61 protein-coding genes and 1 pseudogene (2 of these 62 running past the window's edge) are annotated in these 52,944 nt (G+C 73.1%); 29 read left to right on the plus strand and 33 right to left on the minus strand.

Annotated features, from left to right (window positions below):
- The 4 genes from ACFVXG_RS25680 to ACFVXG_RS25695 form a co-directional block, all read right to left on the minus strand.
- Positions 1–79, minus strand: partial view of a Clp protease N-terminal domain-containing protein gene (locus ACFVXG_RS25680; RefSeq protein WP_387930764.1) — the 5' portion only. 680 nt of this gene lie to the left of the window's left edge; the window shows 79 of its 759 coding nt (coding positions 1–79); the start codon lies at positions 77–79; its stop codon lies off the left edge, out of view.
- 129 nt (positions 80–208) lie between these two features.
- The gene (locus ACFVXG_RS25685; protein ID WP_387930765.1) at positions 209–946 is read right to left on the minus strand and encodes a tyrosine-protein phosphatase; all 738 of its coding nucleotides are present in this window, start codon (positions 944–946) and stop codon (positions 209–211) included.
- A gap of 227 nt (positions 947–1,173) precedes the next feature.
- The gene (locus ACFVXG_RS25690) at positions 1,174–1,926 is read right to left on the minus strand and encodes a VC0807 family protein (protein ID WP_387930766.1); all 753 of its coding nucleotides are present in this window, start codon (positions 1,924–1,926) and stop codon (positions 1,174–1,176) included.
- Positions 1,927–2,094: 168 nt separating this feature from the next.
- Positions 2,095–2,775 carry a hypothetical protein gene (locus ACFVXG_RS25695; protein WP_387930767.1) on the minus strand — a complete coding sequence of 227 codons (681 nt, stop codon included), beginning with the start codon at positions 2,773–2,775 and terminating at the stop codon, positions 2,095–2,097.
- A 382-nt stretch (positions 2,776–3,157) separates the two neighbouring features.
- Here ACFVXG_RS25695 and ACFVXG_RS25700 point away from each other — a divergent pair, with 382 nt between their 5' ends.
- The 3 genes from ACFVXG_RS25700 to ACFVXG_RS25710 all read left to right on the plus strand — a co-directional run bounded on the left by ACFVXG_RS25700 (position 3,158) and on the right by ACFVXG_RS25710 (position 7,127).
- Positions 3,158–4,021 carry an RNA polymerase sigma factor gene (locus tag ACFVXG_RS25700; RefSeq protein ID WP_387930768.1) on the plus strand — a complete coding sequence of 288 codons (864 nt, stop codon included), beginning with the start codon at positions 3,158–3,160 and terminating at the stop codon, positions 4,019–4,021.
- A complete protein-coding gene (locus tag ACFVXG_RS25705) occupies positions 4,018–5,076 on the plus strand; it encodes a hypothetical protein (RefSeq protein WP_387930769.1) in 1,059 nt (352 codons plus the stop codon). Before ACFVXG_RS25700 ends, ACFVXG_RS25705 begins: the two co-directional genes overlap by 4 nt.
- Positions 5,077–5,489: 413 nt before the next feature.
- Positions 5,490–7,127, plus strand: a complete 1,638-nt coding sequence (locus ACFVXG_RS25710) for a protein kinase (RefSeq protein WP_387930770.1) — start codon at positions 5,490–5,492, stop codon at positions 7,125–7,127.
- Between the two features lie 45 nt (positions 7,128–7,172).
- Here ACFVXG_RS25710 and ACFVXG_RS25715 read toward each other — a convergent pair whose 3' ends face one another.
- Positions 7,173–7,916, minus strand: coding sequence for an MBL fold metallo-hydrolase (locus ACFVXG_RS25715; protein WP_387930771.1), 744 nt, complete (start codon positions 7,914–7,916; stop codon positions 7,173–7,175).
- 80 nt (positions 7,917–7,996) lie between these two features.
- Between ACFVXG_RS25715 and ACFVXG_RS25720 the strand changes: the two genes are divergently transcribed.
- Both ACFVXG_RS25720 and ACFVXG_RS25725 read left to right on the plus strand, forming a co-directional pair.
- Complete coding sequence (locus ACFVXG_RS25720) at positions 7,997–8,599, plus strand: CGNR zinc finger domain-containing protein (RefSeq protein ID WP_387930772.1); 603 nt, start codon at positions 7,997–7,999, stop codon at positions 8,597–8,599.
- 7 nt (positions 8,600–8,606) lie between these two features.
- Positions 8,607–8,981, plus strand: a complete 375-nt coding sequence (locus ACFVXG_RS25725) for a VOC family protein (protein ID WP_387930773.1) — start codon at positions 8,607–8,609, stop codon at positions 8,979–8,981.
- Positions 8,982–9,033: 52 nt separating this feature from the next.
- On the opposite strand, the gene ACFVXG_RS25730 is transcribed toward ACFVXG_RS25725, so the two are convergent.
- Both ACFVXG_RS25730 and ACFVXG_RS25735 read right to left on the minus strand, forming a co-directional pair.
- Complete coding sequence (locus ACFVXG_RS25730; RefSeq protein WP_387930774.1) at positions 9,034–9,606, minus strand: DUF4262 domain-containing protein; 573 nt, start codon at positions 9,604–9,606, stop codon at positions 9,034–9,036.
- 240 nt (positions 9,607–9,846) lie between these two features.
- Positions 9,847–10,461, minus strand: coding sequence for a hypothetical protein (locus ACFVXG_RS25735; protein ID WP_387930775.1), 615 nt, complete (start codon positions 10,459–10,461; stop codon positions 9,847–9,849).
- Positions 10,462–10,514: 53 nt separating this feature from the next.
- Between ACFVXG_RS25735 and ACFVXG_RS25740 the strand changes: the two genes are divergently transcribed.
- Positions 10,515–10,925: a hypothetical protein gene (locus ACFVXG_RS25740; protein WP_387930776.1), complete on the plus strand. Its 411-nt coding sequence runs from the start codon at positions 10,515–10,517 to the stop codon at positions 10,923–10,925.
- Here the strand turns inward: ACFVXG_RS25740 and ACFVXG_RS25745 are convergent.
- The 4 genes from ACFVXG_RS25745 to ACFVXG_RS25760 form a co-directional block, all read right to left on the minus strand.
- Positions 10,922–12,106 carry a methyltransferase domain-containing protein gene (locus tag ACFVXG_RS25745; RefSeq protein WP_387930777.1) on the minus strand — a complete coding sequence of 395 codons (1,185 nt, stop codon included), beginning with the start codon at positions 12,104–12,106 and terminating at the stop codon, positions 10,922–10,924. The two genes, ACFVXG_RS25740 and ACFVXG_RS25745, sit on opposite strands and share 4 nt — an antisense overlap.
- A gap of 3 nt (positions 12,107–12,109) precedes the next feature.
- Complete coding sequence (locus ACFVXG_RS25750; protein ID WP_387930778.1) at positions 12,110–12,268, minus strand: hypothetical protein; 159 nt, start codon at positions 12,266–12,268, stop codon at positions 12,110–12,112.
- 148 nt (positions 12,269–12,416) lie between these two features.
- Positions 12,417–13,259: a helix-turn-helix domain-containing protein gene (locus tag ACFVXG_RS25755; RefSeq protein ID WP_387930779.1), complete on the minus strand. Its 843-nt coding sequence runs from the start codon at positions 13,257–13,259 to the stop codon at positions 12,417–12,419.
- The gene (locus tag ACFVXG_RS25760; protein WP_387930780.1) at positions 13,256–13,903 is read right to left on the minus strand and encodes a DUF6879 family protein; all 648 of its coding nucleotides are present in this window, start codon (positions 13,901–13,903) and stop codon (positions 13,256–13,258) included. The genes ACFVXG_RS25755 and ACFVXG_RS25760 overlap by 4 nt, the downstream gene beginning before the upstream one ends.
- A 333-nt stretch (positions 13,904–14,236) precedes the next feature.
- Here ACFVXG_RS25760 and ACFVXG_RS25765 point away from each other — a divergent pair, with 333 nt between their 5' ends.
- On the plus strand, positions 14,237–14,812 hold the full coding sequence (locus tag ACFVXG_RS25765; protein ID WP_387930838.1) for a DUF4240 domain-containing protein: 576 nt from the start codon (positions 14,237–14,239) through the stop codon (positions 14,810–14,812).
- A 56-nt stretch (positions 14,813–14,868) separates the two neighbouring features.
- On the opposite strand, the gene ACFVXG_RS25770 is transcribed toward ACFVXG_RS25765, so the two are convergent.
- A complete protein-coding gene (locus ACFVXG_RS25770) occupies positions 14,869–15,561 on the minus strand; it encodes a class I SAM-dependent methyltransferase (protein WP_387930781.1) in 693 nt (230 codons plus the stop codon).
- A 37-nt stretch (positions 15,562–15,598) separates the two neighbouring features.
- Positions 15,599–16,063 (minus strand): hypothetical protein, encoded by a 465-nt coding sequence (locus ACFVXG_RS25775; protein WP_387930782.1) that lies wholly within the window; start codon positions 16,061–16,063, stop codon positions 15,599–15,601.
- Positions 16,064–16,276: 213 nt separating this feature from the next.
- Between ACFVXG_RS25775 and ACFVXG_RS25780 the strand changes: the two genes are divergently transcribed.
- On the plus strand, positions 16,277–17,041 hold the full coding sequence (locus ACFVXG_RS25780; RefSeq protein WP_387930783.1) for a maleylpyruvate isomerase family mycothiol-dependent enzyme: 765 nt from the start codon (positions 16,277–16,279) through the stop codon (positions 17,039–17,041).
- A 42-nt stretch (positions 17,042–17,083) separates the two neighbouring features.
- Here ACFVXG_RS25780 and ACFVXG_RS25785 read toward each other — a convergent pair whose 3' ends face one another.
- On the minus strand, positions 17,084–17,383 hold the full coding sequence (locus tag ACFVXG_RS25785) for a hypothetical protein (protein WP_387930784.1): 300 nt from the start codon (positions 17,381–17,383) through the stop codon (positions 17,084–17,086).
- 422 nt (positions 17,384–17,805) lie between these two features.
- Between ACFVXG_RS25785 and ACFVXG_RS25790 the strand changes: the two genes are divergently transcribed.
- Positions 17,806–17,976: a hypothetical protein gene (locus ACFVXG_RS25790; RefSeq protein ID WP_387930785.1), complete on the plus strand. Its 171-nt coding sequence runs from the start codon at positions 17,806–17,808 to the stop codon at positions 17,974–17,976.
- 366 nt (positions 17,977–18,342) lie between these two features.
- The gene (locus ACFVXG_RS25795) at positions 18,343–18,567 is read left to right on the plus strand and encodes a hypothetical protein (protein ID WP_387930786.1); all 225 of its coding nucleotides are present in this window, start codon (positions 18,343–18,345) and stop codon (positions 18,565–18,567) included.
- A gap of 78 nt (positions 18,568–18,645) precedes the next feature.
- Here the strand turns inward: ACFVXG_RS25795 and ACFVXG_RS25800 are convergent.
- A pseudogene (locus ACFVXG_RS25800) lies at positions 18,646–18,819 on the minus strand (IS30 family transposase); the annotation flags it as partial.
- Positions 18,820–18,844: 25 nt separating this feature from the next.
- Between ACFVXG_RS25800 and ACFVXG_RS25805 the strand changes: the two are divergent.
- Complete coding sequence (locus ACFVXG_RS25805; protein ID WP_387930839.1) at positions 18,845–19,243, plus strand: Scr1 family TA system antitoxin-like transcriptional regulator; 399 nt, start codon at positions 18,845–18,847, stop codon at positions 19,241–19,243.
- Here ACFVXG_RS25805 and ACFVXG_RS25810 read toward each other — a convergent pair.
- The 4 genes from ACFVXG_RS25810 to ACFVXG_RS25825 form a co-directional block, all read right to left on the minus strand.
- Positions 19,212–19,403: a DUF397 domain-containing protein gene (locus ACFVXG_RS25810; RefSeq protein ID WP_387930787.1), complete on the minus strand. Its 192-nt coding sequence runs from the start codon at positions 19,401–19,403 to the stop codon at positions 19,212–19,214. The two genes, ACFVXG_RS25805 and ACFVXG_RS25810, sit on opposite strands and share 32 nt — an antisense overlap.
- A 62-nt stretch (positions 19,404–19,465) precedes the next feature.
- A complete protein-coding gene (locus tag ACFVXG_RS25815) occupies positions 19,466–19,657 on the minus strand; it encodes a DUF397 domain-containing protein (RefSeq protein ID WP_387930788.1) in 192 nt (63 codons plus the stop codon).
- Between the two features lie 62 nt (positions 19,658–19,719).
- Positions 19,720–19,911 (minus strand): DUF397 domain-containing protein, encoded by a 192-nt coding sequence (locus ACFVXG_RS25820; protein WP_387930789.1) that lies wholly within the window; start codon positions 19,909–19,911, stop codon positions 19,720–19,722.
- 1 nt (position 19,912) lies between these two features.
- Positions 19,913–20,773 (minus strand): helix-turn-helix domain-containing protein, encoded by an 861-nt coding sequence (locus tag ACFVXG_RS25825; protein WP_387930790.1) that lies wholly within the window; start codon positions 20,771–20,773, stop codon positions 19,913–19,915.
- Positions 20,774–21,031: 258 nt separating this feature from the next.
- Between ACFVXG_RS25825 and ACFVXG_RS25830 the strand changes: the two genes are divergently transcribed.
- Both ACFVXG_RS25830 and ACFVXG_RS25835 read left to right on the plus strand, forming a co-directional pair.
- A complete protein-coding gene (locus ACFVXG_RS25830) occupies positions 21,032–21,400 on the plus strand; it encodes an ATP-binding protein (protein WP_387930791.1) in 369 nt (122 codons plus the stop codon).
- Positions 21,401–21,411: 11 nt separating this feature from the next.
- Positions 21,412–21,654 carry a hypothetical protein gene (locus ACFVXG_RS25835; RefSeq protein ID WP_387930792.1) on the plus strand — a complete coding sequence of 81 codons (243 nt, stop codon included), beginning with the start codon at positions 21,412–21,414 and terminating at the stop codon, positions 21,652–21,654.
- Between the two features lie 130 nt (positions 21,655–21,784).
- On the opposite strand, the gene ACFVXG_RS25840 is transcribed toward ACFVXG_RS25835, so the two are convergent.
- The 5 genes from ACFVXG_RS25840 to ACFVXG_RS25860 form a co-directional block, all read right to left on the minus strand.
- Entirely contained in the window at positions 21,785–22,309 is a 525-nt protein-coding gene (locus ACFVXG_RS25840) for a potassium channel family protein (protein ID WP_387930793.1), read from the minus strand.
- Positions 22,310–22,447: 138 nt separating this feature from the next.
- Positions 22,448–22,732 carry a Sec-independent protein translocase subunit TatA gene (gene tatA, locus ACFVXG_RS25845; RefSeq protein WP_387930794.1) on the minus strand — a complete coding sequence of 95 codons (285 nt, stop codon included), beginning with the start codon at positions 22,730–22,732 and terminating at the stop codon, positions 22,448–22,450.
- 183 nt (positions 22,733–22,915) lie between these two features.
- Entirely contained in the window at positions 22,916–23,485 is a 570-nt protein-coding gene (locus tag ACFVXG_RS25850) for a methyltransferase family protein (protein ID WP_387930795.1), read from the minus strand.
- A gap of 130 nt (positions 23,486–23,615) precedes the next feature.
- Positions 23,616–24,251: a class I SAM-dependent methyltransferase gene (locus ACFVXG_RS25855; RefSeq protein WP_387930796.1), complete on the minus strand. Its 636-nt coding sequence runs from the start codon at positions 24,249–24,251 to the stop codon at positions 23,616–23,618.
- Positions 24,252–24,502: 251 nt separating this feature from the next.
- On the minus strand, positions 24,503–26,077 hold the full coding sequence (locus ACFVXG_RS25860) for an MFS transporter (RefSeq protein WP_387930797.1): 1,575 nt from the start codon (positions 26,075–26,077) through the stop codon (positions 24,503–24,505).
- A 123-nt stretch (positions 26,078–26,200) separates the two neighbouring features.
- Between ACFVXG_RS25860 and ACFVXG_RS25865 the strand changes: the two genes are divergently transcribed.
- On the plus strand, positions 26,201–26,794 hold the full coding sequence (locus ACFVXG_RS25865) for a TetR/AcrR family transcriptional regulator (RefSeq protein ID WP_387930798.1): 594 nt from the start codon (positions 26,201–26,203) through the stop codon (positions 26,792–26,794).
- Positions 26,795–26,820: 26 nt separating this feature from the next.
- Here ACFVXG_RS25865 and ACFVXG_RS25870 read toward each other — a convergent pair whose 3' ends face one another.
- The gene (locus ACFVXG_RS25870) at positions 26,821–27,138 is read right to left on the minus strand and encodes a cupin (protein WP_387930799.1); all 318 of its coding nucleotides are present in this window, start codon (positions 27,136–27,138) and stop codon (positions 26,821–26,823) included.
- Between the two features lie 180 nt (positions 27,139–27,318).
- Here ACFVXG_RS25870 and ACFVXG_RS25875 point away from each other — a divergent pair, with 180 nt between their 5' ends.
- Positions 27,319–27,585 (plus strand): hypothetical protein, encoded by a 267-nt coding sequence (locus ACFVXG_RS25875; protein WP_387930800.1) that lies wholly within the window; start codon positions 27,319–27,321, stop codon positions 27,583–27,585.
- Positions 27,586–27,714: 129 nt separating this feature from the next.
- On the opposite strand, the gene ACFVXG_RS25880 is transcribed toward ACFVXG_RS25875, so the two are convergent.
- Positions 27,715–28,872 carry an acyl-CoA dehydrogenase family protein gene (locus ACFVXG_RS25880; protein ID WP_387930801.1) on the minus strand — a complete coding sequence of 386 codons (1,158 nt, stop codon included), beginning with the start codon at positions 28,870–28,872 and terminating at the stop codon, positions 27,715–27,717.
- 233 nt (positions 28,873–29,105) lie between these two features.
- Between ACFVXG_RS25880 and ACFVXG_RS25885 the strand changes: the two genes are divergently transcribed.
- A complete protein-coding gene (locus tag ACFVXG_RS25885; protein WP_387930802.1) occupies positions 29,106–30,272 on the plus strand; it encodes a TetR/AcrR family transcriptional regulator in 1,167 nt (388 codons plus the stop codon).
- 143 nt (positions 30,273–30,415) lie between these two features.
- Here the strand turns inward: ACFVXG_RS25885 and ACFVXG_RS25890 are convergent, their stop codons facing one another.
- Positions 30,416–30,739: a hypothetical protein gene (locus tag ACFVXG_RS25890; protein WP_387930803.1), complete on the minus strand. Its 324-nt coding sequence runs from the start codon at positions 30,737–30,739 to the stop codon at positions 30,416–30,418.
- A 273-nt stretch (positions 30,740–31,012) separates the two neighbouring features.
- Here ACFVXG_RS25890 and ACFVXG_RS25895 point away from each other — a divergent pair, with 273 nt between their 5' ends.
- The 6 genes from ACFVXG_RS25895 to ACFVXG_RS25920 all read left to right on the plus strand — a co-directional run bounded on the left by ACFVXG_RS25895 (position 31,013) and on the right by ACFVXG_RS25920 (position 40,957).
- The gene (locus ACFVXG_RS25895; RefSeq protein ID WP_387930804.1) at positions 31,013–32,983 is read left to right on the plus strand and encodes an ATP-binding protein; all 1,971 of its coding nucleotides are present in this window, start codon (positions 31,013–31,015) and stop codon (positions 32,981–32,983) included.
- A gap of 85 nt (positions 32,984–33,068) precedes the next feature.
- Positions 33,069–35,426 carry a hypothetical protein gene (locus ACFVXG_RS25900; protein ID WP_387930805.1) on the plus strand — a complete coding sequence of 786 codons (2,358 nt, stop codon included), beginning with the start codon at positions 33,069–33,071 and terminating at the stop codon, positions 35,424–35,426.
- A 127-nt stretch (positions 35,427–35,553) separates the two neighbouring features.
- A complete protein-coding gene (locus ACFVXG_RS25905) occupies positions 35,554–36,207 on the plus strand; it encodes a DedA family protein (RefSeq protein WP_387930806.1) in 654 nt (217 codons plus the stop codon).
- A gap of 117 nt (positions 36,208–36,324) precedes the next feature.
- Positions 36,325–38,226: a threonine/serine exporter family protein gene (locus tag ACFVXG_RS25910; protein ID WP_387930807.1), complete on the plus strand. Its 1,902-nt coding sequence runs from the start codon at positions 36,325–36,327 to the stop codon at positions 38,224–38,226.
- Between the two features lie 123 nt (positions 38,227–38,349).
- Positions 38,350–39,435 carry a hypothetical protein gene (locus ACFVXG_RS25915; RefSeq protein WP_387930808.1) on the plus strand — a complete coding sequence of 362 codons (1,086 nt, stop codon included), beginning with the start codon at positions 38,350–38,352 and terminating at the stop codon, positions 39,433–39,435.
- A gap of 244 nt (positions 39,436–39,679) precedes the next feature.
- Entirely contained in the window at positions 39,680–40,957 is a 1,278-nt protein-coding gene (locus ACFVXG_RS25920) for a C40 family peptidase (RefSeq protein WP_387930809.1), read from the plus strand.
- Here ACFVXG_RS25920 and ACFVXG_RS25925 read toward each other — a convergent pair.
- Positions 40,942–41,355, minus strand: coding sequence for a type II toxin-antitoxin system VapC family toxin (locus ACFVXG_RS25925; protein WP_387930810.1), 414 nt, complete (start codon positions 41,353–41,355; stop codon positions 40,942–40,944). The two genes, ACFVXG_RS25920 and ACFVXG_RS25925, sit on opposite strands and share 16 nt — an antisense overlap.
- A 136-nt stretch (positions 41,356–41,491) precedes the next feature.
- On the opposite strand from ACFVXG_RS25925, the gene ACFVXG_RS25930 reads away from it, so the two are divergent.
- Complete coding sequence (locus tag ACFVXG_RS25930; RefSeq protein ID WP_387930811.1) at positions 41,492–42,010, plus strand: GNAT family N-acetyltransferase; 519 nt, start codon at positions 41,492–41,494, stop codon at positions 42,008–42,010.
- A 41-nt stretch (positions 42,011–42,051) separates the two neighbouring features.
- A complete protein-coding gene (locus tag ACFVXG_RS25935) occupies positions 42,052–43,332 on the plus strand; it encodes a GNAT family N-acetyltransferase (RefSeq protein ID WP_387930812.1) in 1,281 nt (426 codons plus the stop codon).
- A 94-nt stretch (positions 43,333–43,426) separates the two neighbouring features.
- Here the strand turns inward: ACFVXG_RS25935 and ACFVXG_RS25940 are convergent, their stop codons facing one another.
- Together ACFVXG_RS25940 and ACFVXG_RS25945 are read right to left on the minus strand one after the other, a co-directional pair.
- On the minus strand, positions 43,427–44,227 hold the full coding sequence (locus tag ACFVXG_RS25940) for a TetR family transcriptional regulator (RefSeq protein WP_387930813.1): 801 nt from the start codon (positions 44,225–44,227) through the stop codon (positions 43,427–43,429).
- A gap of 10 nt (positions 44,228–44,237) precedes the next feature.
- The gene (locus ACFVXG_RS25945) at positions 44,238–44,387 is read right to left on the minus strand and encodes a hypothetical protein (RefSeq protein ID WP_387930814.1); all 150 of its coding nucleotides are present in this window, start codon (positions 44,385–44,387) and stop codon (positions 44,238–44,240) included.
- A gap of 32 nt (positions 44,388–44,419) precedes the next feature.
- On the opposite strand from ACFVXG_RS25945, the gene ACFVXG_RS25950 reads away from it, so the two are divergent.
- Positions 44,420–45,007 (plus strand): GNAT family N-acetyltransferase, encoded by a 588-nt coding sequence (locus ACFVXG_RS25950; protein WP_387930815.1) that lies wholly within the window; start codon positions 44,420–44,422, stop codon positions 45,005–45,007.
- On the opposite strand, the gene ACFVXG_RS25955 is transcribed toward ACFVXG_RS25950, so the two are convergent.
- Positions 44,992–45,471 carry a macro domain-containing protein gene (locus tag ACFVXG_RS25955; RefSeq protein WP_387930816.1) on the minus strand — a complete coding sequence of 160 codons (480 nt, stop codon included), beginning with the start codon at positions 45,469–45,471 and terminating at the stop codon, positions 44,992–44,994. The genes ACFVXG_RS25950 and ACFVXG_RS25955 overlap by 16 nt on opposite strands.
- A gap of 9 nt (positions 45,472–45,480) precedes the next feature.
- Complete coding sequence (locus ACFVXG_RS25960; protein WP_387930817.1) at positions 45,481–46,749, minus strand: MFS transporter; 1,269 nt, start codon at positions 46,747–46,749, stop codon at positions 45,481–45,483.
- A 119-nt stretch (positions 46,750–46,868) separates the two neighbouring features.
- Here ACFVXG_RS25960 and ACFVXG_RS25965 point away from each other — a divergent pair, with 119 nt between their 5' ends.
- A complete protein-coding gene (locus ACFVXG_RS25965; protein ID WP_387930818.1) occupies positions 46,869–47,855 on the plus strand; it encodes a LysR family transcriptional regulator in 987 nt (328 codons plus the stop codon).
- Between the two features lie 260 nt (positions 47,856–48,115).
- Here the strand turns inward: ACFVXG_RS25965 and ACFVXG_RS25970 are convergent, their stop codons facing one another.
- A complete protein-coding gene (locus ACFVXG_RS25970) occupies positions 48,116–48,718 on the minus strand; it encodes a YceI family protein (RefSeq protein WP_387930819.1) in 603 nt (200 codons plus the stop codon).
- A gap of 215 nt (positions 48,719–48,933) precedes the next feature.
- Here ACFVXG_RS25970 and ACFVXG_RS25975 point away from each other — a divergent pair, with 215 nt between their 5' ends.
- The 3 genes in view from ACFVXG_RS25975 to ACFVXG_RS25985 are tightly spaced (at most 26 nt apart) and all read left to right on the plus strand, a layout consistent with a single transcriptional unit that may run on beyond the window.
- On the plus strand, positions 48,934–52,077 hold the full coding sequence (locus ACFVXG_RS25975) for a DEAD/DEAH box helicase (protein ID WP_387930820.1): 3,144 nt from the start codon (positions 48,934–48,936) through the stop codon (positions 52,075–52,077).
- Entirely contained in the window at positions 52,074–52,265 is a 192-nt protein-coding gene (locus tag ACFVXG_RS25980; RefSeq protein WP_387930821.1) for a hypothetical protein, read from the plus strand. The genes ACFVXG_RS25975 and ACFVXG_RS25980 overlap by 4 nt, the downstream gene beginning before the upstream one ends.
- Before the next feature lie 26 nt (positions 52,266–52,291).
- Positions 52,292–52,944: the 5' portion of an RNA polymerase sigma-70 factor gene (locus ACFVXG_RS25985; protein ID WP_387930822.1), read on the plus strand. Its footprint extends 229 nt past the window's final position; the window shows 653 of its 882 coding nt (coding positions 1–653); it begins with the start codon at positions 52,292–52,294; its stop codon lies off the right edge, out of view.

Here is a 52,944-nt window from a genome sequence, read left to right on the forward strand (position 1 = left end):
CGGGGTGGACCTTCTTGATCGCGGCGATCAGGTCGTCGAGGCGCAGCGGAGTGGTGCTGGGAACAACGGGATTCTCCATGCGTCAACCGTAGGTTGTCGATCCGAGGGTCGTCAACCATCGGTTGACGCTTACCGTCGGGTAGCTTGCGTTCGCCCCCTGTCGAACCCTCCCGGACCCTCCCGGACCCCCGCCGGTCCCTGCCGCCTCCTACGCGTCGGGCAGCAGCCGCGCCCGGACGGCGGCGACCTGGGCGGGCGTGACCCCCGCCGCGAGCAGGTAGCCCGCCGGGTCGAGCCCGTCGAGCGTGGCGGCCAGGGCGGCCTCGGCGGTGGTCCCGGCCTCGGCCAGCGCCGAGTCGATCCGGCGGTACGGGTCCGGCAGGCCGAGCATCCCGTACAGCGGGCGGACGTTGGGGCCGCTCAGCAGGTAGTCCTCGGCGATCGCGGCCCGGTCGACCCCGGCCAGGGCGAGCAGCAGCAGGGCGGCCAGGCCGGTGCGGTCGCGGCCGGCGCCGCAGTGCACCACCAGGCCGCCGGGGCGGGCCCCGGCGATCGCGGTGACCAGCGCGGCGGCGGCGTGCGGGCAGTGCTCCAGGTAGGGGCGGAAGGCCAGCGGGGTGCCGTCCAGTCGGCCGTGGGTCTCCCACCAGGCGGGGCCGGCCAGTTCGTCCAGCGGGACGCGGATCAGCTCGACGTCCTCGGGGAGCGGGAGGAGCGGCTTGTACTCCTCGGCGTCACGCAGATCGACCACGGTGCGGACACCGTGGTCGAGGAGGGCGTCCCAGCCCTCGCGGGTGAGGCGGTCCAGGTTGTCCGCCCGGACTATCGCGCCGCGGGCGGTCTGGCGGCCGGAGGCGGTGGGGAGTCCGCCCAGGTCGCGGACGTTCAGGCAGCCGTCCCAGACGAGGGTGCGGTCCTCGGTGGTGGTCAGCGCGTTCGTCCGCATGGTGGGGCTCCCCGGTTCGTCGTCTCGGGGGGTTCCGTTACCCCCTCGTTATATGGACTCCCGGGGGATCCCGATGGTTCCTGAATTGTTCGAACGCCGGGCACCGTTCGTTCGTCCAGGAACCCGTCCAGGTCACCGGCCGTCAGCCCAGGAACCCGTTCCGGGAATCCGTTCCGGGATTCGGTCCCGGGAATCCGTCCGGGCGTCCGGCCGCGGCCGACCGGGAGTCAGGCCGCGGTCGGGGCCTCGGCCTCGGTCTCGGCGGCGACCAGCTTCTCGATCGGCTCGACCGCGATCTGACCGAACAGCGAACCGGCCACGATCGCGCCGAGCATGAACACGGTGGACAGCCAGGCCATGGTCGACACCGGCAGGGTGAAGGCGCCGACCACCCGGGCCGTGCACTCGGCCAGCAGCGCGGTGCCCCAGATGCCGGCGAACACCCGCTCGTGGCGGCGGAACGCCCGCGAGCCGGCCGCCCGGCCCTCGACCAGCCGCTGCCAGGCGGCGGTGCGGTCCTTCTTGCCCTTGGTGACGAAGGGCATCAGCATCGGGGTCATCACCGACCGGCCGACCAGAGCGGAGATCAGGACGGCCACGGCCACGGTGCCGCTCAGCCCGCCGTCCTTGGCGATCATCATCCGGGCGTCGCCGGTGACGAAGGTGAGCGCCAGGCCCGCCAGGTTGACGGCCAGCATCAGCGCGGCCCACAGGTTGACCGTGCGCTCGCGCAGCAGGCCGAGGACGGTCCGGGCGGCCGGGAAGACGCTGCTCCAGGCCAGCGCGGCGAACTCGCTCAGACCGCAGGCCGAGTGCAGCAGGTAGTAGCCGGCCAGCGGGGCGGCCACGTCCAGGAGGAGCGGGCGCAGCCCGGCGGCCACCGGGCTCGGCGCCGCGGCGGTGCCCTCACCCACGGTGGGAGCGGTGGCGGCGGCGGTGGCGGCGGGAACAGTGGCGGCGCTGACGGTCTGGCTGCTCATGGTGGGTTCCTCCCCCGAACTGGTGGCCGCGGGCCGCTGCCCGCGTCGTGCCTCCAGTCTTTCGGTCCGACCCTCCGTCAGAGCAGTGTCGTCCGTTGCCCGATCCGCATGACAGGTGTCACGGTGCGGCCCGTGACACCCCCGCTGACCTGCTGCGGACCATGCGGATCACGCGGATCGGCTGAAGGTCCACAACTCCCGGCCCAGGGTGTCCAGGCAGCGCACCGCCCGGAACCGCTCGTCCCCGGCGGACAGGAAGCCCCGCGCGGCTCCGGCCAGCACCGTCCGGGCGACGCCGTCGCCGCGGGTCCAGGCGCCGGTCAGCACCAGCGCGCCGGCGGCCAGCTCGGCGCGCTGCACCCGGGCCACCGAGGCGGTCAGCAGCGCGGCGTTGACGTCCTCCAGCTCGGCGGGGGAGAGGTAGGGCCCGCCGACGGGGGAGCGGTCCGCCGCGGCCCGGCGCCGCAGCTCCGGCAGGCCGTAGTCGCGGACGGCGGCGAGGGCGTCGTCCAGCGGCAGCTGCCAGCGCGGCCCGGGCAGCACCTCCCACCAGACGTCCTCGCCGACCGGCAGTACCTCGCCGACCCGGGCCCGCCAGACCTCGAAGCCGTACCGGACCAGCGGGTCGGGCCGGTCGTCGGCCGCCCAGTCGGCCCGGCGGACCAGGCTGAGCCCGAAGGTGAACGGGACCCGGTCGGCGGTCGGGCGCTCGACCAGGCCGAGCAGCATCCAGTGGGTGTCGTCGGGCAGGACGAAGGTCCGGTGCCGACCGATGAGGCCCAGGGCGCGCAGGGCGGGCGCGAGGTGCTCGCGCAGTCCCGTCGCGTGGAGCTCGTGGGCAGTCGTCATCGGGGTCTTCCCTGCTGGTCGTGCGGTGCTGGTGCTGCTGCTCGTGTTGGTGGCGCGGCGCTGGTGGAGCCCGGACGTGCCCGATGGCGCCCGGAAGCGCCCGCCCGAACGGTTCGGGCGGGCCTCGGAACAACGGGCGCGGCGGGGTCGCGGGGTCACGGGGACGGGCCGGGCGCGTCGGCGGGCCCGGCGTCCGGTCCAGGCCGGTCCAGGCCGGGCCCGGACGCCGGGCAGGTGGGGGCCCGGATCGATTCGCCTACCGACAACCTAGGCGGGGGCGGCGCCCCGGGGCTGCGGGCGAACGACAGCAGTCGGCGGGACCTTGGCCCCGTCCGGCCCGGTCCTTCGACCGGAGCCGACCCGTTCGCCCGGATGGCGCATCATGTGGCGGGTGCAGAGTGCAGAACGCCCCGGAGCGGGCACCGGCAGCCCCCTCGGCCGGTCCGGACCAGTACCACCCGCCGGCCCACCACCGGGCGGGGGCCCCGCTCCCGTCGACCTGACCGAGGCGGTCCGCGCCGCACAGGAGGGGGACGAACAGGCGTTCCGGCTGCTGTTCCGGACCGTCCAGCCGGGCCTGCTGCGCTACCTGAGAGTGCTCGTCGGCGGCCGGCCCGAGGACGTCCAGGACGCCGAGGACATCGCCTCCGAGACCTGGCTGCAGATCTCCCGCGACCTGCGGGGCTTCTCCGGCGACGGCGACGGCTTCCGCGGCTGGGCCGCCACCATCGCCCGCAACCGCGCGATGGACCACCTGCGCGCCCGGCGCCGGCGCCCGGTCGCCGACCTGCCCTACGAGTACCTGGCCGAACTGGCCGCCGGGGACGACACCGCCCGCAGCGCGCTCACCACCGTCGGCACCGCCGACGCGCTGGCCCTGATCTCCCGGCTGCCGCGCGACCAGGCCGAGGCGGTGCTGCTGCGAGTGGTCATGGAACTGGACGCCGAGAGCGCCGCCCGGGTGCTCGGCAAGCGGGCCGGCAGCGTCCGGATGGCCGCCCACCGGGGGCTGCGGCGGCTGGCCAAGCTGCTGGAGCAGCCCTTCGCGGCCGGAGGCGCCGGGGCAGCCGGTACCACCGGAGCCGCTGGGGCAGCCGGTACCGCCGGCACCGCCGGAGGCCCCGTCGCCACCGGCTTCCCGGCCGCCCGACGGGCCGAACCGGGCGTCGCGGAACAGCCCGCGAAAAAAACTTCTCCGCAGGGTGTGACAGAACGCCGGGCCGCGACGCTGAAGGACATGAGATGAGCACCAACCGATCCCGTCGGATCGACCGTGATGCCGCCGAGCAGCTGCTCGGCGGTGCCGTGGGCGGCCCGTCGGCCGGGCAGGACGCCTCGCTCACCGGACCGGACGGTCCCGGGCAGCTCGCCCGGGTGCTGGCCGCGGCCGCCGCCCCGGCGACGGCGGCGGAACTGGCCGGGGAGGAGGCCGCCCTGGCCGCGTTCCGGGAGGCGAGTCTCACGCCCGACCCCGTAGTCACACCCATCCGGAGACGATCGATGGCAACCGCCGCGCTGGCCAGGGCCTTCAGCACGAAGGCCGCTGCCGCCGTGCTCGGCGCCACGGCGCTGTGCGGGGTCGCGGTCGCCGCCGGCACCGGCAACCTGCCGTCCGGCCTGGGCGGCCCGTCCGAACCCGAGCACACGGTCGCCACCACGGGCAGCCCGACCGGCTCCTCGTCCGGCACCCCCACCGGCACCGGCTCCGGCTCCGCCTCCCCGGGCGGAACCACCCGGCCGTCCACCGGCGCCACGACCGACCCGCACCGGGCCCTCCCGTCCGTCCCGGGTTCCCCGGACCCCGACGGCCCCACGGCCGGCGGGCACGGCGACGACCGCCCCACCCCGCCCGCCGCGCTGCTCCCCCTCTGCCAGGGCTTCGCGGACCGTACGGGCAAGGGCGAACGCCCCCGCCAGCTGGCCGCCGACCCGCTCTTCGCCCCGCTGATCGCGGCGGCCGGCGGGGCGGACGGCGTCCAGGACTACTGCGCGGGCGCCCAGGGCCACCAGGGCGACGACCACCAGGGCAGCGGCGCGCAGTCGGGTGCCTCCGGCTCCGGCAAGGGCTCCGGAAAGGGCTCGGGCACCGGCTCCGGCAGCGGCTCGGGCAACGGAAACAGCAACGGCAACACCAACGGCAACGCCAACGGAAACAGCAACGGCGAGGACACCAACGGTGGTGGCGGCGCCAAGCCCGGCAAGGGCGGAGCACTCCCGACCCCGTCGGGCCTGCCCACCCTGCCGGACATCCGTCCGAGCAAGACCGGCCACTCCGAGGACGATCAGGCGGCCCGGAGATGACCCCCAGAACTCCGGGTGGGCGGCGAGCGACTCCCCCCGGGCTCGCCGCCCACCCGGATCGCACCACCCCGCAGTAACCGCACCACCCCGCACCACCCGCACCACCCGCAGGACGCACAACCACCCGAAGACCCCGGGTGGACGGTCGGCTCCCCCGTGCCCACCGTCCACCCGGCCGGCCCCGGCCGGCCCGGCAGGCGCTCACCCCGGACGCGCCCCCGGCCCGGCCGGCCCGGAACGTGCGGTCCGCCCTCCCGCAGTCAGGGCGGGCCGCACCCCGATCCGGCGGTCGGGGGATCGCTGCCCGGTCCCCCGGCCGCCACCCCCTCGGGCCCCCGGGCCGGGGCGGCTATCGTGCACAGGTGCACGAGGCCGCCCGGGACCCCGGAGGCCGCACGTGAGGGGAGTTCCAGGTGATCGGACGGGCGCTGAACGGGCGTTACGAACTCGTCGAGATACTCGGCGTCGGCGGGATGGCCACCGTCTGGCGCGGCGTGGACCGGGTGCTGGGCCGTCAGGTCGCGGTGAAGATCCTCAACGGCGGCCTCGCCGACGACCCCCGCTTCGCCGAGCGCTTCAGCCGCGAGGCCCAGCACGCCGCGATGCTGGTGCACCCGAGGATCGTCATGGTCTTCGACTCGGGGGTGGACGAGGGCACCCCGTTCATCGTCATGGAGCTGGTCCACGGCCGTTCGCTGGCCGCCGTCCTGGTCCAGCAGCCGAACCTGCCGGTGGAGCGCGCGGTGGGCATCGCGGCGGCGGTGTGCGAGGCGCTGTCGGTCGCGCACGCGGCGGGGCTGGTGCACCGGGACATCAAGCCCGGCAACATCATGATCACCGACGACGGCGGCGTGAAGGTGGTGGACTTCGGCATCGCCAGGGCCGGTTCGTCCAGCAACCTGACCCAGACCGCGAGCGTGCTCGGTACGGCCGCCTACCTCTCGCCCGAGCAGGCCACCGCCTCCGCCCTGGACGGCCGCACCGACCTGTACGCGGTCGGCTGCGTGCTGACCGAGATGCTCACCGGCGAGACCCCGTTCACCGCCGAGACCCCGGTGGCGATCGCCTTCAAGCACGTCAGCGAGCAGCCCCAGCCGCCGTCCGTACGGCGCCCGGGCCTGCCGCCGGCCCTGGACGCGGTGGTGCTGCGCCTGCTGGCCAAGGACCCGGCCCACCGGCCGGCCGATGCCGCCGCGGCGCGGGTCGAACTCCTCTGCACCGTACCGGGCTTGGCGGTCGGCGATCCGACGGCGGAGCTGCTCGCGACCACCTCGGCCGCCACCCAGCTCCTCCCGCCGGTGACCCCGGTGACCCCGGTGTCCCCGGTGTCCCCGGCGGCCCAGGCGTACCCGAACCAGCCGGTGCACCCGGACCAGCAGCACACCACCCTGCTCCCGCCGCAGGCGCCGCCGCACCACCCCGTCCCGGCGGCCACCTCGGTGATGGCGCCGATCCCGGCGATGCCGCCCGCCGCGCACCCGGCCTCGCCGGGATTCGTCCCCGTCCCCGCCCCCGCCCGGAGCCGCCGCAACAAGCCCCTGGTGGTCGGCGCCCTGGGCGTGGCCGGCCTGGCCGGGATCACCGCCCTGGCCGTGACCGCCTTCGACGAGCCGGCCGGCAACGCCGCCGCCAAGCCCGCCGCGACGGCGCCCGCCCGTACCGCCCCGGCCGCGACTCCCACGCCGAGCGCCACGTCCCCCTCCGCCGCCGCCACCACCCCGGCGGCGCTCCCCGCCCCCACCCAGGCCGTCCCGCGCAACCAGCCCGCCGAGCTCCAGCTCCAGTCCTTCCGCCAGGTCGTGGCCCAGGCGCAGGTCGGCAAGGACCGCGACAAGCAGCAGGAGTTGCTGCAGATCCTCGACGAGACCGCCTCCCGGTTGAACGAGGGCAACCCCGACGACGCCGCCCAGGAGCTCCGGGGCGCCCAGAAGACGATCAAGGACCTGGGCAAGAAGCGCGCCATCGACGCCCCCACCTACGCCAACTGGAACGCCCGGCTGTCCGCGCTGTACGCCACCCTCCACACGGCGTCCAACTTCCAGGACGACTGAGGCCTGTTCGGGTTCCGTCCGGTTCCGAAAGCGGCCCTCCCCCCGTCAGGCGAACTGCAGCCGGTCGCTGATCCCGGCCGCCTCGAAGGCCGCCTCCAGCGCCGTACGGCCCTCGGTGAAGTGCGCCCAGCTGTCGAAGTGCGCGGGCACCACGCGCCGTGCGCCCAACAGGACGGCGGCTTCGGCGGCTTGGGCGCTGTCCAGGGTGAGCAGCGCGCCGTCGAAGGTCCCGGGGCGGGCGGCGCCGGCGAACAGGACCGCGGTGTCGATCGGGCCGAACCGGTCGGCGATCTCCTTCACCAGGGCCAGTGAGGCGTTGTCGCCGCTGACGTAGACGCTCGGCAGGTCGGGCGCGGTGAGCACGAAGCCGATCACCTGCCCGAGCACCGCCTCGGCCCCGTCCGGCCCGTGCAGCGCGGGTGCGGCGGTGACGGTGACGGTGCCGCCGTCCGGGCGGGCCAGTTCCACGGACTCCCAGGGGGCGAGCCCGCGCGCGGTGCCGCCGAGCCGGTCGGCGCCGCTGGTGGTGGTGAGGACGAGCGGGGCGGTCGGCAGGAATGCGCGGCCCGAGGTGTCCAGGTTGTCCGGGTGTTCGTCGTGGGAGAGCAGCACGGCGTCGACCGGGCCGATGTCGGCGGGGGTGACGGGGGAGGGCGAGGTCTTGGTGAGGACGCGGCCGCCGCCGCGCGGGTAGTCGCCGGGCTCGTCGAAGGTCGGGTCGGTGAGGAGGCGGAGGCCGCCGAACTCGATGAGGGCGGTCGGGCCGCCGAAGACGCGGATGGTCGACATGCTGGTTCACCTCACGGGGAAAGCCACTGTTTGACGTGATGAAACCTAACGCTCCCTCACGGAGGAGCGCAAGGTTTACCATGAGAACCGTGAATGCCGCCCTCACCGCCCCGCCGCCCGCACCGGGTTCGGAGCAGCACGTCGCCCTCGACTTCGCCAACAGCGACCTCGCGCTCACCGCCGGCCGCCTCGACCTGCTGGCCACCCCCGCCGACGCCACCCGGTGGCTGGTCGAACGGGGTCTCGCCCCCGTCGGCGCGGAGGTCTACGAGTACTGCGCGGGGCGACTGCGCGACCTGCGGTCCCACCTGCGGGTCCTGCTCGCCGCCCGCGTCGACGGCGCCGTGCCGCCGCCCGAGGCCGTGGACGCGCTCAACTCCGCACTGGCCGCCACCTCGTCGGCCGCCCTGCTGCGCTGGGACGAGCCGCACGGCCCGTACCGCGCCCCGGCCCACCCGGTCGACCAGGTCGCCGTGCACGCCATGGCCGTCATCGCCGCCGACGCGGCCGAACTGCTCACCGGCCCGGACGCCGAACGCCTCGCCGCCTGCAGCGCGAGCCCGTGCACCCGCTTCCTGGTCCGCACCCACGCCGCCCGCCACTGGTGCTCGGTCCGCTGCGGCGACCGCGTCCGCGCGGCCCGGGCCTACGCCCGCCGCACCAAGGCTGACGCCACGTCATAATGGCGCCGTGCTGACGATCGGATCCCTCGTCCTCGGTGTCGCCGACATGCCCCGCGCGGTCGCCTTCTGGTCGGCCGCGCTCGACTACGTGCCGCGCGACGGCCTGGTCGAGGACGACTGGACGGTGCTGGTCCCCGCCGACGGCGGCACCGGCGTCCAGCTCGCCCTGGGCTACAGCGAGACCCCCGTCCAGGACCACCCCCGCGTCCACCTCGACCTCTACGCGGACGGCGCCGCCGCCCAGGCCGCCGAGGTCGACCGCCTGCTCGCCCTCGGCGCTGCCTCGGTCGACTGGGACCTCTACCCGGACGACCCGGACTTCGTGGTCCTCGCCGACCCCGAGGGCAACCGCTTCTGCGTCGTCGACACCACCCACGGTTGACCCACAGGGTTGTCCACACCCTGTGGAAAAACCTGTGGGGGAGCGGGACGGCTCAGAGAATGGCGGCCTCCTCCGTCCACACGCCATCCGGGTGCTCGCCGACCGGGAGCCAGAGACTGGGCTGCGCACGGCAGCCGGGAGTGGCCCGCTCGTCGGAGGGCCACCGCTGGTCGCGGTCGGGCCAGACCAGCTGGACGACGGGGAACGGGGCGCGCCGGTAGAAGCCGGCGGCCGTCCCGAACAGGGGCAGGTGCCAACCGGGATCCACCGGGTGGAGCCGCAGCGGATAGCCCTCGATGACACCGGGGAGCAGCGTGCCCGGCTCCGTGGGCGCCCCGTCCCGCAGCAGCGCGGCGGCCTCGTTGACCCAGTGCATCAGCCCGGTCAGCTCCAGGCCGAACATGGCGACCTCGGGGATCCGGTACGAGTGCCACAGGCCGACCGTGAACGCCCAGTCCGGAATCTCCCCGCCGCCCACGCCGACCACGTGCCAGCCGTGGTCCCGTACGTGCGCCATCTCAGAGCCCCAGTGCCTCTGCCGCTGGAACCGCGCGAGGACGGTCGCGGAAGCGGCGGGGTCGCAGAGCACACAGGGGCAGGCGGGGGATTCGAGCTGGTCGTTCACCCGGACATCCAACCACCGGGCCCCGGCCGGCGTGAGCCCTGGGCGGGCGCGCCGATCATGCCCGCGAAGGTATGGCGGGATAGCGGAATCGGTCTTGGAAAAGGCCGACCGGCAGGTCATAGCGTCGAGGGAGTTCGCACACGAGTCCACGGCGAAGGGGATCCACCATGCTCAGCACCGGAAGCAGCAGCAGGTACGTGACGGCGGGGAGGCTCGTCGCCGCCTTGCGGGCAGTCGGGTTCAGTCGGTGCGGAACTCGGTGCGGAACTCGGGGAACAGGGGGTCGAGCGGCTCGTCCTCGTAGCCGACGACGAGGCATGCCGTGGCGACCGGCCCTCGGTTGAGCTCGGCGAGCCGAGCGAGGGCCGTCGCCTCGGACGGAAGCGCGGCGGGATCGAGACCGAGCGCCAGGACCGCACGGTCGCGCCGCTCATCGAGGTCGGGAACGTCCTCACGGTACGCGTCGGCGACGGCCCGGAGTTCCTCGGTCGTCCGTCCGGGAACGTCCCGCCACCACGGCACCACCAGGCACAGCCGCACCAACTCGGGCAGTCCGACGGCAAGCGGGCCGGCCTCGCCGTCGAGGCTCACGTACACCACCGGGCGTTCCTCACCGCCCTCGCCGACGAAGCAGAAGGCGTCTCCCGTACTGGCCCGCGCGAACTGCTCCAGCCGGGCCCCGGAGGCGAGACGGACCCCGTCCTCCAACTCGTGGTCGGCCGGGTCCGTCGCGTCGAGGTCCGCGACCCAGGCGAAGAACGCGATGACATCCTCATCGCCGGCCAGCAGAGGCAACAACCCTTCGGGCCGGGGCGGGCCGCCGGTGCCGCCGGCTGGTGCAGTCGATCCGTTCATGCCGCAACCGTAACGGGGCCTCAGCGCTGGTGACGATCCGGGACACTTCCCTCATGAGAGCCAGGTGTCTGCAGATCATCCACCCCGCAGCCGACATCCCGGTCGCGGAGTTCGACGGGATTCGGGTGGGCGGTGTCTACCCGGTCGTGGAGATGGTCAGCGACGGCACCGATTGCCAGATCCGCGTGCTCGGCCCCGACGTGCCCGACCCCGGACTGCTCTGGGACCCCGCCGACTTCGAGACGGTGGACACCCGGATCCCGCCCGGCTGGACCCTGGTGATCGCCGACGGCCGCACCCGCCTCGCGGACGCCCGCTGGCAGCGCCCCGGCTTCTGGGCCGACTACGCCTGCGGCGACCCGCAGGCCCGGGCCGACTACCACCAGGTGAAGCGCGAACTCCTCGCCGCCACCCCACCACCCGAGAAAGGCGGCAAGGCGGCGAAGGAGTGGGAAGTCGATTAGGTCGACTTCCCGTTCCGGCCGGGGACCGGGTTGTCCGGTCGGTCCAGCCACACCGCCTGGCCGTCGGGGCCGACGGTGAGCCCGAACCGGTCGAAGCCCGGGCGGCCTTGCTCCTCCCACCAGTGCCAGGCCGTCTCCACCTCGTCCCAGAGCTTCCGGGGCCCGGACTGCACCACCTCGTAGGCGGTGGCATCCGGCTCCCAGTCGGCGGTGGCCCAGGAGGTGATCGCCGTGTCGTGCAGCCACAGCGTGTACGTGCCGTCGGCGTACCGCTCGACCAGCGGGAAGGCCTCCGGCACCTGTACCCCGACGGCGAACATGGCGGTCCAGTCGCCGATCGCCTCCGGGGACAGCTGCGTCGAGGACTTGACCCCGTCGGCCGGCCACGGCCCGGACAGGTACTCCAGGCTCGCGGCGCGGCGCGTGCGCTGCCGGCGCAGCCGCATGAACGCGGACGACCCGACGAACCGCCCGCTCGCCGTGCCGTGTTCGTCCACCGTGAGCCGAACCACCGCCTCCCCGCCGTACTCCGGCCCCCAGGGCGCCACGATCACCCCGCCTGGGCGGGCCTGGGACACCCACGTGTACGGCACCCGGCGGACCGAGCAGGTGGCGATCACCCGGTCGAAGGCCGCGCCGCCGGGATGCCCCAGCGCCCCGTCCCCGACCACGGAGGTGGGCGCGAACCCGGCCCGGGCAAGGCGCAGTTGGGCGGCAGCCGCGCTCTCCGCGTCCACCTCGACCGTGACCACCTCGCCGGCGCCCACGCGGAGGGAGAGGAGAGCGGCGTTCCATCCGGTGCCGGTGCCGACCTCCAACACCCGGTGGCCGTCCTCGACGTCCAGCGCCGCGAGCATCGAGAACACCATCGTGGGCATGGAGTTGGACGAGGTCGGTGTCGCACCCCGGCCGAACCCACTGTGATCGCCGTCGTCCCACTGGGTCGTCAACGGAACGTCCGAGTAGACGGCCCGCCACCACCCGGCCGGGTCCGCGAACCGGTGCAGGGACTCGCCCTGCCGCACGCCGTCCGCCTGCCCGGGCCAGATGAGGTCAGGCACGAACCAATGCCGGGGGACGGCGTGGTACGTCGCCAGCCAGTCCGAGGCGAGGGCCCCGTTCGCGAGGAGCGCGGAGGCCAGCCGGGCCCGGCCGGCCTCCGCTTCGTGCTTGTCGCTCACCGCTCAGCGGCCCGTCGCCGGACCGCGGCCGTCCGAGGAGTTGCCACCCTCGTCGCTGCCGCCGCCCCCGTGCTTGTTGCCGCTGTTGGAGTCGTCCTGCCCGCTGCCACCCTTGCCGTCGCCGCTGCCGCCGCCGTGCTTGCCGCTGTCGAACATGGGCATGTGCTTCCCCTTTGCCGTCGGGTTCTCATCACTCAACTCCCGTCGTGCGGACGGGCGTCGCTCAGAACGTTAGGGGCATGGGAATTGCGGCGGGGCGCGTGATTCTCGAATATTCCGGGCCTGGAGGGGTGAGGATCGCGGGGATTCTTCAGACGGTCCCGAGGGCCCTGCGGCTGCGCGTGATCACCTTGTGGGCATCCGCGCCGTAGACGGCGGCGCCGGACAGGGTCTCCCAGACGCGGAGGTACAGCGCCACGTTCTCGGGTTGGTCGAGCCAGAGCTCGGCGTGCCAGTCCTCGACGATGACGAGTCGTTCGTCGTAGACCCAGAATCCGTTGGCAGGAGGCAACTTGAGCGCGGCTTCGAACGGGACTATGCCCAGTGAAACGGTGTCGAGACCGATCACCCCGCTGAGCCGGTCCAACTGCGCGGCCATCACAGCCGGCGGGCAGACCACGGCGCGCAAGGCCGGTTCCCACAGGAGGAAGTGGTAGTGCTTTCCGGGCCGGTACAGGCTCTCCTGGCGCTGGATACGGGCGCGTACGGCATCGTCTATATCGCGGGGCGACTGGTGAAGGTCCACGTATGCGCTGAAGATGTGCCGGGCGTAGTCGGCCGTCTGGAGCATGCCGACGATCAAGGAGTTTTCCCACGCACGCATGACGGTCGAGCGTTCGTACTCGATGGTCAGCGTGTCCTGCACCGGTTTGTGTCCGGCGGCCAACTGCCGCCGCCAGGAGCGGGTTCCTGATTCGAAGGCCCGCAATCTGGAGGACAGTTCAGCGGCTGTGTGGGGCTGCCCGACACCTTCGGCCCAGGCCTTGAGGTCGTCGTGGGTGGCCGTCTGCCGACCGGTCTCCAGCTTGCTGACCTTGGACTGTGTCCAGCCGAGCCGTTCGGCCAGTTGCCGACCTGTGAAACCGCCCTCGGCGCGCAGCTCACGGAGCCGCTGGCCGAGGGCGATTCTGGCTTGCTGGAAGTCGGTGCTCACATGTCGGACGGTACCTGAGCCCTGAACTCGCGGTGCGGGACGGCGTAGTGCCAGGCGGCGTCGCGCTCCTGGCAGGCGCGGGCGACCCGCACCGGGTCGGTGATCAGCTCGATCTGGGTCAGGTCGTCGTCGGCGTCGAAGTGCAACAGGGCGATGACGCGCGAGTCGAAAAGCCAGGCGTCCTCGTTCGGGAGGCCCAGCCGCTCGGCGTCGGCGCGCCAGAGGTAGCGGATGTCCTCGCCGACCTTTCCGTTCCGCTCGGAGTTGTTGAGCAGGTACCGCTGCCCCAGGGTGGGCGGGTTGTCCATGATCCGCACCCGCTCGAACCGCTTGCCCAGGGAGGACTGCTTGCGGCGCTCGAGGCACCAGGGGTGGTCCAGGTCCCATTCCGGGTCGAGCCCGGCAACGAACCGACGGTAGGTCTCGCTCAGTTCGTCGGAGCGGTACTTGCGGCGGGTCTCCAGTCGGAAAGTGGTGTGCTGGAAGGTCGAGAACATGTTCTCGAACTCGTCATAACTGATCAGCACGGGTTCTCGGTTCACATCGCGCGGAGCGAAGTCGGCCAGCAGCTCACGCGGCACGGTCACGAAGGCTTCGCCGGGCTTGACGTTGCGGAGCTGGGCGATCTCGTCGGGATCCGTCACGGCGTCTCCCTGCACGATCACCTCCCCGCTCTCCACGTCCTCGTAGAGCGTCGGGCATCCACTGTTTCCGGAGTTGCTCCCGATGTACCGCAGACGTCGGCTCACAGCCGCTCCCTTCGAGGTCGGTCAGGCGACATCAGGATGCCGTGGAACCGCCCCCTGCTGGGCGATGATTCTCGAATATTCGCCCAAGGCTCCAGCGGTAGATCGTGATCACGCTGGCACTGCGGGAGTTTCCGATCAAATGTGTGACGACGCATCAGATGTCCCCGGAACTCAGCCCCCTTGGGTGGCGCCCGTGGTGTCACCAGCGCCTGGCATACTCGGGCCGTGATGGATGTCGAGGAGTTCTGGGCCCTGATAGGCGAGGCGTGCGCCGAGGTTGAGGCGCTGGAACCGGAACTGGACCTCGACGATCGGGGCGATGCGATCGGGCGCGCGTGCGAGGAGCGGCTCGTGAGTCGCACGCCTGCCGAGATCGTTCAATTCTCGCTGCGCCAGTGGCAGTTGCGCGAGGATGCCTACCGGTACGACCTGTGGGCGGCGGCGTTCCTCATCGAGGGCTGGTGGTCCGACGACGCGTTCATGGACTTCCGCGACGGCCTCATCTCGCTCGGCCGGCACTGGTACGAGCGCGCGCTCGCGGATCCGGACTCGCTCGCCGACCATCCGGCGGTGCGGGACGGCGGCGAAGTGCTCATCGGGAACGAGGACTTCAGCCAGGTGGCCCACCGGGCCTACCGGTGTCTCACCGGTGAACCGGACGGGCTCAACGAGGCGCTGGAGGCTTCCCCGGAGGCCGGCCCGCTCAGCGTCATAACCGAGCCGGTCGGAGCTCGGTGGGACGTCGCCGACGACGATGAGACGCGCCGCCGCCTGCCACGCCTCGCCGCGATCTTTCTGGACTGATAGCTCCTCTTGACGTCCACTGACATCCGAACGCGGCGTTTGCCGCTGCCCGTTCCCTATACCGCGGCGCGGTGACGGGTGCCGGCGGCTGTCAGCGGCGCCCGTGATTCGTCCGGTCGGCATGGCGCCAGCCGGGCGTAGTAGGAGAACGGCGGGCCGATCAGCCGGGTCACGTGGAGCCCCGCAGCGTTGGCATGGCGAGCCAGGGTGGCGCGCCGCACCTGGTGCCGGTCGAAGAACTCGCCCACCACGATCCGTCCGTTCGGCTTCACCACCCGGCTCAGCTCCGTCAGCGTCACCTCCGGCTGCGGGATCTCACCCAGGGCCGTCACCAGGTAGGCGGCGTCGAACACGGAGTCCTCGAACGGCAGGTGGTGGGCGTCCGCCCGGGTCGGCGCGATGTTGGTGAGACCGCGCTGCGTGGCCCGGCTCATCACGTGGTCGAGCATCTCCTGCTGGACGTCGACGATGTCGAGTCGACCGGCAGTGCCCAGTTGCGGGGCGGTCCGCAGGGCCTGGAGGCCGGTGCCCGGTCCGACCTCCAGAACCCGCTCGCCCTGACGCAATTCCAGCATCGAGTCGAGCCGCTCCTGGTTGAGCAGGGGCAAGGGCAGATCGAGGAGCCAGCGCTGCGCGTACGGGTAGGGGGCGGAGTCGAACGCCCACCAGGACAGGGCCGCGGCGCCGGCCGCCGCCGCGGTCAACCCCCATCGCACTCCGGGGCGACCGAGTGCAGTGCGAAGATTCATGATCAAGAGTCCTCTGTCGTGAGTGATTGACGGTCGGTCAGACGGGCGGTGGTGGCGGAGCGCGGAGCGCCCGCCAGGCGACGAGGGCACAGACCACCGCAAGCGGTAGTTCGGCGAAGCAGGCCATGGCCAGCGCCACGGCGAAATCGCTGCCGGGCCCCGCTGTCATCTGGTCGAACCAGGCGTCGACCAGCAACAGCATCGACGTGGCCGCGGCGGGCAGGGCCCGGCGGAGATCGCCACGAGCGGCCAGGACCCCGGTGGCGATGAGGCCGAGTGCCTCCATGGCATCCAGCCCGGCCCAGGCGGCCGACCAGTGCACAGCGGTCGCTGTTGCCGGCAGGGTGGTGCAGAGTATGAACGCCCAGGCGAGAACCGCGACTCCACAGCCGATGAGTGCCAACTCGGGCCACCGGCAAGGGCGAAGGCGCCGATGCTGCGCGGGCTGCTTGTTCGCAGCGGCGCGCTCGCGGGTCGATTCGATCATCGGTGCATTCGCCATGACGACGAACCTACGAACGGACCACGATCCACCGCGTCGGCCGGCGGATGTCACCTCTTCCCAGGCCATCGGCCCGAGGGCGTATCCGGCGTACACCCCCGGGGCGACGCGCAGAGCCGAGGCTCACGGCACCCCGCTCGCCATCGCCCTGACCTGCTCGGCTGCACTCTTAATCGAGTGCGAGCGTTCCGGTCCGGGTGATACAAGGTGTGCGTGACTGAGCACTTCTCCTTCCCCACCCTGCTGCAGATGCTCGACGAGCGGTCCGCCGCGTTCCGCGCCGCCGTCGCCGCAGCCCCCAGCCTCGACGCCGACGTCCCGTCCTGCCCGGGCTGGACGCTGTACGACCTGGCGAACCACCTCAGCGAGGGGGACCGCTTCTGGGCCTACATCGTGCTGAACACCGCACCGGGCGACGAGTGGCCGAGCAAGGACGGGCTGGTGGCGCCCAGGGAGCGCGAGGCCCTCATAACCTGGCTGGCCGACTCGACGGAGCAGTTGCTCGCCGCTCTGCGCGAGGCCGGCCCGGACCGGGCCTGCTGGGCCTGGTGGCAGCCGCTGGCCTCGCTGCACACGGGGGCCGCCGTGGCCCGCCGCCGCGTCCACGAGTCGCTGATCCACACCTATGACGCCCAGCTGGCCTCCGGTGCCCCGCAGGAGCTGCCGACGACCGAGGCGGTCGACGCCATCGACGAGTTCCTCGCCACCGTCTGCACCAACACGGTCCCGTGGCCGCACGAGCCCGCCACCATGGACTACCACGCAGCCGAGGGCGGCTCCTGGCGCCAGACGGTGGACGCCGCCGGCAACCGCTTCACCCGCCTCACCGCGGCGGAGGCCGCCGAGAGCAAGCCCACCGCCGCCATCTACGGCACGGCGAGCGAGATGGCCCTGCTCATGTACAAGCGCGTCCCGAACGACGCGCTGCGGACGGAGGGCGACGCCGACCTGCTCGAGCGGCTGCAGAACTCGGGCTGAGACCGACCGGCGGACTGATCGCTTGAGGCGTCAGCCTCGCGGTCAATGCCGCGGGGCCTTGCGGCCGAGGGCCAGGGCGGCGGTGTGCAGGGCAAGGACGAGGGCGGCCAGTAGGGCGAAGTGGACGAACCAGGCGCCGGCCATGGTCGGGCCGCCCCAGGACGTCTCCGTGTTCGGCTGGGTCAGGGGGAAGCAGACGCCCCTCGCCAGGAGGTCGAACCAGAGCATCACGGCGGCCAGGGAGAGAACGATCCCCAACGGCAGTCGCGCCGCGCCGGATCGGCGCACGTTCAGCAGACGCACCGGGGCGAGAAGCAAGCGGGGCGCGATTCCAGCGGTCATTGTTCCTTCTCCGGTCGTCAACTCGGCAACGTGACCAGCGTGCCCGGCCCGCCGGGGCCCTGGGTATCGGGACCAGCCCCGAGCCACCCCTGAATCACCCCCGATAGGGACGGAGGAGTGGTCGGGCGCAGGAAGTCGGCCCGGCCGACTTCCCACTCCGCCCGTTAGGCGTGGAGGTCGAATTCGCCTGTCTTGATCCCAACCGCTCGGCACGGCGGCGCGACGGCTCCGACCCGAGCCGGATTCCACGCCCCAGCCGACGTCCCGAACATCTCAGGTGACGGCCCGGAAAGTGGCCTCGAGCTCGCCCCACATTGCCGGCACCGCCGGTGCCACCCGATCGGTACCGAGACCATCGGTCTACCGCCGAAACCCGCGGAAGTCCTTGCTGGACGAGTGCGCCGCCTGATAGACGATCAGGTATGAATTCCATCAAGCGCGCGATCGCCATCTCGGCCCTCGTCGGCACCGCCCTACTCACCGTACCCGGCATCGCCAGCGCCGACGCCGTGACCCGACCGTCCACCCCTACCAGCAGTTCCGGGACCACCACCGGCATCCAGCCGGATCTCGACAAGGCCTTCATCGCGTAACAGAAGCCGCGAGACAGCCCCAGGCGGCCGTTCACAGCGGTTCGCCGCGGCCCTGCTGTCAACGCTGTTCCCTGCGCCAGGCACCGTCATGCCTCGTGACTCCTGCTCCCGGCGACCGTGGCGTCATTGTCGAGGTGATCGGCGCGGACGTTGAGCCGTGGTTGGACGACCGGACCGGTTCCCCGGACGGTTGGTGGAGCGGCTGGCGTCGGCCGTTGTACCCGTGAGTCGACCGTGGCGCGGTGGGGCTGTGGGAAAGGGGCTTGAGCGTCCAGCTGCGGGGTGGTTGGCTGGGCAGATCCATGCCCGTCTTCCAGGCGGGCACCAGAGGGGGAGGTATCCATGCCTGATGTGACAGGTGGATTCGTGAAGGCAGCCGTTGCCGGCGCCGCGGTGGTCACCGCGGTGCTCGCCGTCGCGGCGCCGCTGCACGGTATCGACCGCGTGAATGCGGCGGTCACCAACGGCGGGGGCCACGTGGAGTCCCAGGGGCAGGGACACTACTTGGCCGACCAGGGGCACTACCTGTCCAGTTCCCTGGGGGAGAGCGCCGACGCGGTCGCCCAGGGGGCCGCGTACGCCTACTACTAGAAGACTGATGACGATGTTGGGTTCTGACCCCGTCGCGCAGGCGGTTTCTAGGGGTCGTTGCAACACGTGGTCGGTTGTCTAGGCCGCGAGCAGTTTATGCAGGCGTTCGGCTGGGGTTTCCCAGCCGAGCGTTTTGCGTGGGCGGCCGTTGAGTTCGGCTGCGACAGCGGCCAGGTGTTCGGAGGCGTGAACGGCCAGGTCCGTGCCCTTGGGGAAGTACTGCCGCAACAGACCGTTGAGGGTTCTCGCCGATCGGTCGCGATCGTTCCACTTCCTGGTGTGGGAAGGCGCCCTTGTATCCCGGCTCTGCCCGCCGGCCGTACTGGCTGACCAGTTGGAGGCTCTGGCCCCCTGGCTGACGCATGGGAATGTCCGACTCGGGATCGTGCCGTTCGGTGCCGATCTCAGAGTGCCCGCGGGAGTGGGATTCTCCATTCACGACGGCGCGTTGGTCATCACCGAGTCCTGGCATGCGGAAATGTGGTTGGACGATCCGGCAGACGTCGCGATTCACATCCGGGCGTGGGAGGCGCTGGCGGAGAGTGCCGTCTACGGCCCGTTGGCCTACCGGGTGATTGCCAGGCTCGCCGGTCGCTGGGGTGTGTCGACGGCCCCTCGCGTGCACGCGAGGGGCCGTCGAACGGTTAGGTGTGGTGGTCGAATTCGCCGGTTTTGAGGCCGTGGAGGAGGGCGGCGAAGGTGGTGGGGTTGGTGCGGAGGATGGTTTCGCCTTCGTCGGACTCGCGGACTTCGACCAGCCCGTCAGCGGTGCGGACCTCCATGCATTCGTTGGTCGCGCCGCTGTAGCTGGACTTCTGCCAGTGCTGGCTGGACATCTGGCCTCCTGGAGATGTGTGAAGCGGCCCCCTCGCGAGCGCGCGAGGGGGCCGCTGAAGTGTTAGGCGTGGTGGTCGAATTCGCCCGTCTTGAGGCCGTGGAGGAGGGCGGCGAAGGTAGCGGGGTTGGTGCGGAGGATGAGGTGGCCCTCATCGGACTCGCGGAGTTCGATGAGGTTGGTGATCCTGCGGACCTCTACGCAGTTATCGCCGGAGCTACTGAAGGACGACTTCTGCCACTGGGGGTTGGACATCTGGCCTCCTGGAGGTGTGTGAAGCGGCCCCCTCGCGCGCTCGCGAGGGGGCCGCTGGAGCGTTAGGCGTGGTGGTCGAATTCGCCAGCCTTGAGGCCGTTGAGGAGGGCCGCGAGGGTGGCGGGGGTGGTGCGGAGGATGGTTTCGCCTTCGTCGGACTCGCGGAGTTCAACCGCCCCAGCCATCGCGCGGATCTCGACACACATTTCTCCGGAGCTGCTGAAGGACGACTTCTGCCACTGGTTCTGAGACATCTCAGCCTTTCAAGTTCTTGAGCGTCTGCCGGATCAGATCCTGGGAGTCCTCATCGCTGAGCGCGGCGCGCGCGATGTGGTCGAAGACCTTGCGATAGGACGCGAGCTCGGTCGGGTCATCGAGGTAGATCGGGCTACGCGACAACTCCACCTCTACTGTGTCGAGCTCGGGGACCTCCCCGAAGGAGTAGACCAGGTTTTCGATCGGACCTGGGTAAGTGTGAGCTGTGAATGGAACGATGCGGATGATCACATCCTCTCGGAGGGAGTCGTCTATCAGGGAGTGAAGCTGGTTCCGCAGCACATCAGTGCCCCCGAAGCGTGTGACGAGGCTGGACTCGTGGAGATAGGCCTCATGGCTCTTGCTCGGGTGCTGAAAGATTTTCCTTCTGCGTTCTGAGCGGAACTCGATGCGCAGGTTGAGCTCCTCCGTAGAGAGCGGAGGGATCCGCCGACTGAACACTCCTCGCGCGTAGTCCTCTGTCTGCAAAGGGCCTGGGATGATGGCGGACGTCCACGACCGAATGACACTGGCAGCGAAGTCTTCGTGCTCGGCGGTCTTGAGTAGGGCGTCAGGAAGGCCGTCGCGATACTGATCCCACCACGACTTCCTGCGTGAAGTAATGAGGCCGCCAAGGGCGTTGATGAGTGGCAGATTCTCGCACTTGCAGGCTTCGGCAATGGTCCGGATTCGGTCAGCGCTGGCACTGGTCTTTCCGTTCTCCATCTGAGTGACCTGGGGAGCGCTTACTCCGAGCATGTGGGCAAGCTGGTTGCCGCTGAGGCCGGCTTGCTCGCGCATCCTCCGAAGCTCGGCGCCCAGGCGGCGCTGACGGAATGTTGGGTTCTGGCGGCCTGGCATGGAGTCCTCTCAGATCATGTGGGTCCAGTGTGCCGCGCCGCTAGCCGATGGGGCCATCTGTCCCCCGGGAGAGGGAACTTCGGCCCATCGACCTAAGATTAGGTCGATGGGCGCTATGGTTGATGTCACATCGATCCGACGGGTCGTCAGTAACGCTTGCTGGCAAGCACCGCAGAGCAGCCGTGCCCATCTGCCCGGCCTGGTTCACGGTGACGTATCCGCCGGTTCTCCACACCCCACACGCCCGGGAGATCTCCCATGCGTCACCTCAACACGCCTTCCTTCGCCCTCTCCCGCCAGTCCCTCCGCGACGCGATGGTCCGCGCCGGCTGGCACCCCTCCGCCACCTTCGACGCCGAACTCGCCCTCGGTGAGCTGCTGGTGAATGCCTGGAAGCACGCCGACACCCCCGCGCCGGTCACCCAGATCCTCTTCCTCCACAACACCCTCCGGGTCTCCGTCTCCGACGAGAGCCCCAAGTTCCCCGCTCCGCAGGCCCCCGACCCCCTCGCCACGTCCGGCAGGGGGCTCCAGCTGGTCGCGGGGCTCACCCACCGCTGGGGCGTGGACCCGCAGGAGCGCGGCAAGTGCATTTGGTTCGAGTGTGACCTGGACGGTGCCGCGTGAACCGTCGTCCGATGCTGCCGACCGACCCCCGGATCCGGCACTACACCGACGAGCACATCCGTACGCTCCTCGCCGAAGTCCAGGAGCGCGGCCGGAAGTTCGGCTTGATCTTCCCCTCGGCCTGCACCGACAAGACCATCGACGGCCGGGTCCTGGTCTGCTTCAACACGGCCCCGGCCTCGACCCTCCTCAACCTCCTCTCCCTCCTCCTCGACGCCGAGCGCGACCACCGGGACACCACGTGCGGTTCCTGATCCCCGCCGCCTTCGCCGTCCTCCTCGCGCTGGCGATCGCGACCGTCGCCCTGGGTGTCGTCACCGCCCTCCGTGCCACCCCGCCGCCGCCCGACGAGGACGACTGACACACGGCCCCGCCGTCCCGGATTCACCCGTCGCGCCGGATCCGCCGTTCCACGTTCCCCCGGATCGTCCGGGACGCCGTCCCGGCCGCCGCCGCGAGGAACACGAAGTTGTATCCGATCTGCAGCACCACCACGAGCCGCGCGGTCTGCCCGGCCGGCGTGATGTCCCCGTACCCCACCGTCGCCAGCGTCACGACCGTGAAGTAGAGCGCGTCCAGCCGCGTCTCCAGCCCCGCGAACTCGGCCTTGTGCGAGCCCAGCGCGTAGTACGTCGCCGAGAAGATGATCATCGCCAGGAAGATCAGGAAGGCCAGCCAGGCTACCGGCCGCTTCGCGGTTCCCCGCATCACCCCGACCATCTTCGCCACCATCATCCAGCTCAACCCACCCAGCGCCGCGATGAAGACCGTCCAGCTCAGCACCGGACGGCGGTCGCCGAACCACTCCAGCGGCAGCGTGAAGTACCCGACCGTCAGCAGCGTGAACGCGCCCAGCAGCCACGCCCCGGCCCGGAGGTCGGTGGGCGGGGGAGGAGGGTTCTCGGACATCCAGCCCAGCCTGGTCCACCCGGGCCCGCCCCGCCCGTCCGACTGCTCCGATCGGAAAGGCTCGGAAAAGCTCGGAAAAGCGTCGAGCCCCCCGGTGCACTCACCGGGGGGCTCGACGGAAGCTGAAGCTCAGGCGACTCAGGCGGTCGTCTCGGTGTGCTTCGTCTCGGTGGCCTTGGTCACGTTGGTCGGCGTGACGGCCGGACGGGCGGCGTCCTGCTGGGGGGCGGCCGTGCTCTGCGCGGTGCCGGCGTCGGTCTGGTCGCCGCCGTCCTCGCGCATCGCCTTGGTCTCCGCCTTCAGGATGCGCATCGACTTCCCGAGGCCGCGCGCCATTTCCGGCAGCTTCTTCGATCCGAACAGCAGGACTACGACCGCCAGCACCACCAAGATGTGCCAGGGCTCAAGACCGTTCCGCAGCATCCCTGGCCACCGGTCCCTTCTTGTCTAGAGTCACGGAGGGCGCTAGGCCCTGTCGGCCAGTATGCCTGGACCTGACGCCGAACGGATACACCGGCTGGGAAACGCTGGCCGAAAACCGGGTGCCGTTCAAGCGGACCACGAGGGCCCGGACGACGAATCCCGCGCCCGCGCCGTCAGCGGCCATCAGTAGACGAACGGCACCAGCCGCTTGGAAACCCGCTGGTAGTCGGCGTACGCCGGGCCGAAGGCGCCGAGCAGCAGCCGCTCCTCGGCGGCGATCCGCCAGCCGTACGCGCCGAGCAGCAGCGCCGTGACCAGCAGGGACGCCGCCCAGCTGCCGGTGCCGAGCGCGTAGCCGGTCCAGACCAGCAGGCTGCCCGCGTAACCCGGATGGCGGATCAGCCGGTACGGGCCGGTGCGGACCACGCTCTGGGTGTCGACGGTGCGCAGGGTGCGGGTGTAGTAGCGGCCGAGGGTCCGCATGCCCCAGGCGCGCAGGGCGAGCCCGGCGGCGACCAGCGCGACCCCGAACCAGCGCGGCTCGGTGGGCAGCACGCCGACGTCGGCGCGTTCGAACAGCACCACCACCAGCACGGACGCGGCGTAGCAGCCGAGCAGCAGCCGGGTCGAGCCGCGGTCGCGGTCGTCGGCGCGCCAACTGCCGGCCGCGCTGTCCTCGCGGCGGCGCAGCAGCAGCTCGTAGCCGACCCAGCAGAGGATGCCGAGCAGGGAGAGGAGGGACGGCAGGGACATGAGGGGGCTCCTGACAGTCGCGGACTACCCCTTTACGGTCCTCCGGCCGCGCCCCCGCGGCACGCACCCGGGGGTGGACGGCGGTGCGTCCACCCCCGGGTGGACGGTCATTGCGGCTGCCGCACGAGGGTCACCGCGGCCGCCGCGCCAGCAGGTAGCCGCGCCGGGTGTCGGCCTCCTCGGGCAGGCCCTCCCGTTCCAGCCGCGCCTCGACGGCGAACCCGGCCTCGGCGAGGCGGGCGGCGACGTCATCGGTCCGCAGGAAGTGGAAGTCCACGTCGACCCGGTGGCCCCACCACTCCTCCAGGTGCCGCACCTCCTCGCCCAGGTGGAAGGAGACCAGCAGCAGCCCGCCGGGCCGCAGCACCCGCAGCATCTCGGCGAAGGCGGGCAGCAGCTCGCCCGGCTCCAGGTGGATCACCGAGTACAGGGCCACGGCCGCCGCGAACTCGCCGTCGGCGGCGGGCAGTGCGAGCAGGTCGCCGGCGCGGAACTCGGCCTTCGGGTGCTCGCGGGCGGCCAGCTCGACCATCTTCGGCGACAGGTCGACCCCGACGACCCGGGCGCCCTGTTCGGCCAGCCACCCCGCCACGTGCCCGGGCCCGCAGCCCAGGTCCGCCACCAGCCCGCCGGCCGCCTCTTCCAGGACGGCCCCCAACAGCGCCCGGTCCACCACCTTGTGCGCCAGCTCACCCCCGATCCGCCCGAGGTACTCCTCCGCCACCGCGTCGTAACTCCCGCGCACCCGCGCGTGTTCAGTCCCCATGCGCCCACCCTGGCACGGCCGCCCGCCCCGCACCCGAGGTTTCGGGATCGCCGAACCCGCCCGGCGGGCGGGGCCGACTGTCCGGCAGACGTAGGCCTGTTCCCGTCCCGGCCACCACCACCGCACTCGCCGTATCCCGCCGGTCAGGGTGAGGAGAGGAAGAGCCCGCTTCGCGCGGACGGCGGAGAGCCCCCGCCCGGGATCGGGCGGGGGCTCTCGATGACTCGCGTGGATCGGGGCCGTGCGGTGGGTCAGGCGGCGACGGCCTCGGTCTCTGCGACCTCGGCGCTCACGGCCTCCGTGTCGACGGCGGCCGGGGCCGTGGCGGCGGGCAGGTGGCGCAGGAGGCGGTGGGCCAGCAGGGCGGCGCCGAGGGCGAAGACCAGGCCGACGACGGCGGCGACGTGCAGGCCGTCCGTGAAGGCGCCGCGGGCGGTCTCCAGCAGGTCGGGGCCGAGCCGCCCGGGGAGGTGGGCCGCGACGGAGACCGCGCCGCCGAGGGTGTCCCGTGCGGCGCCGTCGACGCCCGCCGGGAGGGCACCGTCCAGCTGGTGGCGGTAGACCGCGGCGCCCGCCGCGCCGAGCAGGGCGATGCCGAGCGAGCTGCCGAGTTCGACGGCGGTCTCGGAGGTGGCGGAGGCGGCGCCGGCCTGCTCGGCGGGGGCGGCGGAGACGACCATCTCGGCGGTCATCGTCATGGTGCCGACGGTGCCCGCCGCCAGCACGCCCGCCGCGGTGAGGATCAGCGCCAGCGGCGAGTGCGGACCGACCTGGGTCATCATCGCGAAGCCGGCCGCGCCGACCACGAAGCCGCCGCCCATCAGGGCCGCCGGGCGGACCTTGCCGGCCAGGGCCGAGCTGATCCCGACCGCCGCGCCGACGCCGACGCTGGGCACCAGCGACCAGAGCGAGGCGGTGAACGGGCTCATGCCCTTGACCAGCTGCAGGTACTGCGAGGTGAAGAGGGCGAAGCCCATCATCGCGAACATGGCGAGGGTGTTGACGCTGATCGCCCCGCTGAAGGTGCGGATCCGGAACAGGCTCAGGTCGATCAGCGGGTTCGCGGCGGTGCGCTGGCGCCACACGAAGGCGACGGCGATCAGCAGTCCGGCCGCGGTGGCGAGGGCGGGCAGCGGGCTCCAGCCGTCCACGGCGAGGGTCTTGACCCCGTACACCAGGGGGAGGATCGCGGCGAGCGAGAGCACGGCGCCGGGCAGGTCGAAGCGGCCGGTGCGGGCGGGGGTGCGGTACTCGGGCAGCAGGACGGGCGCGGTCAGCAGCACCAGGACCATCACCGGGACGGCCACCAGGAAGGCCGAGCCCCACCAGTAGTGGTCGAGCAGCAGCCCGCCGGCGACCGGGCCGAGGGTGGCCCCGGCGGTGAGGACGCCGCCCCAGGCGCCGAGGGCGACCTGCCGCTGCTTGGGGTCGTGGAACGTGTTGCGGATCAGCGCGAGGGTCGAGGGCATCACGGTGGCCCCGGCGGCGCCGAGCAGGGCGCGGGCGGCGATCAGCTGCTCCGCGCTGCCGGACCAGGCGGCCAGCAGCGAGGCGACGGTGAAGCCCGCGGCGCCGATCATCAGCAGCCGGCGGCGGCCGATCCGGTCGCCCAGCGCGCCCATCGTGATGAGCAGCCCGGCCAGCAGGAACGAGTACATGTCCATGATCCACAGCTGCTGGGTGCCGCTGGGCGCCAGCTCGGTGGAGATGTAGGGGACGGCGAAGAACAGCACGCCCATGTCCATGGAGAGCACGAGGGTCGGGAGCAGGAGGACGGCGAGGCCGATCCATTCGCGACGGCCTGCGCGGCCGGTGGTTGCGGTCATGGGGAAGACGGTACGGGCGTTTCAGACGCTTGTCTAGTACAGATGTGTAACTCGCTCGTCCAAGACTTCAGTCCAAGACATTTGTGCAAGACATTTGTGCAGACCTTCCGTAGGATCGGGGGCATGGGAAACCGCGAAGACCTGATGCACGGCGCCAAGCGCTGCCTGTACGAGAAGGGCTACGGACGCACCACGGCCCGCGACATCGCGACCGCCTCGGGCGTCAGCCTGGCCGCGATCGGCTACCACTTCGGCTCGAAGGACGCGCTGCTCAACGCCGCGATGATCGAGGCGATCGGCGAGCTGGGGCAGGGCATGGGCGAGGTGGTCGTCGCCGCCAACCAGACCTCCGACGACCCGGAGGAGCGCTTCGCCGCCGCTTGGGAGGGGCTCAAGGGCGTCTTCGTCGAGCACCGGGGCCTCTGGGCGGCCCAGTTCGAGGCGCTCGCCCAGGCCGGGCACAACCCCGAGCTGGCGGCCGCGTTCGCGGGGGCCCAGAAGGAGGGTCGGCTCGGCCTCGCCGCACTGTTCCAGGGGCTGCCCGAGGTGCCGGACACCGAGGAGGAGCTCGCCCGCGGCACCTTCTACCAGATCCTGCTGGCCGGTTACGTCGCCCAGTGGCTGGCCGCGCCCGAACTGGCCCCGAACGGGCAGGAGTTCCTGCAAGGGCTCCGCCTGGTCAGCGGCAGCGTGCTGGGGTCGTCCACCGCCCGCTGACGCCCGCTGACGCCCGCTGACGCCCGCTACGCGGTGACGGCGGTCAGCAGCACCACCGAGTCGACGTGGGCGACCAGCCCGTGCCGCTCCTGCGGGACGGGCTCCAGCGCACCCGTGGACAGCTCCACCCGCCGCCCGGCGATGGTCAGCGAGACCCGGCCGCGCAGCACCTGGACGCTCCCGGCGGTGGGCGGGGTGTGCTCGTCCAGCGCGGTGCCGGCGGTCAGGGCGATCACGGTCTGCCGCAGCACCCCGTCGTGCAGCACCAGGTGGGCGCTGCGCCCGTGCGGACCCTCGGCCGCCCGGGCGGCGTGCTCCACGGCGAGCCGTTCGAGATCGGGCATCGCGCCGCCTCCTCCTCAAGCCGGGTGCCCAGGCTGTGTGCCCAGGTTCGCGGACGGACCGGCGGCGCGCACCCGGGAGGCGTCCGCAGCGGACCGCCTGTAGTGGGACCACCCGCAGCGGACCGCCCGAAGTGCGCCGTCCGAGGTGCAGCCCCCGCCGACTGCCCGCATCGTGGAGGCATGGCGACCAACCAGAGGATCTTGAACGGGCTCCAGGTCAACCGCTCGCTGCTGGCCGGCGGCGTGGTGCTGACCGGCATCGGCTCGGTGCTCGGCGCGGCCGGGGCGGCACTGGTGTGCGCGGCGCTGTTCACCGCGGGCCGCGAGTGGGTGCGCAGCATGGAGACCCCGCCGGGCGCGCTCGCCCACCGGGCCCTGCACGAGGCGAAGGTGGCCTCCTCGGCCGGCTGGGAGGCCTGGCGCGCGGAGCACGGCTCGCCCAACTGAGCCCACCCGTACGGACGCCCACCCGTACGGCCGTGTGCACGTACGGACGCATCCGCGCACGGGTGCGCACGGCGGGCCGCCATGGGGGTGCGGCCCGCCGTGGTTCGGGGAGTGGGAGCGGTAACGCCGTTACAGCCCCATCGACTTGGCGATGATGCTGCGCATGACCTCGCTGGTGCCGCCGTAGATCCGGAACACCCGGTTGTCGGTGTAGAGCCGGGCGATCGGGTATTCCAGGATGTAGCCGTAACCGCCGTGCAGCTGCAGGCACTTGTCGATGACGGTGGAGGCCGACTCGGTGCAGAACAGCTTCGCCGCCGCCGCGTCCGCGACGCTCAACTCGCCGTTCTGGTAGAGCTCCAGCGCCTGGTCCACCATCGACTGCTGCGCCATCACCTGGGCCTGGCAGTCGGCCAGGGTGAACTTGGTGTTCTGGAACTCGGCCACCGCCTTGCCGAACACCTTGCGGTCCTTGACGTACTGCAGCGCGAACCGCACCGCCGCCGCGGCCGCCGCGTACGCGCCCACCGCGATCGCCAGTCGCTCCTGCACCAGGTTGTGGGTCAGGTAGGAGAACGCCGCGCCCTCCTCGCCGAGCAGGTCCTCCACCGGCACCTTGACGTCGACGAACGCCAACTCGGCCGTGTCCGAGGTGCGCAGGCCGATCTTCTGCAGCTTGCGCCCGACCGAGTAGCCCGGCGAGGTGGTGTCCACGCACAGGATGGAGAGCCCGGCCCGGCGGTTCTCCGGGTCGTACGGGGCGGTGCGGGCGACCACCAGGACCAGGTCGGCCAGCACGCCGCCGGTGATGAAGGTCTTGGCGCCGTTCAGGACGTAGTGGGTGCCGTCCTCGGAGAGCCGGGCGGTGGTGGTGATGCCCGCGAGGTCGGAGCCGGCGCCCGGCTCGGTCATCGCGATCGCGGTCATGATGTCGCCGGAGACGAAGCCGGGCAGCCAGCGCTGCTTCTGCTCCTCGTTCGCGTACTCCAGCAGGTAGGGCAGCACCAGCCCGGTGTGCACGCCGGAGGAGCCGAAGCTCACGCCCGCGCGGGCGGTCTCCTCGGCGACCACCGCCTGGTACTTGAACCCGCTCTCGCCCGCGCCGCCGTACTCCTCCGGCACCTCGATGCCGTAGACGCCGAGTTCGCCGAGCTGGCGGTAGAAGTCGCGGGGCGGGTGGCCGTCGGCCTCCCAGCTCTCGTAGACCGGGACGACCTCGTTGGCGATGAAGTCCCGGATGGTCTCCCGGAAGGCCTCGTGGTCCTCGTTGAACACGGTGCGGCGCACGGCGGCGCTCCCTTCGACGGTGCCGGCCGGAAGGTCGGCGGAGGCGGAACGTACCAGGTGGTGGCCCGACAAGTTAATCCCGGGTAGCCTCGGCTGTCCAGCGTCGGCGGGCCCGGAAATCCTGCTCGACACGGCACTGAAGTGAATCCTTGCTAGCCTTCGGACGGGGTTCGGGACCAGCCCTCGGGGCCGGTCCCCGGCACGGGCCCCCGGGATGCAGAGGGAGGCGCGCCATGGTGGTCCGACGGCCGCCCGGGCGGCGCGCCCAGATCCTCGCCGTGGCCGCCGACCGCTTCCACCGCAGCGGCTACCACCAGGTCTCGATGACCGAGGTCGCCGCCGGCGTCGGCATCACCGCGCCCGCGCTCTACCGGCACTTCCGCGGCAAGCCCGAACTGCTCGACCGCGCCGTCCGGTTGGGCCTGGACGCGCTCGCCGACGGCCTGCGCGCGGCCGGCAGCACCGCCGAACTCGGCGCCGCGCTGGCCGCGGTGGCGGTCGGCCACCGCCCGCTCGGCACCCTGGTGCAGCGCGACGCCCGGCTGCTGCCGCCCGCCCGCCGGGCCGGACTGCGCCGCGAACTCCGTTCGGACGTCGCCCTGATGGCCGCCGTGCTGCGCGCCGAACGCCCGGAACTCCCCGCCCCGGACGCCGAGTTGCTCTGCTGGTCGGCACTCTCCTGCTGCGCCGGACTGTCCTACCAGTCGGCCGCGCCGCAGCCCCGCCGGGCCGAGGCGCTGATGCGCGAGCTGGTCGCGGCCGTCCTCGCGGCGTCCCTGGACGGCACGGCCACCGGGCCCGACACCAACCTCGACGCCCACCCCGACCCCGCCCCCGCGCCCCGGCCCCGCCGGGAGGAGCTGCTCGCGGCGGCCGTCCGGCTGTTCCACCAGCGCGGCTTCGACAACGTCAGCACCGACCAACTCGGCGCCGCCGTCGGCATCTCCGGCCCGAGCGTCTACCGGCACTTCGACAGCAAGGCCCACCTGCTCGCGGCCTCCCTGGTGCGCAGCCGGGAGCGGCTCCGGCACGAGGTGGAGGGGGCGATCGCGGCCGCCGACGGGCCGGCGGCGGCGCTGGCGGCCGGGCTCGGCGCGTACGTCGACTTCGCGCTGCGCAACGGCGACTACCTGGGCGCGATGCTGAGCGAGACGGAGCGGCTGGCCCCGTCGGACCGCCGGGTCGCGGTGGACTTCCGGCGGGACTTCCTGCGCACCTGGGTCGGGTTGCTGCGCCAGGTGCGCCCGGACTACGACGCGGTGGCCGCCCGGATCCGGGTGCACGCGCTGTTCTCACTGGTCAACGACGGGGTGCGGAACCGCCCGTACAGCGCCCGGCCCGACCTCGGTGACTGCCTGCGGCGGATCGGCGGGGCGGTCCTGGGAGTCGACCCGTCGTAGTGACCCGCCGTAGCGACCGGCCGTAGCGACCGGCCGTAGCGACACGCCGTAGCAACGCGCGGGGCCGGGTGCCCGCCGCCGTCGGAACGGCGGCGGGCACCCGGCCCGTGGGGTGCGACCGGGCATCGGCCCGGTCGGCCCGGCTAGTAGAGGACGTGCGGGTAGTAGACCCGGGCGTCGAAGTTGCCGTTCCCCTGGAGGGCGCCGACGTTGCCGCCGTTGCCCGCCACGGCGAGGCCGTTGTTCTGGTTGCTCGCACCCGAGCCGGTGGCGGTCTGCTGGGTGCTGACCAGGTTGCCGTTGACGGAGCCGACGACGTTGCCGGAGCCGACGTTGTTCACGACGCTGCTGTTGGAGTGGTCGATCGCGCCGGCGCCGTTGTCGGCGTGCGCGGTGGCGGCACCGACGCCGACGAGGAGGAACGCCCCGAGGGCGGTGACGGCGGCGGCTGCGCGAATACGGGACACGCTGGTCTCCCTGAGCTGGAAGTGCGAAAGTGGCGCGATCCGGAGTGGCCGCTCCGTGGCGCCGTTGCCTGACGTCGCACGTTCAGCATTCACCAGTGACGTGGACGAACTCCACCGAACGGGTGGCTATTCCCTCGATGGTGGGGGAGCGGTCAATTCCGAGTTGACCGGAATCCGTCATTTCGTCAGGGAAGACCGATGGTCCGCTGATACGTCGACTGATGCATAGAAAGAAATGGTCGACGGATTGTCGCACTGGCACACTGAGGACCCATGTCTGAAGGTGCCCCGACCGAGCCCACCCCGACCGAGCCCACCCCGACCGAGCCCACCCCCGCCGAGGACCTGCGCACCACCGAGGTCGACCTCGGCGGCCTGGTGAACGTCCTCGCCACCCACCTCTACTCCACACCCCTGGTCGCCCTGCGCGAACTCGTCCAGAACGCCCACGACTCGCACACCCGCCGGTTCCTGGAGGACCCGGACGGCGAGCACCGGCCGCGGATCCGGGTGCGCGCCGACGCCATCCGGCGGACCGTCGCCATCGAGGACACCGGGGCGGGCCTCACCGAACCGGAGATCCACGCCTACCTCGCCACCGTCGGCACCGGCTACACCCGGATGCTGCGCGAACTGACCGGCAACCAGGAGCTCATCGGCGCCTTCGGCCTGGGCTTCCTCTCCGCCTTCTCGGTCGCCGACGAGGTGACCGTCACCACCACCTCGCACCGCGAGCCGCAGCTCGGCCACCGCTACCGCAGCCGCGGCGGCGAGCAGTACCAGGTCGACCCGGTGCCCGCCCGCCCGGAGCCCGGCACCGTCGTCGAACTGGCGCTCAAGGCCGAGCACGCCCACCTCGCCGACGAGCACGCCCTGCGCGAAGTCCTCGGCCGCTACTGCGTCCTGTTGCCCATCCCGGTCTACGTCGGCGACGACGACCAGCCCGTCAACGCCGTCCAGGTGCCCTGGCGCCAGAACCCCGACGGCGACCAGTACGCCGCCCGGATGCGCTTCGCCACCGCCTTCGGCCGCCGCTTCGAGCCGCTCACCGCCTTCCCCGTGCTGCCCGTCCAGGGCAAGGGGGCCGTCCCGGGCGAGGGGGCCGCCGAGGGCGGCACCGACGCGGTCGGCCTGCTCTGGGTCCAGGACGGCGGCACCTACGGCAGCAGCGACAACCGCGACCTCGCCGTCTACCTGCGCGGCATGCTGCTCGCCGAGGACGCCCGCGACCTGCTGCCCAGCTGGGCCGGGTTCATCGGCGGCGTGGTCGAGTCCAGCCGGCTCACCCCCACCGCCAGCCGCGAGGACCTCCAGCGCGACGAGCACTACCGCGCGCTGCAGAAGGCCCTCACCGACGCCATCGTGGACGGCCTGTACGAGACGGCCCGGCTGCGGCCCGCCGTCTGGCGCCGCATCCTCACCCGGCACGGCCAGGAGCTGCTCGGCGCCGCCCTCTGCGACGACCGGCTGTTCACCCTGCTCGCCGACGACGTCCCGGTGCCCACCTCGCAGGGCGACCTCACCGCGGGCGCGCTGCGGGCGTCCGGCGGGGGAGCGGTGCACGTCGCGCTCGGCAGCGGCGGCGGCTTCGAGGAGATGCTGTACCGGGCGATGCGGGTGCCGATCGCCCGCGGCGACCGCTACGCCGTCCTGCCGTTCCTGCGCCGCTACGCCCAGTTGCGCGGCTGCCGGCTGGTCGAGCTGGGCAGCGAGCAGGGCAACCGCGAACTGTTCCGCGACCCGGAGCGCCCGCTCCCCGCCGAGGAGTCGGCCTGGCTGGCCGGCGCCCTCGCCGACCCGGGCGAGCAGCTCGTCCCGGCCCGCTTCGACCCGCCCGGCCTCCCGCTGGTCCTGGTGCCCGACCGCGAGGCCGAGCTGAAGGCCCGGATCGAGGACGACCAGGCCGACGCCCGGATCCCGTCCGCCGCGCTGCGGCTGGCCCGGGCGTTCACCGCCCGCACCGACGGCGAGGTCAAGGCCCGGCTCTACCTCAACCTGGACTGCCCGGCCGTGCGGGACCTGCTGGCCGCCTACCGCACCGGGCACACCGGCAGCGCCACCGCGGCCGGACTGCTCCGCTCGCTCAAGGTGATCATGGCGGCGGCCTCCACCGGCCCCGCCGAGGGGGACCTCGGCGCCGCGCTGGCCGGCATCGGCACCGCCGTCTCCGCCCTCACCGCCGCCGTCCCGGCCGGGCTGCCGGACGTCCCGGACAGCCCCGGCGCCCTCGGGGGCGACGCGTGACGCACGGCCCGACGGGCCCCCGGGCGCACGGATCGCCCACGGCCCACAACAGCACACCCATCAGCACGACGCAGGGGGAACCGGCATGACCACCGACATCTGGGCCTGGGTGCGCGACACCCACCAGCAGCTGCGCGAGGCCGGCCACGAGCGGCTCGCCGACGCGATCTACGAGCTGCCCGATCACGCCACCGAGGGCCGCAACGAGCAGCTCGACGCGGTCTACCCGGAGGCGGTCGCCGCCGCGCGGGCCCTCGGCCTGCCCTGGGTCGAGGTGTACCTGCGGCACTGGCGGATGCAGAACCTGCTGAACAAGCGCCAGCAGGGCGAGTCGGTCATGCCCGAGGCGGTCGACCTGCTGGAGTTCGCCCACCGGGAGGAGACGGCCGGCTGCCCCCAGTCCGTCTGCGTGGTGCAGGACTTCGCGATCTGCCACGCCCGGGTCGACGGCCCCGGGTACGTGACCGAGCGCCTGGAGGTGGTCGGCGAGACGCTGGAGCGGATCGAGCCCGGCCGGGCCTGCTACGACTGCCTCTCCCGCGAGTACTCCGACGCCCTGGAGGACGACGGCCGGGCCGCCGACGCGCTCGCCCACCTGGACACCGCCGCCGCCCGGATGCAGGCCGCCGGCCAGCAGGTCTCGCTGCGCTTCCACCGCGCCCGGGCCGGCACCCTGCACCTGCTGGGCCGGCACGAGGAGGTGCTCGCCCTGCTGGACACCACCGATCGCACCGCCCGGGCCCGGGACGAGGAGCTCGACGAGAGCGACCAGCGCTGGGGCGCCCTGCTGCGGGCCCGCGCGCACGCCTCGCTCGGGCGGACGGAGGAGGCGCTCGCCCTGCTGCCCGCCCGGGCCGAGGCCGAGCGCCACGCCGACCTGCGCGAGACCTGGACCCGGACGGTCGAGCTGCTGGTCGCGGCCGGGGCCTGGGAGAACGACGCCGAGCTGGGCGCCGTGCTGGCCGGCTGGGTCGGCTACCTGGACGGCACCGGCTCGCACCGCCCCTGCGTGGACCTGCTGCTGGCGGCGGGCCGGCTGGCCCTCGCCCGCGGCGCCCGTACGGTCGCGCTCACCCTCGCGGCCACCGGGGAGCGCAAGCTGACCCAGCTGCGCCGCACCGAGGGCGTGGCCGGGGAGGTCGCCGCCCTGCGCGCGGCCGCCGAGGCGCTGCCGGTGCCCGAACTGCCCGCACCGCCCGGCGAGTTGATCGCCTACCTGGCCGAGGCCGAGCTGCCCGTCGAGCCCGGCGCCGACCTGCTCTCCGCCGCCCTGGACCAGTACCGGGGCGAGCCCGCGGGCGCCACCGAGCTGGCCGTGCTGCTGGCCACCGTGCTCGGCGGCCTGAGCCACGCCCGGGCCGCCGCCGACCTGCTGTGGCAGCGGCTGGACGCCGACCCGGGCAGCGAGGACCTGGTCGGCACGCTCGGCCAGGTCCTGATCGAGGCCGGGGACGCCGAGGGAATCCGCCGCCTCGCCGACCGGCTGGCCGCGACCGCCCCGGCCGACGCGCACTGGATACGCGCCCGCTGGGCCGCCGCCGAGGGCCGCTGGGCCGAGGTGCTGGAGCAGTGCGGGGCGATCCTGGCGCTCGAGGCGAGCCGGATCAACACCCGCCGGCTGGCCGCGGCCGCCGCGACCGAACTGGGCGACCACGCCACCGCGCAGCGGCTCTACCAGGAGCTGCTGGAGCACGCGCTGTCCGCCGAGGAGGCGGGGGAGGAGCAGCTCCACCGGACGGTCCAGGAGCCCGACCTCTGGCACCTGATCACCGTGGCCAGCGCCAACCGGGACTGGGCCGTGGTCCGCTCCACCGGCGCCCGGATCGGCATCGAGTTCGACGAGCCCGAGGGCCCGGTGGACGAGGAGTGGCAGCTGATCACCGTCCGCGCCACCCGCACCAACGGCGCCACGGCCGACCTGCCCGCCGTCCGGACCGGCCCGGCCACCGCCCGGATCCTGCCGGTGCTCGGCGAGGACCTGACGCTCAACCACGGCGACGTGGTGGTCTTCGCCCCCGCCTTGCTGGAGGGCCGGTCGGCCGAGGACGCCCCCGAGGAGGAGCGGGAGAACTGGCGCCCGGTCTTCGCCCTGCTGACCCCGCTCGACCCGGCGGGCTTCACCACGTACTGGATCGACGGCGCCTGGCCCGGCGACGAGGCCTGGTCCGGCTTCCGGGACGACCTGCGGACGGCCGGCTACGCGGTCTGGGCGTACAGCGGGGAGCAGTACCGGATCACCGACCCGGCGGAGGACGACGAGACGCTGCCCGGCATCTACGCCGCCCTCGGCGTCCCGCCGACCGCCTCGGCGGAGGCCGCCGACGCGCTGCTGCACCGGCTCACGGCCGGCTGGGCGCACCCGCTCGCCTGGATCGGCCTGGCCGAGGCGGCCGGAGCGGACCTCGACCGGCACGCCGGGATCGTCGAGCGCTACGACCTCTGAGCGTGCGGGCTCCCCGGCTCACCCCCCTGTGAGGGTGAGCCGGGGGAACCATCCCGCGCCCCGACGAGTCTTTGTCATTGCTTTACCCTTGCATTGCCAAGACTCGACCTCCAGGAGCGCCCGCACCGTGACCAGCATCGCCCTCGGCCCGTCCTGGCTCGATCCGACCACCCTGATCTCCACCTTCGGCCTGATCGGCATCCTGGCCATCGTCTTCGCCGAGTCCGGCCTGCTGATCGGCTTCTTCCTCCCCGGCGACTCGCTGCTGTTCACCACCGGCCTGCTGGTGGCCGGCGGCACCTACCTGCACCAGCCGCTCTGGCTGGTCTGCACGCTGATCGTGCTGGCCGCGATCGCCGGGGACCAGGTCGGGTACCTGTTCGGCCGGAAGGTCGGACCGAGCCTGTTCCGCCGCCCCGACTCCCGGGTCTTCAAGCAGGAGAACGTCGAGAAGGCCGCCGCCTTCTTCGACCGGCACGGCCCCAAGGCGATCGTGCTGGCCCGCTTCGTGCCGATCGTGCGCACCTTCACCCCGATCGTGGCCGGGGTGAGCAGGATGAACTACCGCAGCTTCGTGCTGTTCAACGTGGTCGGCGGGGTGCTGTGGGGCGCCGGGGTCACCGTGCTCGGCTACTTCCTGGGCCGGATCCCCTTCGTCCGGGACAACATCGAGGCGATCCTGGTCGGCATCGTGCTGGTCTCGGTGGTCCCGGTGGCGGTCGAACTGCTCCGGGCCCGCCGGTCCGGAGCGGCCGACACCGCAGGCCACCGCGCCGGGTAGGTGCCTGGGCGTTCCATTGCGGGACGTCCCGTACATGTGCGTCCGGCTGTTCGATCAGGCAAGGTGTACCCGAGATCGAACGGTGGCGGAGGCCACCAGGGGCGGCAAGGAGCGGAAGTGCCTAAGCGGGGCCGACCGGGTGCGGGCAAGCGGGCGAGGGGAGGCCGGGCGGTCCGCCAGGTGCGGCAGGCGCCGCCGAAGCCGGTGCACCCCGCCGAGGCACCGCCCACCGAGGGCCTGCTCGGCCACCCGGCCCCGATCGTCGAGCCCACCACTGTGGTGCCGCTCGTGCCGCCCATCACGGAGACCAAGGGGCTGCTGAACCCCGAGCGGCAGCCGCAGCCCTCGCCCGAGCCCGAGCCGGGGCCCGCTCTGGAGCCGCACCCCGAGCTGACCATCGACCTCCGCCCCCGGGACCCGGGTACCGAACAGCACCCGTCCGCCGAGCACCCGTCCGACGAGCGCCCGGCGCCCGCCCGTCCGGCCCGCCGCCGCTCGGTCGCCGAGGACACCCTCACCCCCGAGGAGTGGCGCGAGGCCGGCTACACCCCGCCCACCGGCATCCCGATCCCCGAGCTGACCACCGGCGCCCCCGGCGAGGCGCCCTGGCCGGACCGGATGCGCACCCTGCTGCGCACCCCGATGTCCGAGCGCCCCTCCTTCGAGCGCACCGCCCGCGAGATGCACCCCTCCGCGGCCGCCGCCCGCAACGTCCCCCGCATCCTCGACCTGACGCTGCGCATCGGCGAGCTGCTGCTGGCCAGCGGCGAGGCCGCCGAGGACGTCGAGGCGGCGATGCTCGGCATCGCCCACGCCTACCGGCTGGACCGCTGCGAGCCGCAGGTCACCTTCACCCTGATCGGCATCTCGCACCAGCCCTCGCTGGTCGAGCCGCCGGTCACCGCCGACCGCGTGGTGCGCCGCCGCACCTCCGACTACACCCGGCTGAACGCGGTCTACCAGCTGGTCGCGGACATCACCGCGGAGAAGGTGACGGTCAACGACGCCTACCGCCGGCTGGCCGTGATCCGCCGCAACCGGCACCCGTACCCGTCCTGGTTCCTCGCCCTGACCACCGGTCTGCTGGCCGGCGCGGCGACCTTCCTGGTCGGCGGGCGGCTCGACGACAAGGCCTGGCTGGTCTTCGGCAGCGCCTTCGTCGCGGCCGTCCTCGGCGACCGGCTGGCCTCGGCGCTGGCCAAGCGCCGGCTGCCGGAGTTCTACCAGTTCGTCGCGGCCGCGATGCCGGCCGCCGCCTCCGGGATCATCCTGTCCTTCAACGACTGGGGCCTGCGCGGCTCGGTGGTGATCACCGGCGGCCTGTTCGCCCTGCTGCCCGGCCGCGCGCTGGTCGCCGCCGTCCAGGACGGCCTGACCGGCTTCTACATCACCGCCGCGGCCCGTCTGCTGGAAGTGATCTACCTGGTCGCGGGCATCGTGATCGGCGTGATCATGATCCTCTACCTGGGCGTCGGCTTCGAGGCGAAGCTCAAGCCGGACGAGAGCCTGGTGGGCATCAGCTACCCGCCGGTCCAGATGATCGCCGCGATGGTGCTGACCCTGGCCTTCGCCACGCTGCTGCAGACCGACCGCCGCACCCTCGCCTTCGTCACCCTCAACAGCGGCATCGGCTGGGCCAGCTACGGCGCGCTGGTCTACAACGCGGGCGTCAACCCGATCGCGGCGACCGGGGTGGCGGCCGGCCTGGTCGGCCTCTTCGGCCAGCTGATGGCGCGGGCCCGCAACAGCTCGGCGCTGCCGTACGTCACCGCCGCGATCGGCCCGCTGATGCCGGGTTCGGCGCTCTACCTCGGGATGCTGGCCTTCGCCCAGGGGCACTCCAGCACCGGCCTGGTGTCGGTCTTCCGGGCGGCGGCGATCGCGATGGCGCTGGCCGTCGGGGTGAACCTCGGCGGGGAGGTCGCCCGGCTGTTCCTCAAGCTGCCGGTGGGCGCCGAGCTGCCCTCGCTCTACCCGGCGGTGCCGCGCCGGGCGGCCAAGCGCACCCGGGGGTTCTGACCGCGCGTTGAGCCCGGTACCGGGTCCCGGCCGGGTTCTGGTCGGAACCGTGTTGGGCGGCTATTGGGCCCCGGGCCATGTCACGGCAGGCAGGACGCAGGACCAGGAACGAAGGTAAGACCCATGACGACAATGCTGGACAGCTACCGCGAGCACATCGTCAACGCGCACAAGCAACCGCTGTTCCTGCTGCTGGTCGGCTTCATCACCTCCTTCGTCTTCATCCGGTTCAGCGTGCGGATGATCCGGGCCAAGGTGCGCTGGTGGCCTGGCAACGTCACCCCCGGCGGCCTGCACATCCACCACATGGTGTTCGGGCTGGGCTTCCTGCTGCTCGGCGGCATCGGGGTGTTCGCCACCTACGGCGGCACCCCGTGGATCGACTGGTTCGGGCTGGCCTTCGGCATCGGCTGCGGCCTGGTGCTGGACGAGTTCGCGCTGATCCTGCACCTGGACGACGTGTACTGGAGCGAACAGGGCCGCAAGTCGGTGGACGCGGTGATCTTCGGCATCCTGTTCACCGCCCTGCTGCTGATCGGGTACGTGCCGCTCGGCGTGGTGCCCGGCGAGGACACCCGGTGGGGCCTGATCACCGTGATCTCGGTGAACGCGCTGGCCTCGGTGATCACCCTGCTCAAGGGCAAGGTGTGGACCGGCCTGCTCGGGATCATGATCCCCGGCCTGTCCTGGATCGGCGCGATCCGGCTGGCCCGCCCGAGCAGCCCGTGGGCCCGCTGGCGGTACACCACGCGCTCCCGCCGCCGGGCGCGTGCGCTGCGGCGCGAGCGCCTGCTGCACCGGCGTGCGGACCGCGCCCGCACCTGGCTCTTCGACCTGATCGCCGGCGCGCCCGACAAGGTGCCCGCCAACCACCCGGCCGCCCACCGGGTCGCCGAGCGGATGGCCGCCCGGGCCTCCGCCCACCTCGACGCGCACGCCGCCCGGGCCCTGGCCCGCCGCCAGGCGCGGCTGGCCGACCGCCGCTCGGCCGCGGTCGCCGGGGCGGCGGCGAAGGCCCCCGCGGCGCACCCGCAACCGGCCGAAGGGGCCTCCGGCGGCCTCCCGGCCCGCTCGGCCGGGGCCCAGCGGCGCCGCCGCGCGGTCCGGGCCGGACGCCACCGGACGTACGCGGTCGGCCCGACCGGCCAGGAACCCCGCCCCGGCCGACACCCCCACCTGCGGACCAAGACCCGTCGTATCCACCGCTAGTTCGCATACCCTTGACGCCCGAGCGGAGCTGACACCCGGTCGGATCATCGGATGGTCACCCGGCCGGCGGAGCGCGTTCGAGGTGTGAAATCCCTCGGAGTTGAGAACATGAGCGGCGAGTGACCGTTCTGTCACGTGATGGGATGATTCGTCGGATCCCCGCCGCCTCGACCGCAGCCCCCGAGGCCGCGCGCCGCACGGCGACCGCCGCCGTCCCCTCCGGACCCGTGAGAAGGGATGTCTCGTGGCACGCAGGATCCTGCCGACCCTCCTGTTGTCCCTCACCGCCCTGCTCGGGCTGCTCCCCGCCGCCCAGGCCGCCCCGGCGGACCCGTCAGAGGCTGAATCGGCGCAGGCGCAACCCCCGGCCGGCCAGGGCCCGTACCCCTCCGCCGAGGAGATCGACCGCTCCCGCGCCGAGGCCGACGGCAAGGCCGCCTCGGCAGCCGCACTGGAGACCGCGCTCACCGCCGCCCGCACCGAACTCGACCGGGCCGGCCGCAGCGCCGAACAGGCCGTCGAGGCCTACAACGGCGCCCAACTCGCCCTCACCCGGGCCCGCGCCGAGGAGACCGCCGCCAACCGGCGCGCGGCCACCGCCGAGGCCGAGCGCTCCACGGCCGCCGACGATGCGGCCCGGCTCGCCGCCGAGACCTACCGGCAGGGCGCGGGCGCCGAACTGTCCGCCCTCAACGCCCTGCTCGGCGCCCACGGCCCGCGCGAGGCGGGCGACCGCGCCGCCGTGATCGGCGTGGTCAGCGCGCGCACCCGGCAGATCCTGGACGCCGCCACCTCCACGGCCGCCGCCGCCCGCAGCGCCTCCGCCGCCGCCCGCACCGCCACCGCGGCCGCCGAGAAGGCCGCGACCGAGGTCGGCGCGGCCCGGACCAGGGCGGAACAGCGGCTCGCCGCCCAGCAGACCGAGGTCGCAGCGGCCGCCCGGCGCCGGGAACAGCTGCTCACCGAACTCGCGGCCGCCCGGAACACCACCGTCGAGCTGGAGCGCCGACGGCACGAGGCACTGGAGGCGATCGCCGCCCGCGAGGCGGAGGAGGCCGCCCGCGCCGCCGCCGAACAGGCCGCCCGCGAGGCCGAAGCAGCGGCTGCCGCCGCCGCCAAGGCCCAGGCGGCACCGCCCGGCGACCGGCCGTGGTCGGCCGAGGGCGCGGCCGCCGCGATCGCCTTCGCCCGCTCCAAGATCGGCCTGCCCTACATCTGGGGCGGCGAGGGGCCCGAGGGCTACGACTGCTCCGGGCTGACCATGATGGCCTGGCGCGAGGGCGGCAGACAGCTCAACCACTTCGCCGCCGACCAGTACGCCCAGTCCACCCCGGTCAGCTACCGCCAGCTGCGCCCCGGCGACCTGGTCTTCTGGACCGACACCGGCCGCTCCGCCGACATCCACCACGTCGGCCTCTACATCGGCGACGACCAGATGATCGAGGCCCCACGGGTCGGCATGCCGGTCAAGCAGGCCAGCCTCTGGATCATGGGCACCCCCGATTACTACGCCCGGCCCTGAGCCTCAGTGAGCTCCTCGACGGAGGCCAGCGGCACCACGCCCCGCGCGGCCGCCGCCAGCTCCGGGTCGAGGGTGACCAGGGCGTCGGCCTGGAGCCGGGTCAGCGCCAGGTACTCGGCGGCGAGGGTGTCGGGGTGGCCGAGCCGGTCGGCGATCGTCCAGGCGGTGGACTGCAGGACGCGGTCGCCGAGCAGTCGGATCCGCAGGCCGCGCACCCGGTCGAGCGCGTGGTCGGCCTCCCGCCTGGTCAGCTCGCCGCGCCGGACCGCCCCGTACAGCGCGGACAGCAGCTGGGAGCGCAGCAGCGTCGGGGCCAGCAGCTGGTGCCCGACGGCGGGCGGCGCCCCGCCGTCGACCAGCCGCAGGGCCACCTCCGGGGTGATCACGTACCTGGTCACGGCCCTCGGCCTCCTCACCGGGCGGGAACGGTCCACCGACCAGTGAACCCCGGAACGCCGCCGACCGCCGCCGCCCGGCGCCGCTGTCGGTGGCCTTGGTTAGCCTGGCCGCTCCGACCACTCCCGGGGAGGCACTGTGCGGTTGCGGAACGTGGCAGCGGGCGACGTCGAGGCGTACGTCCGGATGCGCTGCGACGAGGCGATGATGGCCGAGCTGGGCGGGCCGCTGCCCCGGGAGAAGGTGGAGGTGCGGCTGCGCAAGGACCTCGTCCTGGTGGCGGCGGACAGCGCCTGGATCAAGGTGATCGTCCCGGACGCCAGCGACGGGGCGGCCGGCGTGGTGACGCTCTGGCAGGACGAGGAGGACGGCGTGACCGTCTCCGAGATCGGCTGGATGGTGCTGCCCGAGTTCCAGGGCCGCGGCCTGGCCAAGGCGGCCGTCCGCCGGGTGCTGGACGCCGCGGCGGCGGACGGCCGCTGGGGCGAGGTGCACGCCAACCCGGGGACCACCAACGGTCCGTCCAACGGGATCTGCCGCTCGCTCGGCTTCCGGCTGCTCGGCGAGCGGGACCTCGACTTCGGCGACCGGATCCTGCACACCAACCATTGGGTGGTGACGCCGGGCGAGCACCGCCGAGGGTCGGACACGGATTAAATCGGGTGCTGCCCCCTGGACACCGACCGTACGGTGGCCCGATGCACAACAACACTGATCAGACGGCCGCCGAGACCGTCAACGGGGTCCAGGTCCGGGCCGTCACCGTGGACGAAGTGGAGGAGTGGAACCGGGCGCTCAACTTCGGTTTCCTGCGCCCGCACGCGGGCGTCGCGCCGGACCTGCGCCGCCGGCAGTGGGCGCTCGACCGGATGGTGGCCGGCTTCGACGGGGACCGTCAGATCGCCACCTTCCGCAGCTTCGACGTCGAACTCACCGTTCCGGGCGGAGCCGTCGTCCAGGCCGATGCGGTCACCAACGTCACGGTCAGTGCCACCCACCGCCGCCGGGGCCTGCTCAGCGCGATGATGCGGCGCGACCTCGCCGCCGCCGCCGAGCGCGGCTGCGCCGTCTCGATCCTGATGGCCGCCGAGTACAACATCTACGGCCGGTTCGGCTTCGGCCCCGCCACCCGGGGCAGCGGCTGGGACATCGACCTGAGCCGCACCCGTGGTCTGCGCGAGGGCCTGCCGGGCGTGCCCGGCGGCCGGATCGACTTCGTGACGCTGGCCGAGCAGGCCGAGCTCGGCGCCGAACTGTACGACCGCTGGCGCCGCACCCAGCCGGGCGCGATCGCCCGCGACGAGATCTGGTGGGAGCGCCACACCAACCGCATCCAGGTGCCGGGCGACAGCTTCAAGGCCCCGTTCGCCGCCGTCCACCGGGACGCCGACGGCGCGGTCACCGGGATGGCCGTCTACCGCGTCGACAACAAGTGGGACGGCGCCTACCCCGACTCCACGCTCACCGTGGACGAGTTCATCGCCCTCGACCTGCCTACCGCCGTCGAGCTGTGGCGCCTGGTGCTGAGTGTCGACTGGGTGCGCAAGGTCGTGGTGGAGGGCATCGCCCCGGACGACCCGCTGCCGCTGCTGCTCCAGGACCCGCGCGCGGCCACCCCGCGCAAGGAGAACTCCGACGCCATGTGGCTGCGGCTGCTGGACGTCGAGGCCGCCTTCGGCGCCCGCTCGTACGGCGCGCCCGGCCGGGTGGTGCTGGAGGTCGAGGACCGGCTCGGCTACGCCTCCGGCCGCTTCGCGATCGAGGTCGCCGAGGACGGCACCGGCCGCTGCACCCGGACCGAGGACGACGCCGATCTCGCCCTGGACGCCACCGAGTTGGGTGCGCTCTACCTGGGCGCCGAGACCGCCCCGCGGCTGGCCGCGGCCGCCCTGCTGACCGAGCTGCGCCCGGGTGCGGCGGCCGCCGCCGACCTGCTGCTGCGCACTCCGCTGCGGGCCTGGACGCCGACCGAGTTCTGAGCGGCCCGCCGTGACAGCGCCCGGAACGACACCGGAGGCCGGCCCGCACACCGCGGGCCGGCCTCCGGCGTTCGCAACTCGGCCCCGAACAGGCCTACTTGACGGCCGTCTTGCCGATCGTGGGCAGGATGAAGTCCTGGATCAGCCCCTTGGCGTCCCGCACGATCGGCCGGAACACCCGGTAGCGCGAGAGGTTGATCACCCGGGCGGCCATCGGCGTCGAGCGCCGGACGAACTCCCTGGTCCGCTCGGTGTCCTCGGTCCGGTCGAAGACCCAGTAGAGCACCACGACCATCAGGTGCAGCCAGAGCACGTCGGGCAGCAGCTCGACCAGTTCGGCGTCCAGCTTCGGCGCCAGCTCCGAGCCCTGGAGGACGTCACGGAACAGGTTGACGGCCACCGCCCGGGCCGGGTGCGACTCGTTGGAGAACGGGCTGAGCGAGCTGGTCGGGTCCGCCGCCGTGCGGAAGAACTGCGCGGCGAACTCGTGGTACGGCGCGGCCGTGTCCAGCCAGGAGGCCAGTGCGATCTGCAGCCGCTCGGCGAAGTCCCGGGTGTGGGCCATGCGGAGCCTGGCCTCGGCCGCGTGGTCGTGGGTCATCCGGTCGTAGAACCCCTGGATCAGGAATTCCTTCGCGGAGAAGTAGTAGTAGGCGTTGCCGACCGACACGCCCGCCTCGGTGGCGATGGCGCGCATCGTGGTCTTCTCGTAGCCCCGTTCCTGGAACAGCCGCATGGCCGTCTCCAGGATCAGCGCCCGGGTCGCCTCGCTCTTGTCGGTCTTGGGCTGGGCCCGGCCGCCGGGCATGGGCCCACCGTCCGTGCCGGGTGCGGCCGAGGCGTCGGCCGCACCCTTCTCGCCGTCCGTTCGGTTCGTCGCTGCCAGGTCGTCCACAGGCACGAGCCTAACCGGAGACGAGGTTCCACCCGGTGTCGGTGTTGTCGGTGTTCGTGGCACCGGATGCCCCCTCCGCATCCGGTACCACGAACACCACCCCCGTCATTTCGAACGCGTTCAAAACCTTGGTGGAACTGTAGACCGTACGGTTGAACATGTTCAACTCCATCTCTGTGGGAGGCTCGTCACATGACCGGTCCAGAGCGGCACACCATTCGGCACGGCGCAGCGCAGGACGCCGCGGACATCGCGGACCTGCACACCGAGAGTTGGTGCGCCACTTACCGCGGGATCGTCCCCGACGAAGCGCTCGGGAACGGGCTCGGCGCCCAGCGGCGCGAGCTGTGGGAACTGCGCCTGACGGTCGACTACGGGGCGCCGGAGAACACGCCCGTCCTGCTGGTCGCCGAACGGGCCGGTGAAGTGGTCGGATTCGTCTATCTGGTGCCGCAGCTCGACGGCCGGGTGCTGGTGGACAACCTGCACGTCCGCCCGGGCCTCACCGGCGGCGGTATCGGCCGCGACCTGCTGGCCGCCGCCCGTGCCGAGGTCGCCGAGCGGTTCCCCGGCGCCGAGCTGTACTTGGAGGTGCTGCGCGACAACACCCGCGCGATCGCCTTCTACGAACGCGAGGGCGGCGAGCGGATCAGGGAGCAGGAGGGCGTGTTCCGGGGCGGGCACCTGTTGCCCGAGTACGTGTACGCCTGGCCGGCCGCGCCCGTCGGTCGGGCTGTCGGACGGGCTGCCGGTCGGGCCGCCGGTCAGTCGACGTCGTAGACCGTCACCGGCACGCCGCGCGCCGTGAGCCGGCCGGCCACCAGCGGCTCGACCTTCTCCCAGCGCCCGCCCGCCAGCCCGCAGCCGATCCGCGGCATGTGGACGGAGGCGCCGAGCTCGAGCGCGCGCCCGCCCAGGGCCGCCAGTGCGGTGTCGATGGCCTCGTACCGCACCGGCACTCCGGTGGAGCGCCCGGTCCGGATGCCGCGCTGGCCGACCAGGTTGGCCACCCAGACGTACGGCTCGACCTGCACCAACTGCAGGGCGCCGAGGCCGAAGTCGTTCTTCGCCCGCTCCCGGTGCCAGCGCTTGTAGGCCGACTCGGGTTCGGGCCAGCGTCTGGAGAGCGCGAGCACGAAGCCCTTGCCCCAGCCGCCGAGATCGTTGCAGACGTGCGCGATCACCTTCACGCCCTTGCCCTGGGGCGTGGTGGCATCGCCTCGGACGTAGGTGATTTCCGCCATGACTCGAAGTTAGACGGAGGCACTGACAACCCGCGCCCCATTTTCCGCGGCTAGGGGCGCGTCTTCGGACGCCCGCAGGTGCCGCCGCCCGGTCAGCGCGATCAGCAGGGCGAGCGCGGCCGCCCCGGCGGGCAGGGCGTAGCCGGTGCCGGGCGCGGCCCGCTCGGCGAGGGTCCCGGCGAGCGCCGCCCCGGCCGAGATGCCGACCACGATGCCGGACACCGCCACCGCCATCCCCTCGTTGAACTGCCGCTGCGGCAGCAACTCCTGGACCAGCGTCATGCCGGTCACCATGGTCGGCGCGGTGGCCGTGCCGGCCGCGAACAGCGCCGCCCCGAGCGCCACCAGCCCGGCCCCGCCGAGCCCGGCGGTGAGCGGCAGCAGCAGGACCGCGGCCATCGCCGCGACCCCGAGCAGGAAGCGCGCCCCGGGGGCCCGGCGCGGGGTCAGCAGCCCGAACAGCAGCCCCGCCAGGCAGGATCCGGCCGCTACCAGGCCCAGCAGCGGGCCGGCCGCCGCCTTGTGGCCGAGCGCGTCGGCGTAGGCGACGGTGGTGATCTCGGTCGCGCCGAAGACCATGCCGGTGGCGAGGAAGGTCAGCGTCAGTACCCGCAGTCCGGGCACCCGCAGCGGGGAGCCGTGCCGCTGCCCGGGCAACGGCCGTGCGGGCAGCGGTGGTTCGGTGCGCCGCTGGGCGGCGAACAGCAGGGCTCCGGTGCTGCCGAGGGTGCCCGCGGCGAGCAGTCCGGCCTCCGGGGCGACGGTGGTGCAGAGCAGCATCGCGAGCACCGGCCCGGCCATGAAGCAGAGTTCGTCCAGGGCCTGTTCGAAGGAGTTGGCCAGGTGCCGGGCGGCCGGGTCGTCCCGGTACAGGTGCGCCCAGCGGGACCGGGCCATGCCGCCGAGGTTGGGGGCGGCGGCGGAGGCGGCCCAGCAGAGGTACAGCGTCCAGTCCGGGGCGCCGAGGTGCACGCAGAGCAGCAGGGCGGTGAGCGGGACGACGGTGTACAGCGCGGCCGGTACCGCGACCCGCGACTGCCCGTGGCGGTCCACCAGGCGGCCGAGCAGCGGCATCCCGATCGCGCCGGTGACCAGCCCGGCCGCCGAGACCGTCCCGGCCAGCGCGTACGAGCCGCGCCGCTCGGCGAGCAGCACCACCAGCGAGACGCCGTTCATCGACAGCGCGAGCCGGCCGAGCAGCCCGGCCAGGGTGAAGGCGGTGGCGCCGGGGGCCGCGAACAGCCGGCGGTAGGAGGCGAGGAGGGCGCGCGAGGGCAATCGGGCTCCTGGGAAGTCAGGACGGAAGGGGGATGCCCCAAGCCTCGCGGCGTCTCCTCACTGACGTCCAACACCTGTTCCCGCCGCATCCACAACACCGTGTTGTTAATCTGCCGCCCATGCCCCGTGACCTGCACCCCCGTCTGCTCCGCGGCTTCGTCGCGACCGCCGAGACCCTGCACTTCGGCCGGGCCGCCGAGCGGCTGTACGTCGCCCAGCAGGCGCTCAGCCGGGACGTCCGCACCCTGGAGGGCCTGCTCGGCGAGGCGCTGTTCACCCGCACCACCCGCAGCGTCGACCTCACCCCGGCCGGGCACCGGCTGCTGCCCGGCGCGCGCCGCCTGCTCGCCCTGCACGACGAACTGCTCGCCGGGTTCGGCAGCGGCGCCGGGGCCGCCGTCCGGCCGCTGCTGCTCGACCTCAACAGCGACGTCACCGGCCCGGACCTGACCGCCGACCGGGTGCTGGAACGGGCCCGCGCCGCCTGGCCGGAGGGCGAACTGCTGGCCCGCTTCCACGGCGGCCTGGCCGCGGCCGCCGCCGAACTGCTGGCGCACCGGCTGGACGCCTCCTTCGGCCGCTTCGCCGGACTGCCCGCCCCGGTGCGGGGCCGACTCGCCCAGCTGCCGGTGCGGTTGGAGCGGATCTCGGTGATGATGGCGGACACCCATCCGCTGGCCGACCGCCCGGCGCTGCGCCCGGCGGACCTGGACGGGCACCCCGTCGACATCTGCGCGGGCAACCCGGCCACCACCGAGTGGGCCGACCTCGGCGCCCGGCTGCTGCGCGAGCACGGTCTGCGCGCGGCCGAGCCGTACGTCCCGCCGGTGGGCCTGGACGAGACCGCCCGGTACCTGGCCCGGCACGGCGACCCGATGCTGACCACGGTCGGCGGGCCGAGGATCCCGGGGGCGGTGAACGTCCCGCTGGTGGACCCGGTGCCGCTGAGCCTGGTCAGCCTGGTGCACCGGCCGGGGGAGCGCCACCCGGGGCTGCGGGCGCTGGCCGCCGCGGCGGCCGGACTCGGCGCGGCCGAGGGCTGGTTGGACCGCCCGGCGGGCAGCTGGCTGCCCGCGGCGGACGCGGCGCTGATCGCGGGGGCGTAGGCCCTGTCCGGCCGATCTTGCCGGGCCCGCGACGCCGGGCATCCCGCCTGGACGCACCGGCGAATCGCCCAAGTACGCCCAGTACGAGGACGATCCGCCGGCACGCCCAGCCGGGCGCCCAACGCCGCGGGCTGATCCGCCAAGATCGGCCGGACAGGACCTAGCCGGTGCCGGGGGAGCAGCACACCGCCCCTGCCTCGGGGGGATAGGCAGGGGCGGTGGGTCGATGGCGGTCCGCGACGGGACCGCGGGCGGCCGGGTCAGGCGGCCTTGACGGCGGAGATGTCGAAGCTGAGCTTGACCTTCTCGCCGATCAGCACGCCGCCGGTCTCCAGGGCCGCGTTGTAGGTCAGGCCGAAGGCGGTGCGGTCGACGACCGTCCTGCCCTCGAAGCCGACCCGCTCGGCGCCGTACGCGTCGGTGGCGCTGCCGGTGTAGTCGAGCTCCAGGACCACCGGGCGGGTGGTGTCCTTGATGGTGAGCTCGCCGGTCATCCGGTAGGAGTCGTCGCCGATCGCCTCGGCGGAGGTGCTGCGGAAGCGGATCTCCGGGTAGGTCTCGGCGGCGAAGAAGTCGCCGGTGCGCAGGTGCTCGTCGCGCTGGGCCTGGTTGGTGTCGACGCTGGCGACCTTGATCACGAGCTCGGCCGAGGAGTCGTGCGGACGGGCGCCGTCCAGGTGCAGCTTGCCCTCGTACTCGGTGAAGCGGCCCTTGACGTTGGTGACCATCGCGTGGCGGACCGCGAAGCCGATCTCGCTGTGGGTGGTGTCGATCGTCCAGTCACCGGTCAGGTGCGACAGGTCCGGGCCGGCCGGGGTCTGGACGGCGACGGCGGTGGTCTTGGTGCGGTTGAACAGGCCCATGGCTCCTCCTCGGGTTCGAAGCCATTTGTTTAGGCTTCAACTTCTTGGCTCCACCGTACGACTCTTTCGTTCAAATTTCAACCATGGCGTCCGGAGAACCCCGCCCAACCACCCGAACGGCCCAGCCGGGCGCCTCCGGGACGGCCCGACGGGCACTGTCCGACCCTCCGGCTAGGCTGCGAAGGACGGTTCCCACCCGCCCCGAGAGGCCCCGCATGTTCGTCCTGCACGCACTCTGGCGGGCGGACGGACGGCTGGCCCTCTGGGCCGAGGACGCCCGCGCCCACGCCGACGCCACCGAACCCCACCCCGACCGGCCCGCCCCGCGCGCCCACCCCTACGCCTGCCCGGCCGGGCGCCTGGCCGCCGTGCTCGGCGGCATCGGGCCCGGCCTCGGCTGGCTCGCCGGGCAAGCCCCCGAGCGCTGGGCCACCCTGCTGCTGCCCACCGTCGCCACCCTGCCCGCCCCCTCGCCCGACCTGCCGGTCACCCCGCCGCGCGGCGGTGCCGTGCTCGCCCCCTGGCGGGTGCCCGCGCTGCTCTTCGACGCCGGGGCCGCCGCCCAGCTGCTCGGCGAGGTCCACGACCCGCACTGGGCCGTCACCGACACCGACCTGCCCGGCACCGGCCGGGTCGAGGTGGTCTACGGGCCCTCGCTGCGCTGGCTCACCGGAGTGCACGACCTCGCCTGGCGTTCGGTCGGCCGGGGCCGGGTGCTGCCCCTGCCCGTCCTCATCGACGGCCGCCCCCGGGCCCGCTGGCGGCCCGACCCCACCCCGGCCGCGCGGCGCGAGGCCGCCGCCCTGGCGGCCGGCTGCCCACCCGTCCTGCTCGGCGAGTGGCCGACCGGCGCCGACACCGGCGAGGCGCTGCTGGACGCGGCCCTGGCCGCCCTGGTGGACGCCGAGGCCCGGGCCGCACTGGCCGGCACCCCCTTCCCCGAGCCCGGCCAGGGGCCGGCCGACCGCTGGCTGCACGCCCTCACCACCCCCTCCGGCGAGGTCGACGCCCCGCCCGGGGAGATCGCCGAACTGCGCCGCCGGATCACCGACTGGTACGCCACCGCCGAGCCCGCCGACCCCGCGCTACGGCTCTGCTTCCGCCTGGTCGAACCGCTCGGCCCGGCCGACGACGACCCCGAGGGCCGCCCCTCCGACGACGCCTGGCAGCTCGAGTTCCTGCTCCAGGCCGTCGACGAGCCCTCCCTGCTGGTCCGCGCCGCCGAGCTGCACGAGGGCGGCGCGGCGCACGCCGCCCTCGCCCGCAAGCTCGTGCAGACCGAGCCCGCCGGCCCGACCGACGTCCTGGTCGCCGAACTCGCCCGCGCCGCCCACCGCTGGCCCGCCCTGGACGGGCTGCGCCACCGCTCCCGCCCGTCCGTCCTGCCGCTCGACCGCACCGGCGCGCTCGACTTCCTGCGCACCGCCGCGCCCGCCCTGGCCGAGGCCGGCTTCGGCGTACTGCTGCCCGCCTGGTGGCGCCGCCGCCCCCGGCTGGGGCTCGCCCTGCGCGCCACCACCCCGCCCGCGCCCGGCACCCTCGCCGTCACCAGCCAGGTCGACCGGGACGCCGTGGTCGCCTTCCGCTGGCAGGCCGCCCTCGGCCCGGACGGCACCCCGCTCACCGAACAGGAACTCGCCGAACTCGCCGCCGCCAAGCAGGGGCTGGTGCGGGTCCGGGGTACGTGGCTGGAAGCCGACCCGGCCCAGATCGCCGCCGCGCTGGCCTTCCTCACCGAGCAGCGCGACGGCCTGCTGGCCGCCGCCGACCTGCTGCGGCTCGCCCTCGACCCGGAGGCGACGGTCGCCGGGCTGCCGGTCACCGGCGTCCGGGTGGACGGCCCGCTCGGCGACCTGATCGCCGGAACCGCCACCGCCACCCCCGAAGTCCCGCCCCTGCCACCGGACTTCCACGCCGAACTGCGCCCCTACCAGCGACGCGGGCTGGCCTGGCTGAAGACGATGTCGGACCTCGGCCTCGGCGCCGTCCTCGCCGACGACATGGGCCTCGGCAAGACCGTCCAGACCCTCGCCCTGCTCGCCGCCGAACGCTCCGAGGGCACCACCGCCCCCACCCTCCTGGTCTGCCCGATGTCCCTGGTCGGCAACTGGCAACGCGAGGCCGAGCGCTTCGCCCCCGGCCTGCGCCGCTACGTCCACCACGGTGCCGACCGCCTCGGCGCAAGCCAACTCACCAACGCCGTAAGAGGAATGGACCTGGTCATCACCACCTACGGGCTGGTCCAGCGCGACCTCCCCGCCCTCCGCGCGATCCGCTGGCACCGGGTCGTCGCCGACGAGGCACAGCACATCAAGAACACCGGCACCGCCCAGTCCCGGGCGATCCGCGCCCTGCCCGTGGCCCGGCACCGGATCGCCCTGACCGGCACCCCGGTGGAGAACCGGCTCGCCGAGCTGCACGCCGTGCTGGACTTCGCCAACCCCGGCCTGCTCGGCCCGGCCGAGCGCTTCAAGGAGCGCTACGCCATCCCGGTCGAACTGCACCGCAGCCCCGAACGCACCGCCGAACTCCGGCGCCGCACCGCCCCGTTCGTGCTGCGCCGGCTCAAGTCCGACCCAGCCGTGGCGGCCGAGCTGCCCGCCAAGCAGGAGATGACCGTCTGGTGCAACCTGACCGCCGAACAGGCCGGCCTCTACCAGGCGGTGGTCGCCGACCTGCTCCAGCGGGTGGAGGGCATCCGGGGCGTGGAGCGGCGCGGCACGGTGCTGGCCGCCATCGGCAAGCTCAAGCAGGTCTGCAACCACCCGGCCCAACTGCTGCACGACGGTTCACCGTTGGGCGAGCGCTCGGGCAAGGTCGCCCGGCTCGCCGAGCTGCTCGAGGAGGCGCTGGCCGAGGGGGACCGCACGCTCGTCTTCACCCAGTACGCCGAGTTCGGCACCATGCTCCGCCCGTACCTGGAGCGCCGCCTCGGCGAGGAGGTCCTCTACCTGCACGGCGGCGTCCCCCGCACCCGCCGCGAGGAACTGGTCGAGCGCTTCCAATCCCCGGACGGCCCCAGGGTCTTCCTCCTCTCCCTCCGGGCCGGTGGCACCGGCCTCAACCTCACCGCCGCCAACCAGGTGATCCACCTGGACCGCTGGTGGAACCCGGCGGTCGAGGAGCAGGCCACCGACCGGGCCTTCCGGATCGGCCAGCGCCGCGACGTCCAGGTCCGCCGACTGGTCTGCGTCGGCACCGTCGAGGAGCGGATCGACGAAATCCTCACCGCCAAACGCTCGTTGGCCGAAAACGTAGTGAGTACAGGAGAACACCGGCTCACCGACCTCCCCCCCGAAGCCCTGCGCGAACTCATCACCCTCACCCGCGAGGACGCCGTCGCCGAGGAGGACGCATGACCGACCGGACACCACCCCCGATGGTCAACGTCGCCGCCTACTGGCGCGGCGACTTCACCCTGCCGCAGACCCCGGACGAAGAGCCGGACGAGCCCTCGCTGCGCCGCCTCGGCCGCTCCGGCATCACCGTCCACGGCCGCGACCTGGCGATCCTCCTCGCCCCCGCCTACGAAACCTTCCGCTCCTGACCCCCACCTGCGATAGCGTCCCGACCGTGACCGACACCCCCGACACCCGCCTCGCCGCCTTCGAACAGCACCGGCGGATGGTCTTCGGCATCGCCTACCGGATGCTCGGCAGCGTCGCCGACGCCGAGGACCTGGTCCAGGACACCTGGCTGCGCTGGAGCGGCGTCACCGGCCCGATCGCCAGCCCCGCCGGCTACCTCGCCCGTACGGTCACCAACCTCGCCCTCAACCGCCTGGACTCGGCCGCCGTCCGCCGCGAGTCCTACCTCGGCCCCTGGCTGCCCGAGCCGCTGGTCACCGAGCCCGACGCCACCGACGGCGTCGAGCGCGCCGAGAGCGTCTCGCTCGCCCTCCTGGTGGTGCTGGAGAGCCTCTCCCCGCTGGAGCGGGCGGTGTTCGTCCTCAAGGAGGCCTTCGGCTTCTCCTACCTGGAGATCGCCGAGGCCCTGGACCGCACCGAGGCGGCCTGCCGCCAGGTCGGCAGCCGGGCCCGGGCCCATGTGCGCGCCCGCCGCCCCCGCTACGATGCCCCGCCGACGCTGCGCCGCCGGGCCACCGACGAGTTCCTCGCGGCCTGCGTCGGCGGCGACCTCAACCGGATGCTCGAACTCCTCGCCCCCGACGTCACCACCTGGAGCGACGGCGGCGGAGTGATCCGCGCGGCCCTGCGCCCGGTCAC

Source organism: Kitasatospora sp. NPDC058162 (genome assembly GCF_042884005.1).
GTDB lineage: Bacteria > Actinomycetota > Actinomycetes > Streptomycetales > Streptomycetaceae > Kitasatospora.

Excerpts from the sequence above, each read along its gene's own strand:
- ACFVXG_RS25685 (WP_387930765.1), bottom strand. The coding sequence starts at position 946 with ATGCGGACGAACGCGCTGACCACCACCGAGGACCGCACCCTCGTCTGG.
- ACFVXG_RS25690 (WP_387930766.1), bottom strand. The coding sequence starts at position 1,926 with ATGAGCAGCCAGACCGTCAGCGCCGCCACTGTTCCCGCCGCCACCGCC.
- ACFVXG_RS25695 (WP_387930767.1), bottom strand. The coding sequence starts at position 2,775 with ATGACGACTGCCCACGAGCTCCACGCGACGGGACTGCGCGAGCACCTC.
- ACFVXG_RS25700 (WP_387930768.1), top strand. The coding sequence starts at position 3,158 with ATGTGGCGGGTGCAGAGTGCAGAACGCCCCGGAGCGGGCACCGGCAGC.
- ACFVXG_RS25705 (WP_387930769.1), top strand. The coding sequence starts at position 4,018 with ATGAGCACCAACCGATCCCGTCGGATCGACCGTGATGCCGCCGAGCAG.
- ACFVXG_RS25715 (WP_387930771.1), bottom strand. The coding sequence starts at position 7,916 with ATGTCGACCATCCGCGTCTTCGGCGGCCCGACCGCCCTCATCGAGTTC.
- ACFVXG_RS25720 (WP_387930772.1), top strand. The coding sequence starts at position 7,997 with ATGAGAACCGTGAATGCCGCCCTCACCGCCCCGCCGCCCGCACCGGGT.
- ACFVXG_RS25735 (WP_387930775.1), bottom strand. The coding sequence starts at position 10,461 with ATGAACGGATCGACTGCACCAGCCGGCGGCACCGGCGGCCCGCCCCGG.
- ACFVXG_RS25740 (WP_387930776.1), top strand. The coding sequence starts at position 10,515 with ATGAGAGCCAGGTGTCTGCAGATCATCCACCCCGCAGCCGACATCCCG.
- ACFVXG_RS25750 (WP_387930778.1), bottom strand. The coding sequence starts at position 12,268 with ATGCCCATGTTCGACAGCGGCAAGCACGGCGGCGGCAGCGGCGACGGC.
- ACFVXG_RS25765 (WP_387930838.1), top strand. The coding sequence starts at position 14,237 with ATGGATGTCGAGGAGTTCTGGGCCCTGATAGGCGAGGCGTGCGCCGAG.
- ACFVXG_RS25770 (WP_387930781.1), bottom strand. The coding sequence starts at position 15,561 with ATGAATCTTCGCACTGCACTCGGTCGCCCCGGAGTGCGATGGGGGTTG.
- ACFVXG_RS25775 (WP_387930782.1), bottom strand. The coding sequence starts at position 16,063 with ATGGCGAATGCACCGATGATCGAATCGACCCGCGAGCGCGCCGCTGCG.
- ACFVXG_RS25785 (WP_387930784.1), bottom strand. The coding sequence starts at position 17,383 with ATGACCGCTGGAATCGCGCCCCGCTTGCTTCTCGCCCCGGTGCGTCTG.
- ACFVXG_RS25790 (WP_387930785.1), top strand. The coding sequence starts at position 17,806 with ATGAATTCCATCAAGCGCGCGATCGCCATCTCGGCCCTCGTCGGCACC.
- ACFVXG_RS25810 (WP_387930787.1), bottom strand. The coding sequence starts at position 19,403 with ATGTCCAGCCAGCACTGGCAGAAGTCCAGCTACAGCGGCGCGACCAAC.
- ACFVXG_RS25815 (WP_387930788.1), bottom strand. The coding sequence starts at position 19,657 with ATGTCCAACCCCCAGTGGCAGAAGTCGTCCTTCAGTAGCTCCGGCGAT.
- ACFVXG_RS25820 (WP_387930789.1), bottom strand. The coding sequence starts at position 19,911 with ATGTCTCAGAACCAGTGGCAGAAGTCGTCCTTCAGCAGCTCCGGAGAA.
- ACFVXG_RS25825 (WP_387930790.1), bottom strand. The coding sequence starts at position 20,773 with ATGCCAGGCCGCCAGAACCCAACATTCCGTCAGCGCCGCCTGGGCGCC.
- ACFVXG_RS25830 (WP_387930791.1), top strand. The coding sequence starts at position 21,032 with ATGCGTCACCTCAACACGCCTTCCTTCGCCCTCTCCCGCCAGTCCCTC.
- ACFVXG_RS25835 (WP_387930792.1), top strand. The coding sequence starts at position 21,412 with ATGCTGCCGACCGACCCCCGGATCCGGCACTACACCGACGAGCACATC.
- ACFVXG_RS25840 (WP_387930793.1), bottom strand. The coding sequence starts at position 22,309 with ATGTCCGAGAACCCTCCTCCCCCGCCCACCGACCTCCGGGCCGGGGCG.
- tatA (WP_387930794.1), bottom strand. The coding sequence starts at position 22,732 with ATGCTGCGGAACGGTCTTGAGCCCTGGCACATCTTGGTGGTGCTGGCG.
- ACFVXG_RS25850 (WP_387930795.1), bottom strand. The coding sequence starts at position 23,485 with ATGTCCCTGCCGTCCCTCCTCTCCCTGCTCGGCATCCTCTGCTGGGTC.
- ACFVXG_RS25855 (WP_387930796.1), bottom strand. The coding sequence starts at position 24,251 with ATGGGGACTGAACACGCGCGGGTGCGCGGGAGTTACGACGCGGTGGCG.
- ACFVXG_RS25860 (WP_387930797.1), bottom strand. The coding sequence starts at position 26,077 with ATGACCGCAACCACCGGCCGCGCAGGCCGTCGCGAATGGATCGGCCTC.
- ACFVXG_RS25865 (WP_387930798.1), top strand. The coding sequence starts at position 26,201 with ATGGGAAACCGCGAAGACCTGATGCACGGCGCCAAGCGCTGCCTGTAC.
- ACFVXG_RS25870 (WP_387930799.1), bottom strand. The coding sequence starts at position 27,138 with ATGCCCGATCTCGAACGGCTCGCCGTGGAGCACGCCGCCCGGGCGGCC.
- ACFVXG_RS25875 (WP_387930800.1), top strand. The coding sequence starts at position 27,319 with ATGGCGACCAACCAGAGGATCTTGAACGGGCTCCAGGTCAACCGCTCG.
- ACFVXG_RS25885 (WP_387930802.1), top strand. The coding sequence starts at position 29,106 with ATGGTGGTCCGACGGCCGCCCGGGCGGCGCGCCCAGATCCTCGCCGTG.
- ACFVXG_RS25895 (WP_387930804.1), top strand. The coding sequence starts at position 31,013 with ATGTCTGAAGGTGCCCCGACCGAGCCCACCCCGACCGAGCCCACCCCG.
- ACFVXG_RS25900 (WP_387930805.1), top strand. The coding sequence starts at position 33,069 with ATGACCACCGACATCTGGGCCTGGGTGCGCGACACCCACCAGCAGCTG.
- ACFVXG_RS25915 (WP_387930808.1), top strand. The coding sequence starts at position 38,350 with ATGACGACAATGCTGGACAGCTACCGCGAGCACATCGTCAACGCGCAC.
- ACFVXG_RS25935 (WP_387930812.1), top strand. The coding sequence starts at position 42,052 with ATGCACAACAACACTGATCAGACGGCCGCCGAGACCGTCAACGGGGTC.
- ACFVXG_RS25945 (WP_387930814.1), bottom strand. The coding sequence starts at position 44,387 with ATGTTCAACCGTACGGTCTACAGTTCCACCAAGGTTTTGAACGCGTTC.
- ACFVXG_RS25950 (WP_387930815.1), top strand. The coding sequence starts at position 44,420 with ATGACCGGTCCAGAGCGGCACACCATTCGGCACGGCGCAGCGCAGGAC.
- ACFVXG_RS25955 (WP_387930816.1), bottom strand. The coding sequence starts at position 45,471 with ATGGCGGAAATCACCTACGTCCGAGGCGATGCCACCACGCCCCAGGGC.
- ACFVXG_RS25965 (WP_387930818.1), top strand. The coding sequence starts at position 46,869 with ATGCCCCGTGACCTGCACCCCCGTCTGCTCCGCGGCTTCGTCGCGACC.
- ACFVXG_RS25970 (WP_387930819.1), bottom strand. The coding sequence starts at position 48,718 with ATGGGCCTGTTCAACCGCACCAAGACCACCGCCGTCGCCGTCCAGACC.
- ACFVXG_RS25975 (WP_387930820.1), top strand. The coding sequence starts at position 48,934 with ATGTTCGTCCTGCACGCACTCTGGCGGGCGGACGGACGGCTGGCCCTC.
- ACFVXG_RS25980 (WP_387930821.1), top strand. The coding sequence starts at position 52,074 with ATGACCGACCGGACACCACCCCCGATGGTCAACGTCGCCGCCTACTGG.